We start from the raw sequence: 57,671 nt of genomic DNA on the forward strand, positions 1-57,671 counted from the left end.
ATTGAGCGATCACCTTTTGAGACGGCCCCTTGCACACTAATCAAAGGAATAATTTTTTAATTTCCGTATCATACTCTTCCTGCTTGAAAATAAACGGCGGAATCTTCTCTAAATATACCCCAGCAGCCATCCTCCCGCCAGCCCCGCAAGGACAACCAGCCAAGGCGGCAGCTTCCAGTAGACAAGCATTCCGAACAGCAATAAGGCAAGCACAAAATCCTGCGGCTCCTGCACGGCAGTAATCCATAACGGATTGTAGAGCGCTGCAAGCAAGATGCCTACTACGGCCGCATTGATGCCTACCAGTGCGCCTTGCACCTTCGCATTGTGCCGAAGAATACTCCAGAACGGCAACGCTCCTGCCATAAGCAGAAAAGCAGGCAGGAAAATCGCTACCGTTGCCACTAACGCTCCCTTTACGCCGCTTATCATCGCACCGAGGTATGCCGCTATTGTGAACAGCGGTCCGGGAACGGCTTGCGCTGCACCGTATCCGGCCAGGAAATCTGCTTTGCTCATCCAACCCGTCGGTACCACTTCCCGCTCCAGCAACGGCAGTACCACATGACCGCCGCCAAAGACGAGCGAACCTGAGCGATAGAAGCTCTCGAACAAGGAGAGCAATCCCTCTCCTCCAACGAGCTGCCTTACAATCGGCAAACCTATGAGCATACTTAGAAAAAGCACCAGGCAGAGCATTCCTGCCCTTCTGCCGATGGGCACCGATACTGTAGCGCTAGCTTCCGTTCCTTGGGCTTGTCTATACAATAGATAACCGATTCCACCGGCCGCCAGGAGGATAAGAATCTGGCTTATGGCAGTCTGCCATAATAAAGTGATAGCCGCAGCCAAAATAGCCAGAGTTGCCCGGTTACGATCCGGCGCAAGCTTTTGCCCCATACTTAATACCGCTTGGGCAACGATTGCAACCGCTACAATTTTGAGCCCGTGAATCCAGCCGGAATTTCCGATATCGAAACCTTGCATAAGCAGAGCAAACAAGATAAGAAGGATAACCGAAGGCATCGTAAACCCGATCCACGCAGCTACTCCTCCAAGCCACCCTGCCCGCAAGATGCCTATCCCAATCCCAACCTGGCTGCTCGCAGGACCGGGCAGGAACTGCGCTAAGGCAACAAGATCGGCATAACTGCGTTCATCCATCCAGCGTCGACGCTTTACATACTCATTGTGAAAATAACCAAGATGCGCGGTAGGACCGCCAAATGAAGTGCATCCAAGCTTAAAAGAAACGACCAGTACTTCTAATAAAGGCTTCAAGTCGATTGTTCCTCTCCGGGTTTTTCATTTATTATATAAGTATAATGGCAAGCCGTTAATCTCATTTACAATTTTTTAACGTAAAAACTATAAATAGAAAGTGGGTTTTCCCGAAATGGAACCAAAATGGTTAGAGTGGACTAAACAAATGCAAGCTATTGCGCAAACCGGATTAACATACGCAAAAGACGTTTATGATATTGAGCGTTATGAAGCATTGCGTCAGATGAGCATTGAAATCTTAGCCGAATATACGTCCGTCAGCCATGAGCAGATCGCCCTTGCTTTCGCAAGCGACAAGGGGTATACCACGCCAAAAACCGATATCCGTGCGGTCGTGTTCCGCGATAACAAGATCCTATTAGTCCAGGAAAAAATAGACGGCGGTTGGTCTATGCCTGGCGGCTGGAGTGACATCGGTTATTCCCCTAAGGAAATCGCCGTAAAAGAAACGCAGGAGGAAGCCGGTTTCGATACCGCTGCCATTCGACTGCTCGCCGTACTCGACAAGAAATTTCATAACCATCCGCCAAGTCCCTATCATGTCTATAAAATGTTTATTCTTTGCGAGATCATTGGCGGCGAAGCCGCGGCAGGCGTGGAAACCAGCGATGTCGGTTTCTTCGGCATCGATGAGCTGCCTGAGCTCTCCATCGAACGGAATACGCTTGAACAGGTCCAACTGATGTTCGAGTATCTCCACAACCCGAATAAAGAAGTTATCGTTGATTAACCGTTTCTCTACCATGAAATGAAAAACACGCCGATCCTCGGGGATCGGCGTGTTTCCATTTATATGGATTACTGTTGAGTCGTCTTTTTCCAGTCTGCAGCAAATTTGTCCATGCCTTGATCCGTCAACGGATGTTTCGAGATCTGCTCGATTACCGAGAACGGAACCGTTGCGATGTGTGCGCCAGCCATTGCTACGCGAGTAACATGGTCAGGGTGGCGGACAGATGCCGCGATAATTTGCGCATCCAGGTTATGAACGCGGAACAGTTCAGCCACTTTCGCAACTAATTGAACGCCATCTTCGGAGATATCGTCCAGGCGGCCAAGGAACGGAGATACATAAGTGGCGCCTGCGCGTGCGGCAAGAAGCGCTTGGTTAACCGTGAAGATCAGGGTTACGTTTGTTTTAACCCCTTTTTTCGTCAGGTAACGGCAAGCTTCAAGACCAGCCAAAGTCATAGGCAGCTTGATTGTAATATTTTTATCGTAATTGTTAATTTTAATGAGCTCGTCGGCTTGCGCAATCATCTCTTCCGCTGTCAGCGCATCTGGCGTTACTTCCGCAGATACCGATTCAACTTCGGGTACTTCGCGCAAAATTTCAGCAATACGGTCTTCGAACTTAACGCCTTCTTTGGCAACTAGCGACGGGTTTGTCGTTACGCCGGACAATACGCCAATTTTGTAGGCTTTCTTAATATCTTCCAAGTTTGCTGTATCGATGAATAATTTCATTATTAACAACCTCCGAATAATATTATTAGTTAAATTCCTTAGCTAATTTTACTACGTTTTTCGTGCTGAATCCAAAGTATTCCATAACAGCAGTTCCAGGGCCGGAAGCGCCAAACGTATCGATGGACATTATTTTGCCCTCTTTACCGGCATAACGGTCCCAGCCAAGCGAGATGCCTGCTTCAATCGTAATCCGTTTCGTTACCGCATCGGGAAGTACGCTTTGCTTGTACGCTTCGGACTGGCGATCGAACAGCTCACGGCTCGGCATAGCCACAACGCGAACCGAAATATTCTCTTGCTCGAGCTCTTTCTTCGCGTCAACGGCAAGGGATACCTCGGAGCCTGTACCAATCAGGATGACGTCAGGCTGGCTGTTTGTCTCCGTCAGGACGTAGGCGCCTTTTGCCACGTCTTCCACGTTAGCTTTCGTTTCTTCGTAGATCGGCAGGTTCTGTCTGCTGAGGATCAGGGCTACCGGACCATCCTGCTGCTGCAACGCGTAAGCCCATGCGCTAGCCGTCTCGTTCGCATCGGAAGGACGGATAACCGTCAGACCAGGAATCGTGCGGAGTGCCGCGAGCTGCTCGACAGGTTCATGAGTAGGACCGTCTTCCCCAACCGCGATGGAGTCATGCGTGAACACGTAAGTGACAGGCAGCTTCTGCAGCGCGGCAAGGCGAATGGACGGACGCAGATAATCGCTGAATACAAAGAACGTACTAACGAAAGGTTTTATGCCGCCATGAAGCGCCATACCGTTGCCTGCCGCACCCATTGCATGCTCGCGTACGCCGAAGTAAACGTTGCGGCCAGCGTAGGAGTCAACCGCAAACTTGCCTTCGCCGCGGATATCCGTCATCGTCGAATGGGACAGGTCGGCGCTGCCGCCAAAGATCGAAGGAACGATTTTCACGAAATGATTAATCGCTTCGCCGCTCGCCACGCGAGTCGAGATCGATTTCGAGGTGTCGAAGGTCAGAATGTCAGCCGCATCGAGCTTAAAGGTGCCATTCAGTACTTGACCAAACTCGCTGCCTTGCTCCGGATATTGAGCCGTGTACGAAGCAACCAGCTCGTTCCAAGCCGCTTCTTTCGCAGCACCTTGCCCTTTCAGTTCGGCAAAATGAGCTTTCACTTCTTCCGGTACCGTAAACTCTTCTTCATACTTCCAGCCGTAAACCGCTTTTGTAGCCACCGCTTCTTCCTTGCCAAGCGGATTGCCGTGTACTTTATTAGTACCCGCAGCTTTACTGCCGTAACCAATGATCGTACGTACCTCGATGATTGTTGGTTGGGAAGCGTTTTGCTTCGCTTTTTCAAGCGCTTCGGAAATAGCCGCAAGATCATTGCCATCCTCTACGCGCAAGTATTCCCATCCAGCAGATTCCGCTCTCTTGCGAACATTTTCCCCAAATGACAGATTAAGCTCGCCGTCGAGGGAAATATCATTCGAATCGTACAGTACGACTAGTTTGCCCAGCTTCATGTGTCCGGCCATCGACATTGCCTCATAGGAAATACCTTCCATCAAGCAGCCGTCTCCAACAAGAGCATACGTATAATGATCAACAACCGGGAAGCCTTCCTGGTTGTATTTCGCAGCCAGATGCGCTTCGGCCATCGCCATGCCAACCGCGTTCGCGATCCCTTGACCAAGAGGCCCCGTTGTCGCGTCAACGCCGTCCGTATGACCGAATTCAGGATGTCCAGGCGTCTTGCTGTTGAGCTTGCGGAATTGCTTCAAATCCTCGATGGAAACTTGGTACCCCGTCAAATGCAAAAGACTGTACAGCAAGGCGGAGCCATGACCAGCCGATAAAACAAAGCGGTCGCGGTTGAACCATTTGGCATTCGCGGGGTTATGGGACAAATGCTTGCCCCACAGGGCGTATGCCATTGGAGCCGCCCCCATCGGCAGCCCCGGATGACCGGAATTCGCGGCGTTGATTGCATCGATCGACAAAGTACGGATCGTATCGATGGATAATTGATCAATGTCCAGTTTGGTAAGCATATTCTTCATCCTTCCGTTTCGTTTCTGTATTTTCCTTCGAATCAAACCACCAATGGAAGCCGTCTTCGGCCAGCAAAGCGTCAGCTTCCGCCGGTCCATTGGAGCCCGCTTCATAAGATGCGAGCGGAACCAGATTCTCCTGGAATGCATCCAGAATCGGCTGCACCCAAGCCCAGGCAAGCTCCACCTCATCCCAATGCGCGAAGAAGGTCGGATTTCCGACAAGCGCATCGAAGATCAGGTTCTCGTAAGCCTCGGGAATATCCTTGCTGCTCTCATGCAGCTGGATCTGAACCGGCTTCAGTTCGCCGTTCTCCTTCGTATTGAGCTGAAGCATAATGCCTTCGTTAGGGTTGATCTCAATCAGAAGAAGATTAGGCGCTCCGCCAAGCGCAACCGTTGATGCTTGATGCAATGCTTCCTTGAACTCCACCACAATGCGGGTTGATTTCTCGCTTAGCCTTTTACCGGTCCGGATATAGAACGGTACTCCGCGCCAGAAATAATCATCCACTTGCAGCTTCGCCGCAATGTAAGTGTCGTTCATGGAGCCGGCGCCAATGCCGGGCTCGGAGCGGTAGCCTTTTACCGGATTGCCTCCGATCGAACCGGAAGTATATTGTCCGCGAATGACATTCGCGCTTACCTCCGATTTCGACAAAGGAATCAGGGCTTCCATAACCTGTTTCTTGTGCTTCCTTACATCCCCCGGCGAGCTGTTATGCGGCAGATGAATCGCGAGCATCATCAGCATTTGAAGCATATGGTTCTGGAACATGTCTCTAACGGCGCCTACATGATCGTAATACCCCGCGCGTTCTTCGACACCAACCGTTTCGCTTGCCGTGATTTGTACATTTGCTATATATCGGTTGCTCCACAGAGCTTGAATGATCGGGTTAGCGGATTCCAGAACTTCAAGGTTCTGAACCATTGGTTTGCCCAGATAGTGATCAATTCGGAAAATTTCTTCTTCGGCAAAAGATTTGCCGAGCTGCTCGTTCAGATCGCGGGCCGATTGCAGATCATGGCCGAACGGCTTTTCGATGACCAGGCGTTTCCAGCCTGCAGCCGAGCCAAGACCGCTCTCCGCAATATTCGAAGCGATGGTCGTGAAGTACTCCGGACCTACCGATAAATAGAACATCCGGTTGGGCTGAAGCTGAAGCGCACTTTCACGCTCCTCGATAATACCCAGCAATTTCTTATAATCATCCGTACGGCCGATATCGAGCACCGTATAGCGGAATTTGCGAATGAAGGATTGCATTAAAGCCTGATCTTGAATCTCGCGTCTTGAGAACTGGCGGAGAGACTGTTCGATATTCGATTGGAAGAACTCGTCGGTCCAATCCCGTCTCCCTAGACCAATAAGGGAAAAAGCCTCCGGAAGCTTTCCGTCAACGAATAAATTGTATAAGGCAGGATATATTTTTCTTTTGGCTAAATCGCCGGTAGCACCAAATAAAACAAACGTTACTGGTTCCATGGTTGCTCTCCCTCCAACAGAACTTTTGAGAAGCTTCTGTTTTATTTTTCTGTAATTCCACTATAATACGATTAGGAGCCATACAAGTAATTAATATATTTTACAGGAGCTATCGACCACGTCTATGACTAATAACTATGAACTATACAAAGTGTTTTATTGGGCTGCCAAAACGGGCAGTTTGACCCAGGCTGCAAAAGTACTCTACCTTACTCAGCCAAGCGTTAGCCATGCGATCAAGCAACTCGAGGAAAGCTTTGGTCTGACGCTGTTTTTCCGCAATTCCAAGGGGGTTGCCCTAACCCAGGAAGGCACGATTTTGTACTCCTATATCGAGCAGTCCCAGATCTTGATCAACATGGCCGAAGAGAAAATGATTGCGCTTAAAAATTTGGACAACGGCGAGCTTCGAATTGGCGGCAGCGATTCCTTGTTTAAACATTATCTGCTCCCTTACCTGGAGGATTTCATCAAGAAATATCCCGGCATCAAGCTGCATTTGAACCATGGCACGACGCCGGAAGTGATTACTTTTCTGAAAGAGGGCAAAATAGATCTTGGAGTTGTCCGCATGCCCATCGTGGATCCCCAGCTTGAAGTCAAGGAAAGCTTTCAGCTTCAGGATTGCTTTGTGGCCGGGGCGGTTTATAACGATCTGAAAAACAGGGTCTTGTCCCTAAACACCCTGCTTCAGTATCCCATCATTCTATTCTCCCGCAACAGCCGGGCTCGTATGACGATCACAGAGATTTTCCAGAGCTACGGTTACACGATCAAGCCGGAAATTGAGGTCGGCAGCGTCGATCTGCTGATCGAGTTCGCGCGCAGAGGTCTCGGGATCTCGTATGTTACCCGCGAGTTTGTCGCGAAGGAGCTTGCGGAAGGCTCCTTGTTCGAGATCCAGCTCGACATTCCGCTTCCTCCATCCCACATCGGAATGATGAACATGCGGAATATGCCGCTGTCCAGCGCAGCCAAGCGGTTTATCGAGCAGATAAAATAATAAGAAAGAGCCAAGAACGAATGGTTCTTGGCTCTTTTGTACCCGCCTCTTATTAACTCAGCTTTTTCCCCATACATACGCTTTCTTCGCTGCCGACATAAGGCCCATAGTTGGCAACCTGGACATAGCCCAATTTCTTGTACAACGAAATCGCTTCCGGCTGTCCCGTCCCCGTCTCGAGGAGCGCATCCCGCTTCCCTTCCTCGGATGCCCATAGCTCCAGCTCTTTCACGATTCGCTGTGCGATTCCTCTGCCCCTTGCTTCCTCCTTGACAAACATGCGCTTGATCTCAACGGTATGCTCGTCCCCGGCCTCCCTGTAACAGCCGCAGCCAACCGGTACGTCATTCAGGTAAGCCACGACGGCATTGGCATCCAGCTTGACTTGATTATGCTCATCAAAAAACTGCTGCGTGTCCGGGTATCGGCTCCAAAGATCCTTATCGAGCAACTTAATCAACTCGCGGAAATCAGCATGGTCAGCAGCGACTCTTATGAATTGAATCATTGTCATTTTCCTCTCCTAGCTGAAACTTATAAATTCTATTGTAATATAGAAAAGCCAAGAAAAGCACCAGGCTCTTCTTGGCTTCAACCATTTCATTTTAAATTAAATGCTCAACCTTAACACCCTCAGGCAATACATGAAGCACCTGCTTGCGTACAGCTTCGTCATTCAGCTCCCGGCCGAAAATAACAACCGTGCCTCGGTCATCGCGGGCGCGGATTAGGCGGCCTATGCCCTGCCTTAGCCGCAGGAGCATGTACGGCATGTCTACATCAGCAAACGGATTCGCGGAATCGCTGCGCCTCGCTTCAAAGACCGGATCATTAGGAGGGAACGGCAGCGACCACAGGATCACCTGCGACAAGGATGGGCCCGGTATGTCCAGTCCTTCCCACAAAGTGACCGCGCAGAGCACGCTTGTCTCGTCATTCTGGAATTCGGCAATGAGATGGCTGATTTCAGCCGAACCCTCGAATAAGAACCGGTAGCTGTCCGTAAGGCCAAAGTTATCCGCTTCCTTCCGGAAAAGTTCCAGCTCCTCCGTGGAAGGGAACAGGAATAACGTACGTCCGCCTTTTTGCTCCAAGAGCTTCACGGCAGCTTTCATCTTATCCGTCCAGCTCAGCTCGGCTACCGATCCGCCAGGCATATGCACCTGCATCTGTTCCTCATATTCGTATGGGGAAGGCACCGAGAAGGATAACGCCTGCTCAATCCCCAAGCTTTCTTTGATATAATCAAATGCTCCTCCGACGGACAAGGTTGCCGAAGAGAAGACGATAGGCATTTTCTTCGAAAACACCTGCTCCTTAAGCACTTCCTTGACCCATCTTGGCATGATTACTAGAGTAAGACCATCCTTATCCTCCGAAGCCCAACTGATCGGCTTCTCTTCGCGCTTGAACAGAGACAAGGCAAATTGAATCATTTCGATATGCTCTTCCACAATTTTGAGCTGGTAATCATCGATCGTAAACAAGCCGCTTTCGAACACAAGCTCTTCCTCTATGGAAGCCAGCATGTCCTGCAGACGGTTCACCTCGCGGACCAGTTCCGGGCTCCAGAGCACTTCCTTCCGGCTGGAAGCCGGTACAGCCTTGCTGTTGCGAGCGATAAGCGCGAATAAATGATCGCTTTGGACAATCGCATCCTCTACCGCGAGCGCGAGCGTTTCCCGAATCTCATCCTGCAAAAGGCGCGTAATAATGCTCTCGAATACCGCATGGTTCAGCTTATACGTTAACGCCTTCTGAGCCGCGGTCTCAAGCAGATGTCCTTCGTCAAAGACGACCGAGCTATGCTCAGGCAGGAGCGGAAGCTGACCTTCGCGCTTGCGTGCCTCGTAGGTCCATACATGTTCCATGTAGAAGTCATGCGAGCATATGATCAGATCGGCAGCTTTCCGGTAGTGATCGCGGGATAAGGTCTGGCCGCAGCGATGTCTCCGGTCGCAAACCAGACAATCCTGAAACACATCCCAGCCCAGCTTGGACCATTGTCCGTCGTTTAATGACGGGTAGTCTTTGCGGTTGCCGTAGGGATGGAAGCTTTGCATCGTCTCCGGCTTATGGACAAATGAAGGCAACTCTCGGAAAATCTCATCGAAAACCTCCGCGTCCTCATCTAAAGCCGCTCTCGCATCGTCGAGTTTATTCAAACAAATATATTGATCGGGCGATTTCCCGAGTCGGGCATCAATCGTAAACTCCAGGTATTGGGCCAGCTTGGCGATATCCCCTTCCGGCTTTACTAACTGCTCGATCAGGGATTCGTCGGCGCATGCGATGATAGCCGGCTTTCTGGTGTAACGGGCGTAGCTGATGGCATAGAGCAGATAAGCAAGGGTTTTCCCCGTTCCGACTCCCGCTTCCGCAAATATCGTTTGCCTCTCGGCATAAGCCCTTTCAAGCTGAAAAGCCATATAGATCTGCTCATCGCGAACCTCAAAGCCCGCTTCCGGCAGCTGTTCGTAAAAGACATCCGCAATCCAGTCGCTTGCCTGCTGAATGAATGGCAGCTTGGGATCGAACTCAAATGGATAATGATTGCTCACTTATTTTCCTTCCTCCATAAAGCACAAACGGCTGCGTTCCCTGACGCAGCCGTTTGGCTATTCCCCCGTAAATTAAGTACTAAAAGTCAAATTCCGACTTTGGCTTGCGCGGCTTCGGCTTTGCTTTCTTCTGAAGAGCCGGCAAGTGCTTCATGCTTCGTCCCATCGGTCCCTTGCACATTGGACACAATTGTTCTTCGGCAGCCATTTCATCCCGAATCCATGCTTTGCAATCTGGATTTTTACATTTCAAAATTTTGGTTGGTATTAGTTTTGGTTTCGTGATGTCTTCGCTTGTAGCCACTTTTTTTGCATCCTTTCCTTAACGCGTAAAAACAAACTTCGATTAATATATCACTTCCATAGCTCCTAAGTCAAAGGGGCTAGGCCGTTTTTTCGAAAGAAAAAATTCACCCCTGGATGGGGTGAATTATTCATCAATATTCAGGCAAATTTACGCTTGTTTTCCTACTTCAATTTCAATGGAAATTTTCACTTCGTCGCCAATCAATACGCCGCCTGTTTCCAGTGCCGCATTATAGGTCAATCCGTAATCGCTGCGCTTAATGGAGCCTTTGCCGCTGAAGCCGGCCTTCTCATTGCCCCACGGGTCTTTACCCGCTCCTTCAAAGGTAACGGAGAAGGTTTCCGAACGAGTGACGCCATGAAGGCTGACATCACCTGTCACTTCATATTCATCATCATCGGTCTTCACGATGTTGGTAGATTTAAATGTCAATTCAGGGAACTGGGCAATATCGAAAAAGTCGCCGGTACGCAAATGATTGTCACGATCCGCGTTGCGTGTATCAATGCTGCTCAGATCAACCGCGAAGCTGATAGCCGCCGTCGTCAGATCCGCAGGATCGGCATCGATCTCTGCCTCGAATTTGTGGAAGGTGCCTTTAACCTTTGCGATCATCATGTGCTTAATGGTGAAATCTACGCTGCTGTGCGTGAAGTCTACTATCCATTTCGAATTTGCCATGAATATTCCCTCCGAGTCATCATTATTAACTTACTAATTTTTATTAAATTAATAATATATACCTAATAACGATATTATCGGAAAAATAATCCATTGTCAACGATTTCCTAACTGCCAGAACGGAAATGCCGATACCAAAGACCATACACCTAAAACAAGCAAAACAACACCGGATATTACGTTAATCCATCTCATGGCCTTTGCATTCAGAGCCGTTCGGATTATCCCTACCAGACCGGCGAGAAGAAGCCACCACAACGTGGAGCCAAGGAAGATTCCCAACACAAGCAGGAGCGAGTCCCCTGTTGTTGATTGCGCGGAATGCTGGATGCCCGCAAAGATAGCCGCAAACGATAAGATCGTCATTGGGTTTGTCAGAGTCAGAAGGAATGTTGTCAAATAAGCTCTCGCCAGTCCGTTATTTAACTGAAGCTCTTTCCCGCTATGCGGTAAAGCCCGGACCGATTGATAACCTAAGTAACATAGAAACAAGCCGCCAATAAATTGAATCCACATACGCTGGTCAAGCAGTATATTCGTTAGCGCCGTAAATCCAACCGCGGCAATGAGCCCGTATACGGCATCCGCGGAAGCCGCTCCTAGCCCGGACAAGACACCATACCATCGGCCTTGGTTGATCGTTCTTTTCATACACAACACGCCAATCGGCCCAACAGGGGCTGCAATTGACAAACCTACAAGGACCCCGCTCCACATACTCATGCTGATTGTTCCACTCCTGTTTTACAGGGTTATCCTCATTAGAATTCCTGCAATCTCGATGTCTTCCTCATTCTTTAACACTTTTAAGTCGTATGGTTTAAACCCGAATTGATTATACATAAGCAGAGCTTTTGTATTTGTACTGTGGCAGATCAAGTTCAATTCTCTTAGTCCAAGCTCTTCTTTAGCCCGTTTCAGCATCGTCTGGATTAAAAACCTCGCCGCCCCAATACGGCGGAATTGCGAGCTGATGATGACATTGCCGAGCCATCCGCTGTTGCCTTCTTCTACATCGTATAGATTGGAGTACCCGGCCGGCTCGCCGTTATATTCAATTACCGTTGGCACTCTTCTGGTTAACGACACCTCGTATAGTTTCTCCGGATCGATCGGAAACGTTCCTTTCGGAAACATATAAAAGGCTTCCGAGGCATTGGCAGGAAAAGCGGCAATTCTCTTAAAATCTTCTTGCGTGCTGTCGCGAAACGTAAGCAAGACAATACCCCCTTTAATAATCCCAAAGCATTCCTATTATAGCATTGTTTTTTCTGATTCATTACTCATATAAGCCATACTTCACCTTTATCCTCTCCAGCTTTTCCAGCATCGGCTTAGCAAGTATAAATAGAAAAATGACGGTTGCCGCAGCATGGATGATATCAAACCAGAATCCTGAGGCATAGTTTGCGATCAAAGCTTCTCGAGAAAAAGAAGGCGTAAACATCAGCATCGAGCCGATATTAATGATTCCTCCGTATACGACGAAAGTCGCTAGTCCGCCAAATAAACATAACGTAAGCTTATTCGTCCTCATCCAGCCCTTTCTGAACAGGAGACCCGCAATGAAACCAATGATGCCGAAGCAAAACATTTGCCAGGGGGTCCACGGTCCTTGCCCGAAGAAGAAGTTCGAGACGAAGCCTGAAGTCGCCCCGACCAGAAACCCTGCCTCCGGACCAAAGCTCACTCCTGCAATAATGACAATCGCCACGACCGGCTTAAATTGGGGGAGCATAAAAAACGCTGCTCTGCCCGCTACGGCAATAGCAGATAATACGGCAATAATGATCATCTCCCTCGCTTGCGGCTTTCTCCGCTCGAACACCATAACAAACGGAAGCATCGTATAGAGAATAATCAGCAGACTTATAAAATAATACTTTCGGTCATCCAGGGCAAATACTCCAAGCAGAATGGTTGCCGGGATCACAATAACAATGAGAATTGCGGTGATTAGCGTTCGCTTGCCGAACCGGCTTCGCGCTTCTTCTATCCCTTGTTCCTGCATAGCTCAATCACATCCTCTGCCGTTACCGCATGTCGCCAGACATGACGCGCCATACGGTTCGCGGCTGTCGTATAGAAGCTGTTTCCGGCGAAAAAGTTCTTCGCTTGCCCGCTTGATGTGATGCCGCCGTCAAAGAACATGGCGCATACATCCGCATATTTGGCGCAAAATTCGATATCATGGGAGACCATCATAATCGTAACGCCGGCTGCATTCAACTGCTTCAAGTAGGAAGCAAGCTTAGTCTTGAAAAAGCTGTCGAGCCCTTTCGTAGGCTCATCCAATAGAAGGATCCGGGGCTCAAGCAGCAATACCTTCGCTAATGCCGCTCTTTGCTGCTCCCCTCCGCTGAGATCATAGGGATGCATGGCTAGGAGCGGTTGCAGTTCAAGAAACTCGCATACCGACTGAACTTTGCTTGCCTTCTCCTCCTTCGTCATTACGGAATCGGACAGCATTTCGAATAAATCTTGCTCAACCGTCTTCTTCACGAACAGATGCTGCGGATTTTGCGGAAGGTAAGCCAGATTGTTCCGATACAGCTCTGCAGCCTTCATCGATGCTACATTTTCCCCTCCGATATAGACCTTGCCGCGATAGGGCTGGTAGAGCCCTCCGGCCAGAGATAGAGCAGTCGTCTTCCCCGTTCCGTTACCGCCAACTAAACAATAGAATTGTCCTTCCTTCACTTCAATAGACAAGTCTTTAATAATATCAGGGCCATTTTTCTCGTATTTGAACCATACATCCTTGAATCGGATGGCTGAGTGTTTGGCTGCTGATGAAGAAGCAGGAACAACAGATCCCCCAGTAATGGGTGCTGTTTCGCGGATGAGCGGTTTTCCCATGATGTAGCTGTCTAACCACAGACGGCCTTCCTTTACAGTTACCGGATAAGAAGAGTCACTTGCTAGTCCGGCGTAAATCTGCGCAGGCGACGGCATAGCTGTAAACATCGGATGATTCATCTGCCACAAGGCCTCCCCTGCTTTACGGGGATGCTCATCTACAATGATCCTGCCGTCATCCATGACAATGAACCGATCCGATACCGGAAGCACTTCTTCGAGCCGATGCTCGGTCATTATAATTGTCGTACCAAGCTCCTGGTTGATTTTACGCAAGGTTTCGATAAAATCGGCTGCGGCAATCGGATCAAGCTGTGAAGTTGGTTCGTCTAGAAGCAGCACCGACGGATGCATGGCCATAATGGAGGCAAGATTAAGCAGCTGCTTCTGACCGCCTGACAGCTCCGAAACCGGTTTATGGAACCAGGTCTGGATTCCGAAAAAGCTGGCCATCTCCGCTACGCGAAGCCGAATAGTCTGTTGATCAAAGCCCAAGCTTTCGAGCCCAAAAGCCAGCTCATGCCATACTTTATCGGTAACAACGCCATTATCGGGATTTTGTTGGACAAAGCCGATTTCGGAAGCTTGCGAACGCTGGTCCAGTTCTTGAATGGGCTCACCGCGGAATGCGATACTGCCGTCCCGCTTCCCATGAGGAGTCAGGACTGGCTTGAGTTGACGCAGCAAAGTGCTTTTTCCGCTGCCGGATTTCCCGCCAATCGTGACAAACTCGCCGCTCTGAACCGTTAAATGTATAGCCTGCAAAGCCTGCCTTTCCTGCAGCGGAAACGTAAAGCTTACATTTTGGATGTTATAGATCTCCACTTGATTGCCTCCATCGTATGTTGAATAACCGGTAGCATACACAAGCTCAAATAAGCCGCATAGATCACAAAGCTAAACGGTGTAATAGCCGCTGCTTTAATAGAAGGAAAAAACCTCATCGAATTCAACCCGTTCGCTTCGCCAATCAAGATCATGACAATCAGGCTGAGCATAACGGCCATAAATCGTATATCCCGGTTATCAAACCTATAAAGCGAATAACTGGTTCGGTTAGGCAGCCCGTAGCCCCTCGATTTCATCGAATCAGCCGTCTCTATTGCATTTTCCAGCGCCCAGGTTGTCATAATCGATAAGAGTTTCAGTCCGTTCCTGGCTCTCTGAAGGATGTTCCCTTGCGATACGTCTTTGCCTACGCTTCTCTGGGCATAAGAAATCCGCTTGATCTGTTCCTTGTATCTTGGAACAAATCTCAACACCATGGATAAAATGAGGGACATGGCCGGGATCAGCTTGCCGAATAAGTAGATAAATTTATCCGAGGTCATAACCGCGTTGTAGCAGGAGAACCAAATTAAGACGGTCGCAAATAGGCAGGCGGATGAAATCCCGTACAGGATGGATTCGAGCGTAACCGGATTACCGCTTTTTAAATAAAAAAGGATCGTAACGCCCGCATGATTAAAAGCCGGGTTTATAATTGCAGTAAAAAGCAGCAACGGAAGCATAAAAAACAGCTGGAACCGCACCGCTCCCTTGCCTCTCAGCAGAATGGAATAAACAGAGGCGCTAACCAGCGCGATGCCTTGCATAACGGGATGCATGAAGAACATGCCAAAGAGCAATACAGCTGTAAAATAAATAAAGTTTATTAATGGATGATAACCGGCAAATCCGCTTTGGTTCATGACTTAACCCCTGCTCCCGCGGAATAGCCGCCGACATCGCGTCCAAGATCGCAAGTGTATACCCACTCCACAACATCGCCGTCTTTCAAGGCGTACCTGCTCGCTCCATAGTTAGGAAACCAGCCGTTCACTTTATACATCCAACCGCTAAGCTCCCCGCAGTCGAATTCGTAAATATTTTGAATACCTTCGACATAGTTGCTGTTATAAATCGGAGTCATCTCAAACTCCATATGAATCTTGTTCTTCTTCATTTCCCGGAGAAGGACGTCAAAGACCGACTCGCCTTCATAAAAGGTAACTTTCTGCTTCGGATAAATAACGCCGTCCTTCGGTAAAACTTCAAGTTTATCTTTGTTGAAGCTGTCCAGATTGTTTAATATCGTTGCGGCGGACACCGACAGCGTAACGGTGAGCGGCTTCTTTTTGTCGATCTTTGCATCCTGCCACTCAACCGGCTTTGGCTTTCCCGATGGAACCGGATCCGTCTGATATTTATCCTTCGTCTCTTCAGGCGAAGCAGCCGGAGGTTTTGTTGCCGGAGTCGCTTCTGCCCCCTTCTCAGACCCCGTCCCGTTGCCGGCGGGTTTAGCCGATTCCGAAGGAGTTGGCGAAGGTTTAGGTTCACCTGCCGGCTTAACGGTCTCCGAGGCATGACCGCTGTCCGAATTCGAAGCAGGCGGCTTTTCAGTCGATGGAGACTGCTCTAGTCCCGTAGCTGCCGGCTCCTCGGAAGAGGTTGCGTTTGCCGGAGGGTTATCGGGTTCCGTTTGCTTTAACGGATTTTCTTCCGGTCCAGCTTGCGTTTGTTTTGCGGCGTTGCTAGGCAATGGTGTTGATGCAAACTCTTCCGCAGCTGCCGGCGAGGTCGCAGCCGCGCTCTCCGAGGTTGGGTTCTTTGCGTAATCCCCTCCCCAGAAGTAGGCAATCGCTAATACACCGATGATAAGCAGCGCGGACAGCCATTTTTTCTTGTTCACTCTAATTCCCACCTCTTTATGAAGAAATAACGAAGCAAGGGCATTCGAATGCCCTTGCTGAGGCCAAGCTTATTTCACGTCTGTCATGTCATAGAGACGGGTAACTCCGCTTTTGAACCTGTCGTAAGCGACCAGCGCATAAAATGCCTGATCCGTTGCCATCAGATCCACTTCGCCAGGCTGGGCTCCGCCATTACCGGTACCGCCGGATTTAACATGATAAAATCCGCCGCCCGTTGCCGAGTAGCCAAGCAATGCGTCCAGTACATTACGGCCGTTTTTCACAAAACGGGAATCGGTTTGCGGATCAATGCCAAGCGCGGTCAATGCGACAACGACTTGTGCGGAGCTCTCCGAGTTAACCGCCCCGCCGCTAGCGTAACCGCCATCGGCTTGTTGTGCATTGGAAAGCCATGTTATTCCGCGGTCAACGGCTGCCTTCACGGTTGAATTAGCGTTATAGTATGGCGCAAAGGCCTGCAGCACCATTGCCGTTATATCCGGGTCCGCTTCACTCGGCTTCTCGCCAAGCGCCCAGCCTCCTCCGGCAATCTCTCGATTAAGGATGAAATCAATCAAGAGCTCTTTGGTAGTCTGTGTTTTTACACTGGAGTCTGCCGGAATCGAGTAGCCTTTGCTGTCCAATGCAATCAGCGCAAAGATTGGTCCGTTAATTCCCTGCTTGATTACGGTCTCGTAGTCCGCCAAAGGTTTTGCCAGATCATAACCGGCTACATGATGGATGTCTTTTCCGATGGCCGTTAAAGCCAGAATAACGCGATCGTATTCCGTGTACTTCACCGAATGAAGCTTGCCTTCTTTTTCTTTTACCGTCTGTTCAACGTTGGAATAATAGTTGGCGTAATAGGAGTCGGGTACGGGCATGCCGGAACGCGCCAGCCCCAGAACCGTCCATTCCCCGCCTACGCTCGCAATCACCGGATCGGTTACGGTCTTTTGCAGGAAGGCAGCCGTTGTCTTGAGGTGACCCTGAACTTCCAGCTGCTTTGCGTCAACCGGACTGCTGCCGGCGTTGCCTGCCTGTTTATAATCGTAAGATCGCATCGCCACAACGGCTGCCATTTCGCGGGTAACCTTGGCTTGCGGATCAAATTTGCCGGACGATCCAGTCATCAAGCCTGCTTCTACGATGGTTGCGATATCAGACTGTGCCCATAACGATGCTGCCTGCAAATCTTTGATTGCGGTTTGCGGTTGTGCCGCTTTCATGCCAAGTGCCCGGACAATCGTCACGGCCATTTCTTCGCGCGTTATGCTTGCGTTTGGAATAAAATGCTTCTCATAGCCGTTCATATAACCGGCTTGGGCAACCGCATTGACATATGGCGCGAACCAGTCTTTCGAGGCTACATCCGTGAAACTAGCCGCAGGCGCGGTTGTTGGCAGAGCTAGAATGGATACGAGCATTTTTGCGAACTCTGCTCTTGTAACCGAGTCTTTCGGATGGAACTTGCCGCCGCTGCCTTGAACAAAGCTTTTTTCGGAAGCTAGCTCAACCGCTTGCTTTGCCCAAAAAGAGATTTGGGAAGCATCGGAATAGAGCTTTTCCAGTTCCGATTTCGGAGTCGTGTCTGTCCCGCCGGAACCGCCTGTACCAACCGTTCCTGAATCCGTATTTCCGTCGTCTCCACTGTTGTTGCCGTTCTCACCCGGCGTTTCCCAATCATCCGGATTAACTCCAAGATCGATACCTAGATCCGTTGTGTAACGCCATTGCAGATTATCCCCGTCTTTTAGTTCATAAAGACTTGCGCCATAGTTCGGGTAAACGCCATTGACGTTGTACATCCAGCCGCTTCCGCTGCCATGGTCAAATTCACCGTCACCTGCTATGGACTGAACATAAACACTGTTGTATTTCGGAGTAAAGACGTATTCGTAAATCAAACCTTTGCTGTCGAGTATCCGTTTGAGTACGCTCCATGCTGTATCTCCCGAACGAAGCTCGACTTTCGTGTTTGCAACGGTATAACCCTTGTTGATCGTCAATTTGTCAACGGATAAGGTTACGTACTTCGTTGGCGGAGGATTGCTTCCTCCACCGTCTACAACAATCGTGCTTTCAGCGAAAGCAACATAATCCGTAAAATGATTCGTCTTGATAATCAGATCAGAGCCGTTATCGTACGCGTATTCATTCTTGCCGCTTGCTTGACCGAGCGCATCGTTGGCGAATTTCGCAATCGAAGTGGCAACGCCGCCCTCGATATACGCAACGCTTTTGCCGCTCATCCCTTTAAGCGTCAAGGTAACGAACTGATTAAATTGCACGCGCGAGCTTCCGCCCATCGAAAAGGCAACTGCTACTTGATCCAGTTTTTTACCGCTTGCAACTATGGTCTTAATTTGATTTTGCAAGGCGGAATCGGAAGTATTTAACGTAGTAAGTAAATGAATGCCTGCTGAATCCCCGGATGTCACTTGCGTATCTTGCGGAATCAGGATGGAATTATTTCCTTTTACTGCATCAATCTGCGGCAGCGCGGTATTAAGTGGTAGACTAAGCTTTACACCGGATGTTTTACCGGCAGGAATAGAGATCCCTATTTGTTTGCCGCTGTCTGCCGATGTAACCGGAATGCGGTAATCAGCCGAATCATCCGGAACCGCTACTTGCGGCGTATTGCCTGCTGGGAGCGTCAGGTCACCGGGATTAGCCGGTTGTTCGGTAGATAGCGTGACATCCGTCATATCATAAAGCGATTTCTTCTGTTTCAGGAAACGGTCATAAGCAACCAAGGCATACGTACCTTGATCGGTCGCCATTCCGTTGACGCCACCCGTCTTGGTATGACGGAAACCGCCATCAGGCAAAGCATAGAGTAAGAATGCATCAATCAGGGAATGGCCGTTCTTCACAAAGCGGGGATCCGAGTTGGAATCGATCCCTAATGCGCTAAGAGCAACAATGACCTGCGCAATGCTCTCGCTCGAGGAATAACCTCCGTCATTGCTGCTTTGCGACTTGGACAACCAAGCGACTGCACGGTCGGCAGCTGATTTGACATCAGGGTTACTGTTATAATAAGGAGCCAAAGCTTGAAGCGTCATAGCAGTCAGGTCCACGTCAACAAAGCTGCCAAAGCCCCATCCGCCTGCATTTTCGGTACCTTTCTTAATCTCCTTATCAACCATGTATTGAATAAGATTGGCTCTTGTGGACTGAACTTCTACTCCTGCTACGACAGGAATAGCGTAATTGTGGCTGTCCAGTGCCAGCAAGGCAAAGGTAGGTCCGTTTATGCCTTGAGCAATAACTTTATTGAAATCTGCCAGCTTCTCGAGTTGATTGTATCCACCGACATCCGTTACATCTTTGCCAATCGAGGTCAGCGCCAGGATAACTCTGGAGTGCTCGGTATATTTATTTGGGTCTAAAACATTTTGTTTATCTTGAACAGCCGCTACGACCTTTTTGTAATAAGCGTCATAGTAACCATCCGGCACTTGGTAGTTGCCGCGTGCCAAGGTTAGGACTGACCACTCGCCGTTTAACGTTCCGAAGACGGGATTGCTTACCGTTGATAATAGATAAGCCAGATTGCGGTCAACGTATTGGCTGACTGTGCCTGCAGCACTTGCCTTGTATATAACCGTATAGGTCTGCGTTGCCTGGTTACCCGCACCGTCCGCCGCTTTGATAACAATCGTATTCAAACCAGATACAAGATCAGCCGTATATTGTCCGCTGGATGGTTGCAGCAGGTTCCCGTTCAGCTTCACTTCAGGGTCGATTGTCTGCTGAACGTTATCCGTAACCGATACCGAGAACGGAAGCTGTTGTGCCGTTACGACCTGATTGTTAACAAATCCATTAACCGTGATGGAAGGAGGAGTTGTATCCTGAGCTCCTGCCAACTCTGTCAAAGCTGAATTAACTTCCTCTTGCGTACTTTCAATATTTTGTAATGTTGCATATGCATGTTCGTAAGCTGGACCAATCTTCTCATCATTCAGCAATTCCTGTTTGACAGGTGAGCTGTTAATTTCAGCTACCGCTTCCGTTAATCCATCCTTGTTGGCAAGTCGGATTTCTCCCCATTCGCTGCCAAGGTCCGTTCCGTATCCGTATACGGTAAATTGAACACGGATGACATCGCCGTTTTGCGGCTCATAATTTGAGAAGCCAACGGGAGGGAACGCATTATTTACGGCAAACATCCAACCGGACATATTGGTGTAGTCAAACTCTCCAAGCCAATTCTCATCCACTTTGCCGCCAAGCACCGCATGATTGTCTTCCAGCATCTTTGTAAGGTAAGCTGGAAGCTCAACCGGTCTAGAATCGCTATCTTTTACTTTGGATAAATAAAAAGCGCTATCGATCGATCCCGTATGCTTGTAATTCTCTTCCCCAAGAAGACGGTCGACCAAGGCAGCGCCATTGTCCCCTTCATAAAAAGGCACTTTCACGGGTTCTTTCATATAGCCCTGGCCAAGCGTAAACTTCTCCACATCCAGCGTGACGTAACCTTCCGGCGTATCTGCCGGGTCGGCATAAGACACACGGGCTGGCGTTGCCGCAACGGATAAAGTTACCGCTATAACAAGCAGCCATACTAACCATTTATTTTTTTTCATTACAAGCTCCCTTTCTATAAATCTCTCATTCTCTTGCATAACTACCCATCCACACAGCAAAAAACCCTCCAACTCGTGAAAGTTGAAGGGTTTGGTCAAGTAAACATGTCAAAATAAGCATGCATAATGAACACCCTCCTATCGCTCGTAGAATTGCGGTGTAAAAAAGAATCAGGCAGGTATTCTGGCTCGAGCGTCAATGCCTATGCACCCTTCCCGGTTGCCCAGTGGATATGCGCATAAACTCGTCTCTTACAGCGGCGGGACCGCGTGGGATTCTCACCCAACTTCCCTTTTAACCAATCCAATACCATCGCCTTAACCGGCGGAAGGTATCATTGGCACCTGATACTTATCTCGTATTCAATTTGCTTGCTCATCATAACGAATATTCTTCGTTTTGTCATGCTAAATTTTTCAATTCCATAGGCCTATTCTCTCAGCTGATCCCCGTGAAAGACCCGCAAAATAAACTCCCGGTCGGGTACATCCAGCTTTTCGTAGGAAGCAAGGAATGCCGAATTATCATATTCCGCCTCCTGCAATTGCACCTCAAAACCCTGCTCGCTCACCGTAACGATCGCGTACCTCGCGGTAGACTTATTGTTGCAGCCAAGGGAACCTGGATTCACAAACGTTTGTCTTTTGCTGACGAAATAATGTACCGGATGATGATGTCCGAATCCAATCAATGCGTCTTCGCAACCGTTGAACAGCTTTTCCAGATTGGATAGGCTTGGCTCAACGATTGGGCTAAACGGATCTTTGCTAATCGGATCGTTAAACTTGTCAGGCGCAATATGATAATGGGTAAAAAGCATCCTTCTGCCGTACGCTTCGGTCCGGATCATGCGAGGCATTCGTTCCAGCAGCGGGACAAACGACTTGTCCATTCTTTCCGCAATCCACCTATGATGCCGTTCCGAATGGTAATGGCTTTCCGGATAAGATTCACCCTTGATAATCGCGAGCACGGCTTCATCGTGATTGCCGGACACAAAGGATACATCCTCCCTGGAGAAAAGCGCATGAAGCACTTCATTCGTATCCGGTCCGATACCGATCATGTCCCCCAAGCAATAGATGGAGTCGATCTGTTGCAAAGTGTCGATCTCATGAAGGGCCGCTTTTAACGCAGGCATATTGCCATGGATATCCGTTATTAACGCAAACCTCTTGTTCATGCTCTCCACCCTTCCTGCTCGTTAGGCCGGCTTATTCCTTCGTGATGCTCCGGATCGAACCGTCTGCGGAGCCCACGATAACAAGGCTTGCCATATGGATAAACAATCCGTTGTCCACAACGCCGGGAATCCGGTTCAGGTCATCATGAAGCGCTTCCGGATCCGCAATAGCCCCAAACTCGCAATCCGCAATATAGTTGCCGTTATCGGTCACATACAGCTCATCGCCATTCTTGCGAAGCTTCGGTTCGCAGCCCAGCTTGCGAAGCTTCTTCACCGTCAGCTCGAACGCAAACGGAACGATTTCGACCGGCAGCGGGAATTTGCCGAGCTGCTTCACGTCCTTGCTCTCGTCCACGATAATAATCAGCTGCTTGCTTGCAGCCGCTACAATCTTCTCGCGGAGCAGAGCGCCGCCTCCGCCTTTGATTAAGTGCAGGGCAGGATCTACTTCATCCGCCCCGTCAATCGTCAAATCAAGCACGTCGACATCGGCAAACGGCATCATCGGAATGCCAAGTTCTTTCGCCAGCTGCTCGGATTGAACCGAAGTCGCGACCGCTTGGATGGATAACCCTTCTTCTTTCACCCGACGGCCAATTGCTTGAATCGCCCAATAGGCGGTAGAGCCCGTTCCAAGTCCTACTTTCATCCCGTCTTTAACGAGTTCAACTGCTTTTTCTGCTGCAATGCGTTTCGATTCCATGAGATCACCTTATTTATTTAGAATTTGTGCAAAGGATTTAATATTTAGTATAACAAAGCTATGAATGTTAGGAAATATAGGGCAGGTTTATATTCTTTATTAAATAAAAGGCACATTCCTGCTCGATCCGAGCGGGAATGTGCCTTTACGCATTATTTCTTTAAATAAACCATGCCGATATCGGGCAAGCTTTGTACACAGCCCTTCTTAACAATCTTATACCGCGAAGATATGATTGCCGATGTGAACAATTTGCTTGCGGGACCAGATCCACTTCGACGTAGCCGTCTTCGGATTAAAATAATACAACGCGCCTTGCGAAGGATCGTTGCCGCCAAGCGCATCAAGCGCGGCTTTGTAGGCTGTAGAATCCGGCTTCAACTTGTATTGGCCGTCATCTACCGCCGTAAATGCGCCGGATTGTTCGATGACGCCTTTAATGGTTTTCGGGAAGCCGTCTGCATCAAGACGATTTAATACAACCGCCGCAACGGCAACCTGGCCCTTGTAGGACTCTCCGCGCGCTTCCGCATAAACGATACGTGCCAGAAGATCGAGCTCTTCCTGATTTGCGGAGACCTTTTTCAGCTCGGTCCAGGTTTTCTCCTCCGCTACACCATCCGGTTTAAGTCCGTAATCCGCCTGGAATTTACGAACGGCCTCTTCCGTCATTTTGCCGTAAAACGTCGTAATCGCCGAATTATCGAAATAGCCCATCGTCTTCAGACGGAACTGTAAATCCGGCACATCCGGACCGTAGCTGCCATAGCTGAGCGTAGCGGGCGCCGCTGCTTTCGCAGCCTGAAGCGGCATGGCGACCGTCATCATAAATGCTAGAATAATGGAAATACTATATTTATAAATTTGATTATTAATCAACATTAATACTCCTCTCATTTTATTAATATTTGTATAAATCATTAATTGGAATAATTTTGTTATGCAACGGCAGGTTTTTTACGAGTTTAACATACAAAAAAAATTATAGTAACCCAAATACATTAATTACATTTATTTGCTAAGCTAACTTTTTCCTTACGCTTGGATCGTTCCGATTGTCCCCTATCGCTTGAATTGGTACAATATAGGAAGATTTGAAGCGAGGTGAACAGCATTGAATGTGATCAAAATCAAGGATCGGCAGGAGCTCGACCGGCGTGTTCCGATGATGCCCTGGTATGTGGAGAAATTTATCAATTATAAGCTTCCCGACCTCTCTCCCTCTTCATTGCTGGAGTATGTCAGAGATTACGAGACGTTTATGGGATGGCTGATTGCGGAAGGATTATCGAGCGCGGAAAAGGTGAAGGATGTCCAGCTTATCGAGCTTGAACGACTGCATATGGACAGCATTGATTCCTTTCGGATGTTCCTTGCCACCAATCCGAATCATAGCAATACCAGAACGACCATTACGCGCAAGCTGTCGTCTCTAAGGTCGCTCTTTCATTACTTGAGCCAGATCGCCGAGGATGAGGAGTTCTATCCGCTGCTGAAGCGGAACGTGATGGCCAAGGTCTCGATCAAGCGGACGCATAAGCCGAAAGACACGGCGGCCAAGCTGGAAGGCAAGCTGCTGCAGGAAGAAGAAATTCACGAATTTCTGGCCTATATTCATGCCGATTACGAGAAGGATGTTGCGGAGAACAAGCAGGCGTTATATTCCTATCAATTGAATAGAACCAGAGACAGCTGTATTATCAGTCTCATTCTTCATTCCGGCCTTCGCGTCTCCGAAATCGTCAATCTCAATACCGATGACATTGACGTGAAAAAGAAGCTCGCCTATGTTTACCGAAAAGGCAAGAATGACGACACGTTCAAGACTCCCGTCTATTTCCGCCAGGAAGCGGTTGATGATTTAACGGCTTATTTGCAAATGAGGGACTCTCATTATAAAGCGCCTAAACGCGAAAAAGCCCTCTTCCTTGCCATTGCTAACGGCAAAAAAGAAGGCTCTCGAATGACCAAACGCGCCATTCAGGAAATGGTAATCAAATATGCGAAGCGATTCGGCAAGCCTTACTTAAGCGTACATAAGCTCCGCCATTCGTTCGCAACCGATTATTACCTGCGTAACGATATTTATATGACCCAGGAGCAGCTTGGGCACGCCTCTCCCGAGACGACCCAAATCTACGCCCACCTTACAGATAAAACGATGGCGGAAGCGATCGACCGGATTAAACAAGCAAGCGAAGCCGCGAATTAAAATTAAGCTTCGACTTGCGTTAACACGGCCTCCTGCATGTTAAGCTGCGTATTCACCAGCTTCGCGTACAGACCGCCATGCTTCATCAATTCATTGTGCGAGCCTTGCTCCGCGATTCGTCCGTCCTGGACAACAAGTATAAGATCCGCGTCGCGTACCGTCGAGAGACGGTGCGCGATAATAAAGGCGGTGCGCCCGTTCAGCAAAGTCTCCAGCGCTTCCTGGATATGCTGCTCCGTTTCGGTATCTACGCTTGAGGTGGCCTCATCCAGAATAAGGATCCGCGGATCGGATAACAGCACCCTTCCGAACGCAAGCAATTGCCGCTGGCCAACCGACAGCTTTGACCCCCGCTCTTCTACTTCGGTATCATAGCCCTCATTCATGGACGCAACGACACGGTCCAGTCGCACGCTTTCCGAGGCTTGAATCATTTGCTCCCTCGTTGCCCCGTCATTGCCATACCGCAGGTTCTGTTCGATGGTTCCCGAGAAAATGAACGAATCCTGGAGTACGATTCCCATCTGCCTGCGCAGAGATTCCAGCGTAACGTCTTTGACATCCATCCCGTCAATCGTAACCTTACCGCCGGTTGCATCATAGAACCGCATAAGCAGATTAACGATTGTACTTTTCCCCGCTCCCGTTGGTCCAACCAGCGCAACGCGCTGCCCTGGACGAACCCGGAAACTTACGCCATGAAGAACATCCGGCTTGGATTCTTCGTAACGGAACGATACGTTCTCGAACGCCACTTCACCACGGATCGCCGGCATGCGGCGCGCGTCGGCAGCATCGGTTACCTCGGCATCGGTATCCAGAATTTCAAAGATTCGTTCCGCGGAAGCCATCGCCGACAGCACTTGGCTGTACACCTTGGACAAGGCGCTGAGCGGTCCCCAGAAGCGCCACAGATAATTAATGAAGGCCATAACGAAACCAATCGTAAGCGCGCCGTCCATCACCTGCTTGGCTCCGAACCAGACAACGATGCAAGTACCGATCATTCCCACCAGTTCGACCAGCGGATATACGGTTGACTCCAGCATAATGGCGCGCATGAAGGCCTGCTTGTTCCGGAAGTTGATTCCTTCGAACCTAGCGCTGTTCTTATGCTGGCGCGAGAACGCCTGAACAACCCGGATGCCCTGAATCGTTTCGTTCAAATGTCCGTTAATGGCCGACATCGTCTTGCGCGAACGGGTCCATGCCCCTTCGATTCTCGGACGCAGCCGATTTACGATGAGATACAGAAGCGGCATCATAATGAAGGACAGAAGCGCCAGCTTCCAATCCATCCAGAGCAGAATCGCCACGATTCCGACCAGATGCGTAACCTCCATAACGGTTGTAATCAGACCGCCGTTAATCAGTTCGCCAATGGCGTTTGTATCATTGGTAATGCGGGACATAATCTTTCCTGCCGGGCGTCCGTCGAAGAAGCGGAAGGAAAGCTTCTGCAGATGATTAAATAGCTGCTGGCGAAGATCGTACAAGATGCGCTGGCCGGTAAAGTTAATGTATTTGGTATGTACCCAGCCGCAGCCCCAGCCGATCAGCTTGATGCCGAGCAAGGTAATACCGAACAGATGAATAGCGGTAAAATCTCCTTTGGTAATCCCATCGTCGATCAAATATCCAAGCAGCAGAGGCTCTGCCAGGCTTAAAATCATATTGACAAGGACAACGCCTATAATGAGGGTAAGCGTCTTGCGATATGGCTTTAAATAGCCAAGAAGCCTCTTCATATAGGCGGGATTAAAGGGTTTCTCTTCAATCTCGCTGTCGTCATCCCATTCCATTTGACTCATGTATTCCCCTCCCGTCCGTTAGCGTCCTGCCGCGAGCTTCTGCCGTTCAAACAGCTGACGGAAGAATCCGTTCCGCTCGCTTAATTGTTTATGGGTCCCCTGCTCGATCAGTCGACCTTGTTCCAATACGAGAATGCGGTCGGCATGCTGAATCGAGGACAAACGCTGCGCAATAATGAATGTTGTTCTGCCTTTCATGACTTCAAGCAGCGCTTCGTGGATGGCTGACTCCGTTGCCGTATCCACGCTGGCTGTTGCTTCGTCGAGGACCAGAATCGGAGGATTCATCAGAATCGCTCTCGCAAGAGCTACCCTTTGTCTCTGGCCGCCGGATAGTCCAACGCCCCGCTCGCCAATCAAGGTATCATACCCGTGAGGCATGGTTGTGATAAAATCATGGATTTGCGCTTTTTGAGCCGCATGCTCGATTTGCTCCATTGTCGCATCCGGATAGCCGTATGCTATGTTGTCCCGGATAGAAGCCGAGAACAGAAACGTCTCCTGCGGTACGATACCCACGCTGCGGCGCAGACCGTCCAAGTCGTAATCGCGAACATCAATCCCGTCGATCTGTACCGTGCCGGAAGAAACGTCGTAGAACCTGGACAGCAGCGCAATCAGGCTGCTTTTCCCCGAGCCGGTTGCGCCTAATACGGCAATGACTTCACCCTGCTTCACCTCGAAGGAAATGCCGCTCAGAATCGGTTGATCCTTCGATTGATCCTGGTCATTAAAGAAGAAGCTTACATTGCGGAAGGAGACCTGCCCTCGCATTTGATCGGTATGAACTCCATTCTCCGGCGCTACTATGTCGCAAGGCGTATCGAGAACCTCGAATACGCGCGGAGCCGCTTTGATCGCTTGCTGCATAATATTGATCTGCCAGCCCAGCATGTTGAGCGGCCAGATGATTCCCCACGTATACCATTGGAAAGCCATAAACGTCCCCAGCGTCATCTCTCCGCGAGCCACGTATACCGCTCCCAGCCAGATCATCAGAACAAACGTTAATCCGCCAAACAATCCCATCAGCGGGAATGCTTTCGCTTCCAATTTTGCGCGGTCCATATTGGTATCAAAGTTTTGTTTGTTCCGCTCGGCGAACTTTCGCTGCTCGACCGCTTCCGTCGCAAACGATTTCACAACTCGGATGCCCGCTATGTTTTCCTGAAGAGTTGTCGTCAGCCGGCCGGTCTGCTCCCGGATACTGGACCAGGCAGGACCAACCTTATTGCTGAACCACCATAAAATAAGCAGGATAATCGGAATCGTAACCGTGCTAATCAAGGTCACCTTCCAATTCATCCATAGCATAAAAATCATCGTTCCCACAAAGGTCAATAAACCGGTCAGCAAGCCCATTGCGCCAAAACCAACAAAGTTTTTGACGGCTTCGATATCGCCGGTCATTCGCGACATCAGCTGTCCGGTCTGCGCCTTGTCGTAGTACGAGAAGGATAACCTCTGCAGTTGTGCGTAGAGCTGCTCTCTAAGCTTAAACACAACGTTTTGCCCGACAAGCTCCTGGGAATAGCCCTGCACGAACATCCCGGCGCTCTTTAACGCCTGAACCCCGATCAAGAGCAAGGTTAACCATAAAATAAGCGATACATTTTCCTTTTTGATGCCTTCGTCAAAGATCTCGCGCAATATCCACGGCGCCACGAGGTCGAAGATCGTAGCGAACAGCATGACGACAATCGCTGCTGCCGCCCATTTCGCGCTTGGTCTAACGTACGCTAACACCCGCAATAATACTTTCACTGTCTTGTATGCCTCCCCTCTCGCCTGAAAAAAACAAAAAAAGACCCCAAGCCGCAATTAGGCTCGGGATCCCTGCAATGATGTAAACGCCATTAAACAGATTGTTACCCGCTTATTGGCGTCGCATCGCGAAGGCGGCCTGTACGGCATGCATGGAAAAAACGAACCAGAACAATCATTGCCTGTTGTTGATTCCGCATACCGGACACCCCTTTCCCTTCGGATTTGTATTTCGTGTAATCTGTTCGTATCGTAACAGACGGACTCTCTCTCTTGCAATAGCTGATTTTGTCGAATCGCCATTAATTTTTCAGGAATCGCCGAACTGACTAGTATCCTTAATGGAAATTCCTTCTTCTACCGCAAACTCGAAATCTTCGATATCGTATACCTGGACAGGCACTCTTGCTTCGAGCAGCTTATCTTGAAATTCGAATTGATCGGACAAGAGCGGAATTTGCAGCTTCGAGCTGGTCAGAAGCAGCTCTGTCTCAATCGGATCGAAGTATTCGCCATAATGCGCATTATCTACGGCATGTACAATCGTGAACTGAATCCTGTCGTTTAAGATTAGCGGAGAGCTTTCCCGCCATGGCACCTGCATGGCGCGTTCGATTTTTTTCCGGTTGAGCGGATCCTCGAAAAAAGTAATGAGCTCGCCAATTTTGCTCTTTACATGCGCGTCATCCTCCGGATCATCCATTACCGGCTCCGCCCCGTCTCTCATATCGTACAATTCAAGAATGGATGAATAAGGCACGACGTAATCAATCGGACGGCTCGGAATAAGGAGATGTCCATACGTTGCCACCATAACCGCTTCTATAACAAATCGCCGTCGCATAGTTGCCCCTCCTTCTCTAACCACGGTTCCACATTATTATACAATAATACCTCCCCTGTACAAGATAGCCATTCGCCAAATTTGCATAAAATCCGCGGGTAGCTGTACAATGAAGGGTAATGTTTACAGTCATGAATAATCAGTCATACTCTTTTTTCGTTTAAGGAGGTTCCACTACAAGTGATCAAAGAAGAAGCCATTATTATCGGAGCCGGTCCATGCGGCCTTGCCGCTGCCATTGAGCTTGAGAGGATCGGACTTCATCCCGTCATTATCGAAAAAAGCAATATCGCCCATTCCATTTCCATGTATCCTACATACATGCATTTCTTCAGTACGCCGGAACGGCTGGAAATCGGAGAGATCCCGTTTACGACGCCTAATGATAAGCCTTCACGGCTTGAGGCGATCAATTATTACCGGACTGCCGCGCTCCGCAACAACTTGCGCGTGAATGCTTACGAAACGGTTCTCCGGGTTGATCGGCAGGACAACGGGCTGTTCCGTTTAACCAGCGCAGACCGCTACGGGGAAGAAAAACAATACGAAGCCCGTTACGTCGTTGTCGCGACCGGCTATTTCGATCATCCGAATTATCTCGGCATCCCCGGCGAAGAGATGGATAAAGTCACTCACTTCTTTCGCGAAGCTCATCCTTATACCGGCATGGAGGTCGCGATTATCGGCGGCAGCAACTCCGCTATCGACGCAGCGCTCGAGCTGGAGCGGGTTGGGGCAAAGGTAACGGTCATTTACCGCGGCGCAGGCTACTCCTCGAGCATTAAACCTTGGGTACGGCCCGGGTTTGAAGCCAAAGTCAATAACGGCATCATTCGCATGTTATTTGAATCACGGGTTGTTGAGATCGATAAACGTCATGTTATCGTTGAATCTCCGGAAGGGCGTCATCCGGTGGCCAATGATTTTGTGCTGGCCCTCACCGGGTTCCATCCCGACCGCGATTTCTTGACGAGCTCCGGTGTACGCATCGAGGAAGAAGGCTTCCCGTACTTTGATGAAACAACAATGGAGACAAACGTACCCGGCCTGTATCTGGCCGGCGTCGTTGCCTCCAAGCATGAAGCGAATGAAATCTTCATAGAATCCGGCCGCTTCCACGGCAACAAGATTGCCGAACATATTGTTTCGCTTCGTTAATTATTTACGCTGCTCGTCCAATTTCTTCTTAAGGGATTGGACGAGTTCTTCTTTTGGCTCCTGCCTGCCATAACGAACCTCGTCATATAGACGGGCAAGCTTATCGGCGTCTGCCTGCGAAGCGGATTTGCTGCTCCAGGCTCCAATATCCGACGTCGTTTCTCTAACCGTGTAGTGAGGCTTATAATCATATCCCCGGCCTACTGCTGCCGCAACGTATCTCCGGTACAGATAACGGATTCTCTCCCCTGCCGTCGACAGCTCTTCCCAGCGTGCTTCCTTCTTCCGGTTAGATTTGCCTAGTCGTACGCTCCATTTGGTTCGGTCAACCAGACTCTCAACCTCATCCGTGTAACCAACGGTGCCTTCCCTGCTGTCGGCTGCCCGTTCCCAGATTCTTCCCAAGACCTTGCTTAAGAGCCGATAAAGCTTTCGGCCGATAAAGAACAAGAGAACGGCGACACCGATGATGAGCAGCGCGATCCCAATGTATTTCGCAACCAGCTCCAATCTTTCCAGCCAAGCCGGCGGATCATGCACCTCTGCGGGAGGCAGTCCGCTTGGAGGGGGCTGCGTATCGGAAGGCGTTTCTTCAATCGGTTCGCCCGAACCGTCCATCCAACCCAATATTTTATTCATTACCGCATGGAAAAACGATTCAATGGAAGACTGCAGCTGGCGGAACAATCCGGCTATAAGCAATAGCACGGCTACAATCGTCAGCATAAACCGGTTTTGCCGTTTGAACACTTTGGTCGTCGAGGATTGAATAGCTCCTCCGGATTGCGTCTCATAGGACAACAAGCGTTCATTAACGATGTAAAGCATTAAAATAAGAGCAACAATGCCGCAAAAGGTCAGAAACGTAAAATACGGCTGCAGCTTTTCCTGAAGATGAGCAACAATCGTTAGTATCGTGTACAAAATGATGCTGACAAACATAAGATTATTCGGAAAAATAGCCTGCCAGCTTTTTGTGCTTGCTCCCATTCCTCTAACAGCCGTAAAGGCTCCGAGAAGTACCGGAAGAATAGCGGCTGCGCCCGGCAGATCCGCCTGAAAGGCCATTAACACGGCATAGATGATGCCCGCATGAAGCGCGCCAAGCAGAATCCCCAATAACATCCGGTATATTCTGCGGTTATTTTTCAGTTTCCCGATCCACGACGCGCCAGCCATATAAATGAACGGAACGGTTAAAAGCCATAACGCCGTAAACGCATCGGTTGACGTATAGAAAAGCGCGACAAACCATATAGGCAAGGCGAATAACGTTTCGATGCTCCCTTGAAGCAAATGCAGCATTGGCTGATGCTTTTTCGATTGGTTCATCCTGCCTCACCTGCCTGCTCTTGAACCGGATTGGGAGTCAGCTTCCAATGAACAACCGCATTCCCGTTACGGCGAAGCCTGTCCGCCTGAAGCTCAAGCTGATCGTTCCAGAAGCTGGAGATCACAAGCACATCGCGCTGGGAGTAGCCGCTGTCCGCTTCCCGCGTTAACAGATCGGCAAATGGCTCCGTCCGGACAAGCTCAAGCTTTGCCATGGCCTCGAAAATATCCGTCAGATGCCCTCCGCCGCTGCGCGGTTCAACGAACGTGCTTCCAAACTCCCCGATAATGGGCATATTCGTGCAAAAGCCCGCTTCCATCCCGCCTTGTATAACCGCCTGGGCCGCACCGGCCGCCCATTCGATTCCGCGCTCAATCAACTCTTCGTCATTAATGGAACGCCACATGCTTTCGTTGTCTTCCGCATTCAGATAGACCATCAGCCTGCGATCCGCCGTATAGTCGTATTGATGAACCTGAAGATTGCCGGTTCTGGCCGTTGCTTTCCAATTGACCATTTTGTACGTATCGCCGGAACGGTATTCGCGGGTCCCCATCACGACAAACGGATCCTCGACAATCCAGCGTCTAACCGACAGCTCCCCTTGCCAGCTATGGGAGGGCAGCTCATGAACCGGCACCTCTGCCGGCGTCGGATAGACGATTAACTCGCCATTTAACGCAATTTGTTTCGTCTGATGCAGAAAGCCCAGCAGATCGCCTGCCGTCATGGTAACCGACTGAAGCTTATACCAGCCCCTCTTCCGGCATACAATGCGGTGTCTTCTCGTAATTTTCGTATAAGGCATGAGGGTGAAAAAGCTTTTATGATTTTGCAGCAGCTTTCCGCTGCTCACTTCCAGATTATCCTGACGGTGGAACCTTAAATCCGAGGACAACTGGGATTCGACCCGCATCCAGGGTACGGGCAGCCACTTGGCATTGGTCAACTGCTCGACCAGCTCGATCGTTTCGCCTCGGTAGCTTACCCTTTTTTGAAATTGCCGTTCATAGCCGATTTGACGCAAGGCATACTTATGAAAGATTTTGGCCTGCAGGAAAAAGACGATAATTGCCGCAAACGCTACCCAGAATATAATCATCGGCTGACCCCCTATCGGGAGCCGATTCCAGCTTCCGCAGGCACCGCGGTTTGCCGGATAATATCTTCAATGATGTCTTCCGCATGCTTATGAGACCTCTGCATTCCCCTTAGAGACAGACGATGCGCCAGAACCGGCTTCGCCATCGCCTTCACGTCATCCGGCGTCACGTAATCGCGGCCGCGCAGAATCGCATGAACCTGCGAAGCTCTTAGAAGCGCCTGGCTGCCGCGCGGGCTTACGCCTACAAGGATATCGTCACGCGTGCGGGTCCGTTCGATCAGCTGCAGCAGATAATGCAGCACTTCGTCTTCTATGCGGACTTCCGCGTAATGACGCTGGGCTTCCGCAATATCGGAAGCGGCTGCAACCGCATCCAATTGCGATAACGGATCGGCATTATTAAAGCGTTTCAGGATTTGAAGCGCTTCCTCCGTAGTCGGATAACCCATCTGGATCTTGAACAGGAACCGGTCAAGCTGCGCTTCCGGCAGCGGGAACGTGCCCTGATGCTCTACCGGGTTTTGCGTAGCGATGACCATAAACGGCTTGTCCAGGCGTTTCGTCTCTCCGTCAACGCTAATCTGCCGCTCTTCCATGCATTCGAGAAGGCTGGATTGCGTCCGCGGAGTTGCGCGGTTGATCTCGTCGGCAAGCAGCAGATTCGTAAAGAGCGGCCCCGGACGAAACTCGAAGCCGCCCTCTTTCTGATTGTAATACTGGATGCCGCTAAGATCGGAAGGCAGCAGGTCCGGCGTGAACTGTACCCGGCGGAATTGAAGCTTCAGCGATTGCGCCAGCGACTTGGCGAGAAGCGTTTTCCCCGTGCCGGGCACATCCTCGAGCAGAACATGACCTGAAGTAATTAAGGCGATAAATAACAATTCGGTAACGCTTTCTTTTCCAACAATAACCTGGCCGATATTGGTCTTCAGTCTCTCCGCTAATTGGTTAATCGATTGAAATGACATAAGTGCGTCTCCTTTGTCCGGTTATCGGATGACTCCCGTTGTTATGGGATGATGACTTTGAACGATTCGACGGAATAATTGTTCCTGCTCGCTATTACGGAACGATTCTTTCGGAATAATCCAGTACTGCCTCTTATTATGGAATAGAAAATAATAGTGTTCGTTCTCCCAGACCTTCGCGAAGTGACTCCAATTCACATTGGATGTACCATCCGTCACCGTTAATTTAAGATGATCGGAATCAAAGCTGTATTCGAACTCTCCGTTAAGCTTTCTGTCTTTAACGATTCTCCTTGGATGAACAATACAGTGGGTGACATAGTTTAATAGCGCTAATACAACGACCGCGGCCGCAATGACCGCCAGCAGCCTAGAATTCGTCACGGCGGCAAGCGAAAAACAAGTTATAACCAATAAAATTTCGAAAACCCACGTCAGTCGAATTCGTAAGGTTTGAAAATATAAACTTTTCATCGCTCTAGCGGCATGCTGGCCATAATGAAAGCGTATGGTTTCCAAAATTTCTCCCCCATTAAAACATTTCCCGTTTCTATGTTACGGCCTTCCGTATACCGTGCTTTGAAGCTGCTGCAAATCTCTCCAGCGGATCAGGCGAATTCCTTCCGACCGCAATGTCTGCTGGACATCCGGGTCGCGGAACAATTGGAACTCCATGCCCCGCTTCTCGGGCTGGCCGTGGAAAGCCAGAAGTTCATCGGTCACGAGGGACGGATGGAATATGAGTTCGGTTACGCCCGGCTGCAGCTGCTTTAACTGCTGCTTCAGATCAGCCTTAACCGTCTCGTAAGTATCGCCCTGCTTAAGCGGAAACGGAAGCCCTATCAGATAATCAAGCACGACGACTCCCATGGCATGAGCCAGCAAACCAAGCTGACGGGCCTGCTCCTCCAGCTCGGGCGGAACCAACTGACCGTTCGCGGCTGCCACCTTTCGGGGCATCCGAAACGGCAGTCCGTAAGCCGCGCATACCTCGAATACTTCCTTCAGAAAGTTCTTGCCCGTCTCGAGTCCGTACAAGCTTCCCATATGGTTATCGGCATGCGTAGGATTCATTCCCAATTGAAGCGCGGCTTCGATCTGGGCAATCATTTCCTTCTTCACCTGCTGAGGTTCAGCCTGAAGCTCGAAGCTTCTGCAATCTTTCGGAAAATACCCTTCGGCGGTTACCAGCGACTGCGAATCACTGCCTTTGAGAACCGGCCCCCAGCGGTAAGAATCCCATTCGCTTGTAAACGTAAAATGGATGCCCACATCGAATTGCGGATGATTGGCACTCCAAAGAGCCGCTTCGCGAGAGGACTTGCACGGCATCATTAGGGTTGCCGAGCTTACCGCCTGTTCCTGAAGCAGCTGCTGTATTCCTTTATTGGTTGACTGACACAGTCCGTAATCATCCGCGTTAATAATTAACATTCGTTCCTGGCTGCCATATCCAAGCGATGCTGCAACGTTCATCTCGGGCACATCCTCTCTCTAATTAGCAACATTAAGGAATCGGGTTTAACCTCCTACGAAAGCTCATGCCTGAACAATGCCAGCAGCTGCTCTTCATTCCGGTCCACCCAATCGCAAATCCGGTACGTCTGGTCGATAAAGCCTGCAACTAACGCCGCATCATCCAAACCTTCTTTATAGCGGACCGCAAAGTGAAGAAACACATCAAGCATTCTCAGCTTGATAAGAAGCGGCAGTTCCTCCACCTCGGCAGGCGTAAGCTTGTCAATCCTTCCGTAGCCTTTGCAGAATAACCGAAGCCGTTCCCATATTTCCGAATCTTCGCCTTTGAAAAAATCGATCTGCGCCACAACAAGCTCCATCGCCCTGACATCTACCGTACAAAACTCGAAATCGAGCACGCCAACGATAGATTCGCCGTCCGCCACCGTGTTGCTAAAGTTAAGATCGCCATGAATCCATTGATGGGGCAGCTCTTTTACGGCCGTTAACCTTACGGACAAGTCTTTAACCTGGTTTACGATTGCCGCGGCTTTGTCCGCTCTGGCAATAAATTGTTCGGAAGACTGCATAATGGCGGGAAGCTCATGATGGATCAAGGAGGAATAGGTTTCTTCCAGCAAATAATACGGATCATAGATCGGCTTAAGCGAAATCGTCATGCCGCGAAGCGCCTTTGAGACCCTGGCGGCCGTCTCGCCAAGGGAGTGGATGTGCGCCTTTCGCTCGACGGTCGGCCGTTCTCCCGGAATATACCGGTATAATGCGGCTAACGCACCGTCTTGCAGAACGGAAATCGTATCTCCTGAACGATTCTCCACGGGTACGGGAACGTTGAAGCCCGGCTGCTGCCGGTAAAGGGCAAAGAGCACTTCATGCTCAAGCGTTACGATGTTTCTGTCCCGGTGATTATTATACACGCGAAGAACGTACCGATCGTCGCCCGCCTTGATCATCCTTGTTGTGTTATTCATCCCGCTCTCTCCCGGTACAACCGTCCATTTCCCATCGAACCGGTACTGCTCAATCAGCGCGGCGATCTCGGTATTTTTCAATCCGCATGGCCTCCCCGCGTCTCTTGCTGCAGCCTTTCAATGCGTCGGGATAGGGTCTGCTTCCAGCTATCGGACAATTCCTCAACCGCAAGCAGTGCCGACATTCCTTCCAAATCTGCCTTGCCTTTGTACATAACGCGGTTAGCCTCGGCCAGCGTGATGGCTGCCGGATGCCGTTCCAGAACCTTCAAGTTCTCTCCGGCCCCAACCTCGCCTTCTTTCAGCACGCGGAAATAAAATCCGGTGTATCCGGTTTGCTGGACCTGAGCGGCGAGCTCCGGCCTCTGATGACGGATCCCAAGCTTAAAGCAAGGCTGCCTTGGCTGGCTTACCTGCACAACCACTTCTCCGGCTTGAACGACGTCTCCGATGCACAAATCATGCTCCGTCCAATCGGACACCGTCCAGTTCTCGCCGAAAGCGCCGTAGCTCAGCTTATCGCCCAGCCACTCTTCCCAATGCGGGAAATGACGCTCGAAGTAGACGCATACCGCTTTATCCGGACCGCCGTGGTTAACCAGATCCGCCTGACCGTCGCCCGTTAACCCGGTCTTGCTTAAATAATGCCTGCTTCTCGAGGCTGTCTTGTAAATACCTGTTTGAATGGGCTTGCTTCCATGCATCGCCTCTACCGGCGTTCCTACATTCAGAGAGACAATGCGGCTGTTTATTATTTCCCGAGACATTTGCTTCTGATGGCCTCCTGTCCATTACTATCCTTCCACTATTATAATCTGATAAGGGAGAAGATGGCAAAAACATCTTTTGGCTCTCTATTATTAATAGCGTTAAGCAGCCGAAAACAGGTATAAATACGGGCTTTTTAGCCGTATTCGAATAGTCTTACAAGACTACTCTTCGACACCGTTTGTAACATTCGAGCCCGCGTTGTCGAAAACGTTTTCTTTGTGTAAGATTATGCGCTTCCCCGGGAAATAAAAGCGGTTGTTATTTCCTCATTTCCCGGAATCCAATCCCCCTTTTTAATGAAGATGGAATTTTCGCTCAATTCGGATGATTTCCCCTTTTGGCCGTTTCAAGCGACTCTGAAGCTTTGCCAGATGCTGCTTGCGGTATCTTCGGTCCATGACCGTCACGAGGATCAACCATACTCCCGTTCCGGCCGCTCCCCATACGCCAAGCGCAAAGACAGACACCGATCCGGATAATAACAGCCAGACGAATGCGGCGCGGTCAACGATTGAACCGTAGGATCCAAGATGCCATGGCGCATCGTCCAGCAGCCGGTGTCTGCCATGCAGCCCGATCTTGATCCAGATCGGAATCATATACGCCAGCTGCAAGCATAACACCGCGAAGCCAAGCAAGCTTGGGATTCCAGCCTCTCCCCCATCCGCCAGTCTGCCCGCGCCAAATAAAACAACCGACAAAAGAGCAGCCGTTCCGATCGCCGGAAGCGGCGATTGCCGCCCTCGCGATACATGGGACAATACTCTGTTGAACGGAAACGCCTGATCCCTGGCAAGACAAAAGATTGCACGCGAGCAGACCAGCATCTCGCTGTTCCCGCTGCCCCATATGGCTGCGGCAATGACGAGCAAAACGAGCGAATTCCCCTGCCAGCCGTCAAGCGCCGCGGCGGCAAACAGGCTGTCGCCGCTGCTGAATAAGGCTGTTCCGACGATAGCCGGCAGAACAAGGGTCAGACACATCATCAGGACGAAGCCCGCGATCATCGTATAGACCGATGACAAGTAGATTGACCAAGGCACCCGAATTCGCGGATCGCTTGTTTCCTCCGATCCTTGCGCGGCTCCATCCATCCCGAGAAACAGCTTCTGCAGCACAAGCACTCCAACGATAAACGCCCACGGCGTAACATGCCCATCCAGACTTGCGTTTTGGAACGTATATAAAAGCGCTGGCGAGTAAACGCTTCGCCCGAACGCAATAAAGATTCCGCCGATTACCGCGGCCAGAACAACCGCGTGAAGCATGATCCCGGCTTCCTGCAAAGCTCCCGTCCGCCCCGTTCCCCAATGATTAACCGCAGCTTGAACGACGGTAACGAAACACAGCAACATTCCCGTCGTCCACCAGGAGGAGTGATAGTCAAGCCATACGGATAATAGTTTATCGAGAATAAAAGCGCAGGCGCCATTCATGAGCGCCATCATGGCGAGATGTCCGGCGAGTTGAAACCAGGCTGCGTACCAGCCCCATCTTCGGGTACCAAGCGCGGAAGCCCAATGGTAGACGCCGCCCGCCGTGGGCACGGCCGAGGACAACTCCGCTAGCGAAGCGCTGACCAGAATGCCGAACAAGGCGAGTACGGGCAGTCCGATGCTGACAACGGAGGGCCCTCCCTTCTGCAAGGCCGGTCCCGCAAACAGAAAGGCAGCCCCGATCAGGCCAAGAGATTGAAACGACAGCCCAAATGATGCAGCCGCTCCAAGACGCCTCCGAAGCTGCTGGGCAAGCCCGAACAGATTCAGGTCATGCTTATCCTGCTGCGCTTGGGCGTACGTGCCATAAGCCGTCATGCTAATGTGCCTCGAAGCCCTAACACTGCGCTGCGCCTTCGCCGTCAACATTAAAGCGCAGCCGCAAACCATCGCAAACAGCAGCAATCCGATCCATACCGCCAGCATCATTGAACCCCTCCCTACGATAATGTATGAGGAAGGGCGTTTGGTCATGTCAGGGCGCCAAAAGGCTGCCCGCGTAGGCAGCCTTTTGGATATGCCGGTTGTCAGCCAGCCTTATGGAAGTTTATTACTCCGTGAACCGAAGCATCGCAAACGATGCAATCGCCCCTGTTGCCCAGCACAGCGTATGAATAACGAGCCAGCGCCATTTTGACCGATAATCCAGCCGTCTCAAGCTCCATAGATTCACCCCGAGGATTAGAAGGGCATAAATCAGAACGATGGCAGTACCGTAAGCCTTCTGGGAGCCAGTTGACGGCGCCATAAATCCGTAGACAAGAACGATTCCGCCGATCAGCACATAAGGAAATACAATTCCGAGCAGCAGATGAGCAATCGCACCGAGCCATTTTTTCCTGTCCATCCACGGATCAGCTCCTTTGTTCTTCACCGCCCGGCATGTCCTGTGCTCTCCTAATTATTCGGCACCATAGCGCCAAGTGGACCATTCTCGTTCACAATATCCTGAAGATCGTAGGCCGAAATCGGAAAATACGGAAACCCGTAAGCATAAGGCGTTAACTCGTATAAAGCAAAATAAATGACAATCGACCGGTCTGCGATATAGTAGTCTTGATCCGGTCGGATCGTTCCGAATGGCTCGAGCGTGCTTATGTCGCGTTCCTTAATCTGTTCGCTGACCATTTCGGATATGCGTTGAACATAGGCACTGCCAGGCTTGAACAGCTGAGGAAGGCTGTAGGCGTGTCCGGTTGACACGCGAAAGGTCAGCGAGACCTGCAGCGTAAGGCCGTGGCTGCCCCCCGAATAGGCATAGTTGAATAACGACAGGCTGAGAATATCCCTCTCATTCGTCTTCACCTCGTAATACCCGCTCATTTCAGCCCGCGGATCATCAAGCGAGCCCTGCTCGTCTACCAGCTGCTGTGCCGCTTTCCGGATGGATTCATTGATTCGCTTGATTGCATTCTCGTTTGATCCTCCGCTTACATGCGGGATCCAAAGCTCCGCTTTCGGGAATGCCGCTCTTGCAGATTGGACAATGACTGGAGACTGAAAAGCCATATTCGAAGACACCTACCTATTTGGTCAGATGCTCCATTATATGCGGGGTACGTCTCATTTCATGCCATTCAATACCGCCGTGCGACGATGCGGCTTCCCCAACATATGCAAACCCTGCTCTCTCGTAAAAGGGGATCAGATGCCGTTCGCACATCAGGATAATCGCATGGTGTCCGGCCCTGTCGCAGGTTGAGACAAGGCGCTCGAGCAGCAAGGCTCCAACGCCCTGTCGTCTTGCTTCCTCCGCAACGGCAACGGTCAGGATGCAGAAGTTATCGCCTTCCTCCTCATCCTGCTGCTCTCCCTTCATCTCGTCCCCGCATGACCAGGCCGAAGTCCGGATTCCGTTCGTAATGCCAAGCAGCTTGCCTCCGGACCAGGCCGACCAGAAATAATCCGGGTAATGCTCGAGCCGGTACCGGAACCCTTCCCTGGTTGCAGCCGCTTCCGGGATGTAGCATTGCTGCTCCAGCCGAAGCGCTTCTTCCAGTTCATTTTCTGTGATTAAACGAAGGTCGATCACAGCATCATTTTCTCCCGTTCGGTCAATCTTCTGCCTTTTACGTCGAGCACAAGCTCTCCATTATTCAAACCGATAATCCGGTCCGCAAACCGTTCCGCCCAATCTCCTTGATCAAGCACGGCAATGACCGTAACGCCCTGTTCCGTAGTCAGCCGCTTCAAATCGGACAACACGCGGTCCGCCGTATGCGGATCAAGCCCCGCTACCGGCTCGTCCGCTGCAATCACCTTCGCTCCATGCACCAATGCCCGGGCCATCGCAATACGCTGGCGCTCGCCGCCGCTCATGGTGCTTGCCTTTTGATGGGCTTTATCCAGCAGTCCCAGCTTTTCGATCGTATCCATTGCGCCCATGTAATCGTCGTTTCGCAGCATGCCCGTCCATCGGCGCCACGCAGGCGTCTGCGCAACCGCACCGATGCTCACGTTTTTAAGCCCTGTCTTGTTCTGGTACAGAACGGGCTTCTCCTCCAGATAAGCTACCGCACGCTTGATTTTCAGCCTGCCTGCCAGCCCTTGCTTGAAAATGTCTTCCCCTTCGAAGAAATAACTGCCGCCGCTCCACTTGGTCTGCAGCGCCAAGCTTTTGAGCAGCATCGACTTGCCGCTGCCGCTGGCTCCCTTTATCGCGATAAATTGGCCAGACTGGACTTCAAAGCTGATATTTTTCAAGATCGTTGGCCCACCTGGAATTTGCACTCTAAGATTCGATATTCTCAACATAAGTCCATGCCCCTTTTTTGTAAACGCTTCGCCATTCTATGAATCTAGTTTACGAGAAACAAAAAACAGTTTCCACACGAACAAATGTTTGCTATAATAAAAACAGAACAAACGTTCCCTAATTGTTATCCCACAATCATTTTGAAGGAGGCTGAATCACCATGAATAAAAGCTGCGAGAACTTTCGTTATTTAGAGAAAGGATGGCCGCGCCGTGACCTTACGTTTAAATTTTACACGGACGGAACTTTAACGATTATTGATAATCGTGCAGAGGAGGTGATCTCGCCAAATGATTTGAAGGGTGACAGCATGGACTTCTATGTACGGAGGCGTATCGCCTTTATTAAGAATAAATTGATCGCTGCGCAGCAGAAATATGCTTAATGTCGCTAAACATTACATTTAAGACAGGCGGAATACAGGGCGCTGGAATAATATGCCCCTGGATTCCGCCTGCGTTGCTTTACGGCAGCTGTTTATTAATTCCATTCATGCTTGGAGGACGGTTTGCGAGTTTGTTCAACTTAAGGCCAATGGCTTCCGATTTAAAACTCGATTGGTTTTGACGGTTTTGCGTTTTGTCGGCTTTATTGAATGGCATGCTCATCACCTCCCTGCCTTTATGAGAATGATTAGCATAAATCGCGCGAATTAAACATCGCTTTGGGCTTCGTTGACGTAGGGCTTCGAATAAGGTAGATTGTTCATACGATGAACTTCACCAAAGGAGCCGTGCTTTAAATGAAGCAAAACCTTTTCTTTGACCTAGACGACACCCTCATTCACTGCAACAAATATTTCTACTTTGTGATCGAACAGTTTGTGGACGCGATGACAACGTGGTTTGCGGGTTATGAAGAGGTAAGCTCGGATGCCGTGCGCAATAAACAGACGGAGATCGATATTGCGGGCGTAGCGGTGCTCGGATTCAAGAGCGAGCATTTCCCGCAGTCTTTTATTGATACATACCATTATTACTGCGACCTGACAGGCCGCAAAAAGTCCAAGACGGAGCAGGACTTTCTGTGGAAGCTTGGCTTAAGCGTATATGAGCATGAGACCGAGCCCTATCCGAATATGGAAGCTACGCTTGATAAGCTGGCTGGAGAAGGTCATACCCTTCATCTCTATACCGGAGGGGAAATTACGATTCAGCGCCGCAAGATTGAGCAAATGAAGCTGGAGCGGTATTTCGATACGAGAGTATACATTCGCCGGCATAAGAACAGCGAAGCTCTTGAGCAGATCTTGGCTGAAGGCGGTCATGACCGCCACTTGACCTGGATGATCGGCAACTCGATTCGAACCGATGTTGTACCCGCACTTACGGCAGGCATCCACGCCATCCATATGAGAACGGAATCCGAATGGCAGTACAATGTCATTAATATCGAGGTAGAGCCGAAGGGGGCCTTTTTCACCCTGAGTAACCTGCTCGAGGTTCCTCCGGCGATTCATGACTACGTGAGTCGCAAGCAGCCTTAAGCTTAATGACATAAACAAAAGGAGTAAAGCGACAATTGGCCGCCTTACTCCTTTTTCCGTTGAACGATTAATCTAAAGGTTATACGCCTTGAACGGAGACCGTGCCTTTATCCCGGTCCGTCAACACCAGCTTGGCTTTCGTGCTGCTGCCATCCTGACGTTTGAAGGTAAGCTGGCTTGTTGCTCCTTTTTCCAGCAGGGAACGAACCATCGGAATCGAGATCGTCTTGCCCTGCTGCTCCTTCCAGATCACAAACGTACAGCCATCACGGAAGGCGCTGCAGCCGAAGCCGCGTTTCCCTTCAATAATTTGCCCGCTGCAGCCTGCTCTCGGGCATGCCGCGATTGGCTCGCGGGCGGAAGGACTTGCGGATGTCCGTGTTGCAGTTGCAGACTTAGGTGCGGCCGTTGCGGTTGCGGAAGCCGAGGATGCCGACCTGGATGAAGATGTCCTTCTTCCGCCGGAACTCTTCGAAGTACGGCTGCCCCGCTTGGAACCGGAACCCGCTGCTCCTCGCTTGCCGCCGTTCTCCCGTTCCTCGAACGTTCCCGGCGCCGCCGGTCGCTGCTGGCGCACCTTATCGACAATCATGGCGGCAAATTGCTTCACCTTCAATATAAACTGGTCATCGGATGCCTCTCCGCGCGAGATCTGGTGCAAGCGCTGCTCCCATCGTCCGGTCATTTCCGGCGACGCCAGCAAATCTACGCCAGCCCCGCGAATCAACTCGATAGCCGCACAGCCTTTGGATGAAATCTCCAGCTTCTTGCCGGTTAAATCCACATAACCGACCTGCTTCAGCCGTTCGATCGTCGCGGCTCGGGTGGCAGGCGTGCCCAGCCCCGTATCCTTCATCGCCTCGCGCAGCTCGTCGTCCTCCATCGATTTCCCGGCGCTTTCCATCGCTTTCAGCAATGTGCCTTCGGTATATGCCTTTGGCGGTTGGGTCGTTTTCTCGAGCGATTCGGATTTTACGCATTTAACGCCTTGCCGAGGTTCAATCGCGAACGGTTTATCGGTGAGCAGCTCTTCCTCATCGCTCTCGGCCTCATCCTTCTCGCTTGCTTTCTTCTTGCTGGTCTTCTTGGCGGCTTGTCCCTGATCCTGCAGAACAACCTTCCAGCCAAGCTCGAGCAGCTCCTTCGCCTTTGTCCGGAAAATCTCGCTTTCCACCTCGGTCAGAACCGTGTGGTTCTTATACACCGCGGGCGGATAATACTGCGACAGGAAGCGCCGGACGATCATATCGTAAATATTCTGCTCCTCCGGGCTTAAGCCGGAAGGTCGCTTGGGCGTTGGCATTATGGCATGGTGATCCTCGACCTTCGACGGATTGCATACCGCCTTATTTCCCTTGTGCACCCGGCCACGGTCCGCACCGTTTGCGAGCTCGCGGTAAGAATCGGACCCCTGCAGCATCGTCAGCACCTTTTGCATGACGGGCAAATTCTCTTCGGTTACGTAATTGGAGTTCGTACGCGGATAAGTAATGGCCTTATGCTTTTCATACAAAGCTTGCGCAATATCCAGCGTCTTCTTCGCCGAATAGCCGTAGCGGCCGTTCGCTTCCCGCTGCAGAAGCGTCAGATCATGAAGACGGAACGGATATTCCTTGCTCTCCGCCGTCTGGTAATCCTTAATAATGCCAGTCTTCCCTTGCGTCTTGGCGGCCAGCGCTTCCGCCTTCGCTTTATCCGTAATCCGATCCCCCTGCCATATCCCTGAATATTGAAAGCCGTTCTGGTCGAATAACGCCTTTACGACATAATACATATCCGACTTGAAGGCCGTGATCTCTTTGTGCCGGTCATACAGCAGCGCCAGGACCGGCGTCTGCACCCTGCCAACCGAGAGCAAAGCCTTATGGCGGATTGTAAATGCGCGGGAGGCATTCATCCCGATCAGCCAGTCCGCCTCGCTGCGCGCCCTGGCTGCCCTTGTAAGCGGGGCGTAGTCCTCATCGCTTCGTAGGGAGTCAAAGCCCTTTCGGATCGTCTCAGGCGTCAAATCAGAGATCCACAGACGGTCTGTCGGCTGGGGAAGCTTCAAATATTGCCGGATCAGATGAAAAATAAGCTGTCCCTCGCGCCCGGCGTCACACGCATTCACGAGACGGCCGCATCGCTTCGCAAGCTCTCCGATCGTCTTGAGCTGATCCTTCGTCCGGGCATTTGGCCACAGCTTGAACTTATCCGGAATAATCGGCAAATCCTGATCGTTCCATCTTTTATAGCGCGCGTCATACTGGTCTGGCTCTGCAAGCGTGACCAGATGACCGATCGCCCAAGTTATAATATAACGGTCGCCTTCCAGGTACGTCCGCTTATTCGCCGCCTTCGGCTCAACAACCGCAGCGATCGTCCGCCCCATGTCGGGCTTTTCCGCAATAATTAATGTCTTCAATTAATCGCCTCTCATATCTAGCTTGTTCGTTCTATTTTGCTTTTCATCGATGCAAAAATTTTACTCACGCCACTTGCCCAATTCTGATCCTCCGCGTATTTGCGATTGATCCAGGCGATCGGGTCCTTGCCCTCCGGCCGGTTTTTGCTCCATTTCAATACGGTCTGGGAGGCAATTCTCGCCGAATCGTGAATGGTCGTATTGTAGTCTTTCCAGCTATAAAAAACATTGAACGGATTGTTGGCGATCTTCATCGCCTGTTTATTCGACTTCGGTACAAAAGCTTGCTCCTGACCGGTAATCGCGAATAAAAAGAGGGGATGTATATCGAATGTTTTTGCCGCGTCGATGATGGCATCCAAATAAGGCTGTTCCGCCAGAAGGGAATCTCTGCTGTTCAAATAGTCGACAAGGCTTTCCTTATTCACATCGGTATACCGCAGCTCGTCCGGAAGCTCGTTGCCCGCTACAGCCGGCATCACTTTCTCGTAGGATTGCAGCGTAACCGGAGGCTGCAGCTTGTTAGGAGAAGGCCTGAGCAGCGACCAGCCGTACAGGAGCGAAGCGCTCACCAGCATGACGGATAAAAGCGAATAAACCAACGTCTGCTTTCGCCGGTACGGCTTCAGAGCCGGATTAAGCTGATGGAACGGAATAACCTCGGCCAGCTCGGTAACCGCATCCTTTTTCCCTTCCAACCGGTACTCGGATCCCAGCCATTCCTTTAACTGCTCCCATGAAGCGGATGTCTCCGACTTCCCGTTCTTCGCAAGCTTGTCCAGCTGGATTCGGAATAAATCCCATTCCAACTGCGTGCCGCTTTGCTCCTCCACCCATTTATGAAGCGGCGTAACAACGTCGGAATCAGCCAGGTCAAGGGAAAGGCATGCTTCGAAAATATCGTCCGCGCGGACCGGCATTTGCCTCTCCAGCACGGTTGTCCGGATTAGCCTTGCCGTCACTTCCCGCTTCAGCTTGTCCTCAAAAGGCGGAAGCTGCTTTTGAATAATGCGGCTAACCGCATCGGCAACAATCTCTGCCCTCTTATCCTGCGGCATCGCATCGTACTTATGTTGAACATACTGTCTGATTTTGCGTACATCAATCGGGGTTAATACAAAGGCTTCCTCGGCCGGCATGACGAACTCTCCCCTTTACGTCATCTCTAACCGATTTTACCACAATTTTCTTTATATTGGGGAGGACAGATTTGCAATGCGCCGCTGAATTTCTTCGCTTTCAATAAAGGCTTTGATCTGCTCTTTCTCGAACGCCGTAAACTGATATTCGCAGTCTATATCCTCGTCCTGCGGGACGATTTGCGCGATGGCGCCGCCTAATGTGCAAATGACGAGCCCGCTGAAGTCGATTAGGTCATCCGGCACGGGAGTCTCCTCCGTCACGTCAAACCGCAGCACGATATCCACCCATTGATTGTCTCTGCGCTCTATTGCTGCCGTCATCGATTTGAATCGCAGCTCCGTCACTTTGTCCAATCCGTATTTAATCAATCCCGCCGCCTCCTAGACAATCTGGCAACAGCCTTATTCTACCATTCGATGTAAGGTATACTCCACAGCTGAAGCTTGGTAAGAATTGCTCACCTCATAAGTAAATAGGTATTAATCCCTATTCGACAAGAAAAGCGCCCGGAGGCGCTTCCTGTTATCGATTGTTATCTCGGGCTCCTTAAACCTTAAGGCAGCATCGACGATCCCATCAAATATTTATCCACTTCGCGAGCTGCCTCGCGGCCTTCGTTGATCGCCCATACGACAAGGCTTTGTCCGCGGCGCATATCGCCTGCTGCGAATACTTTATCAACGTTGGTTTTGTATTTGCCATAAGTCGCTTTCACGTTCGAACGGCGGTCTTGCTCAAGGCCGAACGAATCGATCAGCGTTTTCTCCGGTCCTTCAAAGCCTACTGCGATAAAGACAAGATCAGCCGGCCATACTTTCTCTGTGCCCGGGATGTCTTTATAAATTCTGCGGCCGGTTTCTTCGTCAACCGTACGCTCGATTTGTACCGTGTGCAGCTCTTTCAGGTTGCCGTTTTCGTCGCCAACGAATTTCTTCGTCAGTACGGAGAATGCGCGAGGATCTTCGCCGTAGAGGGCTTTTGCTTCCTCTTGAGCGTAATCAAGCGTGTACACGTTCGGGAATTGCGGCCAAGGGTTGTTTACGATATCGCGTTCCAGCGGAGCTTTCGCTACCGTACCGAATTGCGTAACCGATTTACAGCCATGACGCAATGCCGTTGCCACGCAGTCCGTACCTGTATCGCCGCCGCCGATAACGATAACGTCTTTATCTTTAGCGGAGATGTAATTGCCGTCTTCCAGGTTCGAATCCAGGTAGCTCTTAATTGTTCCGTTCAGGTAATCCATCGCCATGTGGATGCCGTTCAGCTCGCGGCCTTCCATTTCAACATCGCGTGCTTTTGTTGCGCCGCCGCACATAATAACCGCGTCGAACTCTTTCAAAAGCTCGTCTCTCGAAATATCTTTGCCGATTTCCGTATTCGTTACGAACTCAATGCCTTCTTCTCTCATCAGGTTGATGCGGCGGTCTACAACATGCTTCTCAAGCTTCATCGTAGGAATGCCGTAAGTGAGAAGACCGCCGAGACGGTCAGCGCGCTCGTATACCGTAACTTTATGGCCTGCTTTATTCAATTGGGCAGCTGCCGCAAGACCAGCCGGGCCGGAGCCTACAACGGCTACTTTTTTACCGGTGCGTACTTTAGGAGGTTGTGCAACAACCCATCCCTCTTCAAAACCGCGCTCGATAATAGCATGTTCAATGGTCTTAATCGTTACGGGGTCGCCGATCAAGCCAACAGTACAAGAGCCCTCGCATGGAGCCGGGCATACGCGGCCGGTAAATTCAGGGAAGTTGTTTGTTTTGTGCAAGCGGTCAAGCGCCTCACGCCACAATCCACGGTAAATCAGGTTATTCCATTCCGGAATCAAGTTGTTTACCGGGCAGCCGGATGCCGAACCTGCAAGTTCCATGCCTGTATGGCAATATGGAGTTCCGCAATCCATACAGCGAGCGCCTTGCGTACGCAGCTGTTCATCCGACAAATGCTTATGAAATTCATTCCAATCCTTGATCCGTTCGATAGGATCCCGATCAGCCGGCAATTCACGTTGATACTGCATAAATCCTGTAGGTGTAGACATGTGCGAATTTCCTCCATCCAATATTCCCGAAAAGCCTGTATAATTATTCTCTTAAAACTATATCGGGAATCTTTAAATATTTCAACAAAAAACTTCATTGCCTACGCGATTATCGTATAAAAAAGCCTATCATTCTTATTTTCTGTCGTTAATGGATTATCCGCACAATCATTTGCACTTATTAACACAACGTTCGTCATTTGTGCGTTTTTCTTTATATTATGCTCTTCGGCGGGCAAATGTTTGGAAAGTGAAGGAGAACGCATTGCGCTCGTCTCTTTCCACCTTCTCCGCATCCACGCGCTCCCACTCGTCTTCGGTAAACGCAGGGAAAAACGCGTCGCCGCCTTCAATATCGGTTTCTACTTCCGTGAGCAGGATTTTGTCCGCGAATGGAAGAAACTGTGCATAAATATCCGCTCCGCCGATTACCATCATTTCCCCTTCTCCATAGCGGTCAATCGCTTCCTGCACGGAATGAACAACCTCGCAGCCTTCTTTGGCGTAATCCGCTTGTCTGGTTATAACGACATTCGTCCGGTCCTTGAGAGGCTTCGGCAGCGATTCGAACGTCTTGCGCCCCATAACAACGGTTTTTCCCGTCGTATGGCGCGTAAAGTAGGCCATCTCTGCCGGAAGCCGCCATGGCAGCCTATTTCCGATTCCGATCGTGCGGCCACGGTCCATTGCTGCGATCATCGTAATCGTCATCGTGTTTGTTCCTGCTTTCTTATACGGCTACCGGAGCCTTAATAGTAGGATGCGGCTGATAGTTCTCGAGCTTGATATCTTCAACCTCCGCGTCGAAAATCGAACTCACTTCCGGATTTATCGCAAGCACCGGCAGCTCCCGCATGTCCCGCTGCAGCTGTATGTCGATTTGTTCCAGGTGGTTCAAATAGATATGCGCATCGCCAAGCGTATGAATAAACTCGCCAACCTCAAGCCCGCACTCTTGGGCAATCAGATGCGTAAGCAGAGCATAGCTTGCGATATTAAACGGGATACCGAGGAAAATATCGCCGCTCCGCTGATACAGCTGGCAGCTCAGCTTGCCGTTGATCACATAGAACTGGAACATCGTGTGGCAAGGAGGAAGCGCCATCGACGGCACGTCCTCCGGGTTCCAGGCCGATACGATCAAGCGGCGGGAATCCGGGTTTTTCTTGATCGTATCGATAATACCCTTGAGCTGATCAATCGTCTCTCCTCGCGTCGTGCGCCATTCGCGCCATTGCTTGCCGTAAACATTGCCAAGATCGCCGTATTTCTCGGCAAAAGCATCGTCGGTTAGCACGAGATTCGTGAATTTGTCCATCTGCTCCTGGTACAAGGCGTTAAAAGCCTCATCCGTCTGCGAACGAAGGCCAAAGTCCGTCATGTCCGGGCCATTGTAGTCGGTGCTCTCCACCCATCTCTTAAACGCCCACTCATCCCAAATATGGTTATTATGCTTCAGCAAATACCGGATATTGCTGTCACCTTTAATAAACCACAGCAATTCGCTGACAATCAGCTTGAACGGTACTCTCTTCGTCGTCAGAATCGGAAAGCCCTTGGCAAGGTTAAACCGCATCTGGTAACCAAAAGTCGAGATCGTTCCGGTGCCCGTCCGATCCTCTTTCTTAACGCCGTTCTCCAGCACATGCCGCAGCAATTGCAAATATTCCGTTTCACTTGTTTGAACAGTCATTTTTATATCAACTCCTTGTCATTGATCGGCACAACATCCTTCTCCCGCATGCAGGGCCGATCCAAGGTTTTTCGAAAACTAAACGCGGTCGTTCATTTTCGAATTGCCTCGATAGAGGTTTTCTCACTAGTTTAACATTTTTCGCATAGGTTTGTCTTCACGTTTTCGCCGGTTGCTGGCGCTCCCGTTTTCGTTTCATCCGAAGCTCATGCCGCTCCGGTGCGGTTGCAAACATACGGATTTCCTCTTCGGTCTCTGGATAGACTTTGGGCACCATTGCGGGCTTGCCTTTGTCATCAAGCGCCACAAAAGTAAAGAACGCCGTAACCGTTGTGGTCCGCTCGGCCGTATACAGGTTCTCCGATTGAACGGTCACGCACACTTCCATGGAGGATTTGTTCGTCCAGCTTACGTAAGCTTCCACCTCGATAACTTCACCTACTTTAATCGGCGCTACAAAATCAAGGCTGTCCGTCGAAGCAGTCACCACCTGCATCCGGGCATGCCGCATCGCGGCAATCGCGGCCGCCTTGTCCATATATTCCATAACCTTGCCGCCAAACATCGTATCGTGATGATTCGTATCCAGCGGAAAAATGATCTGCGTCATGACCGTTTTGGATGCACTAGCCGGCTTTTCCATAAGCTTTCGCTCCTCGCGTTATGTACAGTTATAATATGCAAAAAGAGGCCCGCATGCTGTTCAAGCCGCGGAACCTCTCTCACTAAATCTCAAATAACGAAGATCGGATATTATTTAGCAACCGTGTGGATTGGATGTCCAAGCGCTACTTCAGCAGCGTCCAGAACGATCTCACCCAGTGTTGGATGCGCATGGATAGTCAAGGCGATATCTTCGAGAGTAGCACCCATCTCGATAGCCAGAGCAAGCTCAGCAATCATGTTGGAAGCTTCCAGACCGATGATTTGCGCGCCCAGTACAAGTCCGGTGTCGGCATCGGAAACGAGCTTCACGAAGCCTTCAGTTGCGTTAAGCGACATTGCGCGGCCGTTGATTGCGAATGGGAATTTGCCCACTTTTGTTTTGTGGCCTTTGTCTTTTGCTTCTTTCTCGGAAAGACCAACTGCTGCGCATTCCGGATCGGAGAAGCATACGGCCGGCACGCATTTGTAATCGATAACGCTAGGCAGACCGGAGATTGCTTCTGCCGCGATGCGGCCTTCGTACATGGCTTTGTGAGCAAGCGCAGGACCAGCGATGATGTCGCCGATAGCGTAGATGTGCGGGTTGCTTGTACGGCATTGCGCGTCAACTTCAACCAGGCCGCGCTCGCCGACTTTAACGCCAGCCAGCTCAAGACCCAGGTCTCCGTCAGTGTTAGGACGACGGCCAACGGTAACGAGCAGGTAGTCTGCGGTTACTTTCTCTTCTTTGTCGCCAACTTTGTAAGTCAGCGTAACGTCTTTATCGGTTTGCTCAGCGCCTTGAGCCATTGCGCCGGTAACGATATCCACGTTAGTGCCTTTCAGTTTCTTAGCAACGATCGAACCCATATCTTTATCGAAGCCTGGAAGAATTGCGTCTCCGCCTTCGATAATGGTTACTTTCGTACCGAACTTGGAGTACATTTGGCCAAGCTCGATGCCGATGTAGCCGCCGCCGATCACGATGATGCTTTTCGGAATTTCAGGCAGCGACAAAGCGCCTGTCGACGACACGATGCGGCCGCTGAACGGGAATGCTTTCAGCTCGATTGGACGGGAGCCTGTAGCGATGATGCAGTTTTTGAAACGGTAGCGCGGTGCTTCTTGATCGTTGAAGACACGTGCTTCGTTCTCGTTGATGAACATAACTTCGCCGTTGAAATATTGCACTTTGTTCGCTTTCAGAAGCGATGCAACGCCGCCGGTCAGTTTTTTAACGATACCGTTTTTGAACTCTTGCACTTTGTTCCATTCCACTTTCACGTCGCCGGCAGTAATGCCGAACGCCGATGCATGGCTGATGGACTCGTATTGATGCGATGCCGAGATCAGAGCTTTCGAAGGGATACAGCCCACGTTCAAGCAAACGCCGCCTACATTTTCCTTCTCGACAACAAGAACGCTTTGACCAAGCTGCGCTGCGCGGATTGCCGCAACATATCCGCCTGGTCCTGCACCGATGACTAGAGTATCAATATCTAATGATGGATCTCCTACTACCATTGTAGTTACACCTCCATGATGAATAATTCTGGTTGACCCAGAAGTTGTTTAATGTAATTCATAAAGTTTTGAGCCGTTGCGCCGTCGATGAGACGGTGGTCGAAGCTCAGCGACAGAGCCATTACAGGAGCTGCCACGATTTCGCCGTTGCGCACAACCGGCTTCTCGGAAATACGGCCAGTACCCAGGATAGCAACTTCAGGGAAGTTGATTACCGGAGTAAAGAACATACCGCCAGCGGAACCGATGTTGGAAATCGAAATGGTGCTGCCTTTAAGCTCAGCGGCAGTAAGCTTGCCTTCGCGGCCTTTTGCAGCCAGGTCGCGGATTTTGTCGGCAACCATGAAAATATTTTTACGGTCAGCGTCTTCGATAACAGGAACGATCAGGCCGTTGTCCGTATCTGTCGCGATACCGATGTTGTAGTACTTTTTGTAGACGATCTCTTGGCTAGCTTCATCCAGCGTAGCGTTCATGATCGGGAATTGACGGCAAGCCGCAACGAGTGCCTTCACGATGAATGGCAGGTAAGTCAGCTTGGAACCTTTTTTCTCTGCATATGGCTTGTATTTCGCGCGCAATGCAACCAGTTCGGTAACGTCAACTTCGTCCATGATTGTTACGTGAGGAGCAGTGTATACCGATTTAACCATCGCGTTAGCGATTGCCTTACGGATGCCTTTGAACGGTACGCGTTCTTCCGGACGGTAAGCGTCTACTGCCGCTGCTGCCGGTTTAGCTACTGGCGCTTCTGCTACTGCAGGAGCCGCCGCTTCAGTTGCCGGTGCTGCTGCCGCTGGTGCTGCACCGCCGCCGGTTGTAACGTCTTCGCGAGTAATGCGGCCGTTTTTGCCAGTGCCGGTAACCGTCGTCAGGTCAACGCCTTGCTCACGGGCAAATTTGCGAACGCTTGGCGTAGCCAGAACCAGACCGCCGGTTGCTTTTGGAGCTTCCGCCGGTGCAGCCGGTGCTGCCGCTGGTGTTGCTGCAGGCGCAGCCGGTGCTGCCGCTGGAGCTGGTGCCGCCGCCGCTGGAGCTTCAGCTGCCGGAGTATCTTGCTCTGGAACATCACCTTCCGCATCAATGATTGCCACAACTTCGCCAACATGGCAAACCTGGCCGTCTTTCATGCGTACTTCGAGTACAGTACCGTTAACGGGACAAGGCACTTCTACAACTGCCTTATCGTTTTGTACTTCCATGATGATATCGTCATCCGTTACTTTGTCGCCGACTTTAATGTGCACTTTTACGATTTCGCCTTCGTGCAAGCCTTCGCCAAGCTCAGGAAATTTGTATTCAAATTTCGCCACTGTAGTATCCTCCTTAAAAGAATTAGCGCTTACTTTGCGGTAATTCTTACCTCGTAAGCATGAGCTTAAAGAATTAGCACTTACTTTGCGGTAATTCTTGCCTAGTAAGCATTCAATGCGTTTGCCGCCTAATGACGGCTTTGCCCGCCGTTAAGCGGGCATGTATATCCATCATCCGTTAGGATGGTCAGCATTAGAAGCTCAGTACTTTATTAACCGCATCTACGATACGGGCTGGAGTTGGCAGCCAAGTATCTTCGATTTGCGCGAAAGGATACACCGTATCCGGACCGGCAACGCGAAGCACTGGAGCTTCGAGGTGCAGAATCGCTTTTTCGTTGATTTGAGCAATAACTTCCGCAGCTACGCCGGACGTTTTTTGCGCTTCTTGAACAACGATTGCGCGGTTTGTTTTCTTAATCGAAGCCACGATTGTGTCGATATCGAGCGGTACCAGGGAACGCAGGTCGATAATTTCGGCGTTTACGCCGTTCTTCGCCAGCTCGTCCGCCGCTTTCACGGCTGTGTGAACCATCATGCCGTAAGCGATGATCGTTACGTCGGAACCTTCGCGGACAACGTTTGCTTTACCGATCTCAACCGTATACTCGCCTTCAGGCACTTCAGCGCGGAATGCGCGGTACAGGTTAAGGTGCTCCATGAAGAATACAGGGTCATTGTCGCGGATTGCGGCAATCATGAGACCTTTTGCATCATAAGGATTGGATGGAATAACAACTTTAATACCCGGAGTCTGAACAGCAAGACCTTCCAGGGAGTCTGTATGAAGTTCCGCAGCTTTAACGCCGCCGCCAAACGGCGTACGGAATACGATTGGCGAGTTGTAGCGTCCGCCGGAACGGTAACGCATGCGAGCTGCTTGAATGAACATCTGGTCCATTGCTTCATAGATGAAACCAACGAACTGAATTTCGGCAACCGGGCGGAAGCCTTGAATCCCCATACCCACTGCCAGACCGCCGATTGCGGACTCGGCAAGAGGCGTATCGAATACGCGCTCCTCGCCGAATTCTTCTTGCAAACCTTCCGTTACGCGGAATACACCGCCAACTTTACCAACGTCCTCACCGAAGATAAGTACGTTCTCATCACGTTTAAGCTCCACACGCATAGCGTCGCGGATTGCTTCCAACATATTCATTTGAGCCATGATCGTCAGATCCTCCTTCATTTTTGCTCATGCAAAATCCCATCGTCAGGCAAGGGTATTATTGAAAATCAGCCTTTTGCTCTTCCAGGTGCTGAGGCGTTGTTTCGAACATGGAGTCAATCAAGCCGCCAACTGTCATTTTCTCAGTTGCTTCAGCTTTCTTGATGTTCTCGTTAACAGCCGCTTTCGCTTCCTCTTTCACACGGTTTGTATCTTCTTCCGTCCAGAGGCCTTTCTTCTCCAGGAACTTGCCGAAACGAATAAGAGGATCCTTAAGGCCCCATTCCGCTTCTTCTTCTTTCGTGCGGTATTTCGTTGCGTCGTCAGACAGGGAATGCGGACGGAAACGGTAAGTCAGCATCTCGATCAGAGTTGCGCCTTCACCGTTGCGGCCGCGCTCAGCTGCTTCGGATACTGCTTTAATAACAGCAAGAACGTCCATGCCATCGATTTGAACGCCTTTGATACCGGCAGCAACCGATTTATGAGCAACCGACAGAGCAGCTGTTTGCTTCTCGTAAGGAGTTGTGATGGCATAACGGTTGTTTTGAACAACATAGATAACCGGGAGTTTGAATACTCCAGCAAAGTTCATAGACTCGTAGAAGTCGCCTTCAGAAGAACCGCCGTCACCCGTATAAGTAATCGCTACGCGTTTCTCGCCGCGTTTCTTGAATGCCATTGCTACGCCGGCTGCATGAAGCACTTGTGCGCCGATGATGATTTGCGGCATAAGTACGTGTACATCTTCAGGAATTTGACCGCCATGCTGATGACCGCGGGAGTACAAGAAACCTTGGTACATAGGCAAGCCATGCCATACAAGCTGCGGAATGTCGCGGTAGCCCGGGCAAATGAAATCATCTTTATTAAGCGCGTATTCGCTGCCGATCATGGAAGCTTCTTGACCGGATACCGGAGCATAGAAGCCGAGACGGCCTTGGCGGCCAAGATTTACAGCGCGCTCATCCCAAGTACGGGTGAATACCATACGGTACATAATTTCTTTCAATTGTTCGTCAGTCAGGTCCGGCATATATTCCGGGTTAACCACGTCGCCATCGAGCGACAACACGGATATTGGTTTTACAGGTTCCGTTTGAACTTCATATGGCAGTTTGTTAAGCACTTTGCTCATTTTGAACGCTCACCTCGATCATTAATATTTGAAAATCGGAGCTCTCTGTTATAGAATCATAATACACCTGTTTGCCGAATATGGTCAAAGAAAAAAACAAAAAAACCGTTGTTTTTCGCTAATCTGGCCGATTTTACTGATGAATTGTATATGTAACAGATTCGTTTTTTCTGTATAACAGCATAATACAATCAAGGTTCAATACCAGACCATGACAGGAGAACGGGCAGATTCTCATTACCTTACTATTGTTTACCCACATGCCAACCATTCCATTCAGGGGGATTCACATATGACTGATGAACGATATTTGAAGCGTACCGTAGTAAAAGAAATTGTAAAAAGCAGCTACTTGCCCGAAGGCGAACGCAGCTTGCGCGTCTATTTGCCGCCCGGTTATAACGAGGTGCTGAGCTACCCGGTCGTGTACTGCCAGGACGGCGAAGACTTTTTCAATTTCGGCCGGATTGCCACAACGGCAAACCGCATCATTCTCGATGAGGGCGTTGAACCTTTTATTATCGTTGGCGTAGATGTCGACAAAACGTACCGAACAGCGGAATACTCGCCTGGCGGCGACCGTCATGAAGCTTATGTCCGGTTCTTCGGGCAAGAGCTGATTCCATTTATTGAAGGTAAATATCCCGTACGTACCGCTCCCGAGCACCGTCTGCTAGCCGGCGACTCCTTGGGCGGAACGATTTCCTTCCACCTCGCTTTGACTTATCCTGAGCTGTTCACGCGCATTTTGTCGCTATCCGGTGCTTATTATGACCGTTCCCGTGAAATTATGGAAGCTCAAAAGGACCTATCTTGGCTGGAGATCTACATGATTGCCGGCTTCCAAGAGACCGCTTACGATACCGGCCACGGCATCTTTGATTTCCTCGCCATCAACCGGAAGGCCCGTTCCCTTCTGGAAGCTCGTGGCGCGAAAGTAACCTATGCCGAAAAAGACGGCGGCCATCAGTGGGGCTTCTGGCAGCAGGAGCTGCCTGCCGGCCTGATGCATTTTATCGAAGTGGAATAATATCGAAGAAAGGCCTTCCCGGTTGTCTTCTGACAAGGGAAGGCCTTTTCTAATTGCCGCTGCACTTATTTCAGGTCGTTAACGATCCGATCGAGAAGCCGTTCGCAGCCCTCGGTCACAAGCTCGTACACATAATCGAAGTTGCCTGTGTAATACGGGTCCGGCACATCGTCCTCGGCCGCTTGGGGCAGCATGTCCATAAACTTGAAGATTTTCGCCGAATGCGACGCGTCTCCGATGATACGGCGTACATCCGCTTCATTTTTCGTATCCATGCAGACGATATAATCGAATGTTTTGTCCTGGGCGGTGAATTGTCTCGCTTTCATCCCGGCATAGGAAATGCCGTGAAGATCAAGCTGCTTGCGCGTTCCTTCATGGGGAGGCTTTCCGATATGCCAATCCCCCGTTCCCGCGGAATCAATCTCGATGACGTCCGTCAGCCTCCTCTTCTCTACCAGGCTGCGGAATACGGCTTCCGCCATGGGCGAGCGGCAAATGTTGCCGAGGCAAACAAACAATACGCGCGCGTTATTCATATAATGCCACCCTCCTTCTGTTTAAGCGATCTGCGGGGCAGTC

54 protein-coding genes and 1 riboswitch (1 of these 55 running past the window's edge) are annotated in these 57,671 nt (G+C 50.4%); of the genes, 7 read left to right on the forward strand and 47 right to left on the reverse strand.

Annotation, left to right across the window (positions count from 1 at the left end; translation table 11 throughout):
• Window positions 1-108: 108 nt before the first annotated feature.
• Window positions 109-1,281 carry a chromate efflux transporter gene (gene chrA / locus CFI03_RS28140; protein WP_248762458.1) on the reverse strand — a complete coding sequence of 391 codons (1,173 nt, stop codon included), beginning with the start codon at window positions 1,279-1,281 and terminating at the stop codon, window positions 109-111.
• Between the two features lie 115 nt (window positions 1,282-1,396).
• Between chrA and CFI03_RS28145 the strand changes: the two genes are divergently transcribed.
• A complete protein-coding gene (locus CFI03_RS28145; RefSeq protein ID WP_248762460.1) occupies window positions 1,397-2,014 on the forward strand; it encodes an NUDIX hydrolase in 618 nt (205 codons plus the stop codon).
• A gap of 68 nt (window positions 2,015-2,082) precedes the next feature.
• On the opposite strand, the gene fsa is transcribed toward CFI03_RS28145, so the two are convergent.
• From fsa to zwf, 3 genes are read right to left on the reverse strand one after another with little or no spacing between them, the layout of a single operon-like run.
• Window positions 2,083-2,751, reverse strand: a complete 669-nt coding sequence (fsa, locus tag CFI03_RS28150; RefSeq protein ID WP_127491148.1) for a fructose-6-phosphate aldolase — start codon at window positions 2,749-2,751, stop codon at window positions 2,083-2,085.
• 25 nt (window positions 2,752-2,776) lie between these two features.
• On the reverse strand, window positions 2,777-4,768 hold the full coding sequence (gene tkt / locus CFI03_RS28155; RefSeq protein WP_248762462.1) for a transketolase: 1,992 nt from the start codon (window positions 4,766-4,768) through the stop codon (window positions 2,777-2,779).
• A complete protein-coding gene (gene zwf / locus CFI03_RS28160; protein WP_248762463.1) occupies window positions 4,746-6,257 on the reverse strand; it encodes a glucose-6-phosphate dehydrogenase in 1,512 nt (503 codons plus the stop codon). Before zwf ends, tkt begins: the two co-directional genes overlap by 23 nt.
• Before the next feature lie 124 nt (window positions 6,258-6,381).
• Here zwf and CFI03_RS28165 point away from each other — a divergent pair, with 124 nt between their 5' ends.
• Window positions 6,382-7,260: a LysR family transcriptional regulator gene (locus CFI03_RS28165; RefSeq protein ID WP_127491154.1), complete on the forward strand. Its 879-nt coding sequence runs from the start codon at window positions 6,382-6,384 to the stop codon at window positions 7,258-7,260.
• 52 nt (window positions 7,261-7,312) lie between these two features.
• On the opposite strand, the gene CFI03_RS28170 is transcribed toward CFI03_RS28165, so the two are convergent.
• The 14 genes from CFI03_RS28170 to CFI03_RS28235 form a co-directional block, all read right to left on the reverse strand.
• Window positions 7,313-7,768, reverse strand: a complete 456-nt coding sequence (locus CFI03_RS28170; protein ID WP_127491157.1) for a GNAT family N-acetyltransferase — start codon at window positions 7,766-7,768, stop codon at window positions 7,313-7,315.
• Window positions 7,769-7,865: 97 nt separating this feature from the next.
• Entirely contained in the window at window positions 7,866-9,821 is a 1,956-nt protein-coding gene (locus CFI03_RS28175) for an ATP-dependent DNA helicase (RefSeq protein WP_248762464.1), read from the reverse strand.
• Between the two features lie 79 nt (window positions 9,822-9,900).
• Window positions 9,901-10,125 (reverse strand): cold-inducible protein YdjO-related protein, encoded by a 225-nt coding sequence (locus CFI03_RS28180; RefSeq protein WP_085982415.1) that lies wholly within the window; start codon window positions 10,123-10,125, stop codon window positions 9,901-9,903.
• A gap of 150 nt (window positions 10,126-10,275) precedes the next feature.
• A complete protein-coding gene (locus tag CFI03_RS28185) occupies window positions 10,276-10,809 on the reverse strand; it encodes a YceI family protein (protein WP_248762465.1) in 534 nt (177 codons plus the stop codon).
• Between the two features lie 96 nt (window positions 10,810-10,905).
• The gene (locus tag CFI03_RS28190; RefSeq protein WP_248762466.1) at window positions 10,906-11,532 is read right to left on the reverse strand and encodes a LysE family translocator; all 627 of its coding nucleotides are present in this window, start codon (window positions 11,530-11,532) and stop codon (window positions 10,906-10,908) included.
• Window positions 11,533-11,553: 21 nt separating this feature from the next.
• Window positions 11,554-12,027: a GNAT family N-acetyltransferase gene (locus tag CFI03_RS28195; RefSeq protein WP_248762468.1), complete on the reverse strand. Its 474-nt coding sequence runs from the start codon at window positions 12,025-12,027 to the stop codon at window positions 11,554-11,556.
• Window positions 12,028-12,088: 61 nt separating this feature from the next.
• Window positions 12,089-12,820 (reverse strand): ECF transporter S component, encoded by a 732-nt coding sequence (locus tag CFI03_RS28200; RefSeq protein WP_248762469.1) that lies wholly within the window; start codon window positions 12,818-12,820, stop codon window positions 12,089-12,091.
• On the reverse strand, window positions 12,802-14,493 hold the full coding sequence (locus CFI03_RS28205; protein WP_248762470.1) for an ABC transporter ATP-binding protein: 1,692 nt from the start codon (window positions 14,491-14,493) through the stop codon (window positions 12,802-12,804). Before CFI03_RS28205 ends, CFI03_RS28200 begins: the two co-directional genes overlap by 19 nt.
• The gene (locus CFI03_RS28210; RefSeq protein WP_248762471.1) at window positions 14,466-15,359 is read right to left on the reverse strand and encodes an energy-coupling factor transporter transmembrane component T; all 894 of its coding nucleotides are present in this window, start codon (window positions 15,357-15,359) and stop codon (window positions 14,466-14,468) included. The genes CFI03_RS28205 and CFI03_RS28210 overlap by 28 nt, the downstream gene beginning before the upstream one ends.
• Window positions 15,356-16,339 (reverse strand): DUF4430 domain-containing protein, encoded by a 984-nt coding sequence (locus CFI03_RS28215; protein ID WP_248762472.1) that lies wholly within the window; start codon window positions 16,337-16,339, stop codon window positions 15,356-15,358. Before CFI03_RS28215 ends, CFI03_RS28210 begins: the two co-directional genes overlap by 4 nt.
• Before the next feature lie 69 nt (window positions 16,340-16,408).
• A complete protein-coding gene (locus tag CFI03_RS28220) occupies window positions 16,409-20,941 on the reverse strand; it encodes an S-layer homology domain-containing protein (protein ID WP_248762474.1) in 4,533 nt (1,510 codons plus the stop codon).
• Window positions 20,942-21,098: 157 nt separating this feature from the next.
• Window positions 21,099-21,277, reverse strand: a riboswitch (cobalamin riboswitch).
• A gap of 95 nt (window positions 21,278-21,372) precedes the next feature.
• On the reverse strand, window positions 21,373-22,125 hold the full coding sequence (locus CFI03_RS28225) for a metallophosphoesterase family protein (RefSeq protein WP_248762475.1): 753 nt from the start codon (window positions 22,123-22,125) through the stop codon (window positions 21,373-21,375).
• Window positions 22,126-22,156: 31 nt separating this feature from the next.
• Window positions 22,157-22,831, reverse strand: a complete 675-nt coding sequence (rpiA, locus tag CFI03_RS28230) for a ribose-5-phosphate isomerase RpiA (protein ID WP_248762476.1) — start codon at window positions 22,829-22,831, stop codon at window positions 22,157-22,159.
• Between the two features lie 216 nt (window positions 22,832-23,047).
• The gene (locus CFI03_RS28235; protein ID WP_248762477.1) at window positions 23,048-23,713 is read right to left on the reverse strand and encodes a cell wall hydrolase; all 666 of its coding nucleotides are present in this window, start codon (window positions 23,711-23,713) and stop codon (window positions 23,048-23,050) included.
• 232 nt (window positions 23,714-23,945) lie between these two features.
• Between CFI03_RS28235 and xerS the strand changes: the two genes are divergently transcribed.
• Window positions 23,946-25,043, forward strand: a complete 1,098-nt coding sequence (gene xerS, locus CFI03_RS28240; RefSeq protein WP_127491185.1) for a tyrosine recombinase XerS — start codon at window positions 23,946-23,948, stop codon at window positions 25,041-25,043.
• A gap of 2 nt (window positions 25,044-25,045) precedes the next feature.
• Here the strand turns inward: xerS and CFI03_RS28245 are convergent, their stop codons facing one another.
• The 3 genes from CFI03_RS28245 to CFI03_RS28255 all read right to left on the reverse strand — a co-directional run bounded on the left by CFI03_RS28245 (window position 25,046) and on the right by CFI03_RS28255 (window position 29,462).
• Window positions 25,046-26,854 (reverse strand): ABC transporter ATP-binding protein, encoded by a 1,809-nt coding sequence (locus tag CFI03_RS28245; protein ID WP_248762478.1) that lies wholly within the window; start codon window positions 26,852-26,854, stop codon window positions 25,046-25,048.
• An 18-nt stretch (window positions 26,855-26,872) separates the two neighbouring features.
• Window positions 26,873-28,618: an ABC transporter ATP-binding protein gene (locus CFI03_RS28250; RefSeq protein WP_248762479.1), complete on the reverse strand. Its 1,746-nt coding sequence runs from the start codon at window positions 28,616-28,618 to the stop codon at window positions 26,873-26,875.
• Window positions 28,619-28,928: 310 nt separating this feature from the next.
• Window positions 28,929-29,462, reverse strand: coding sequence for a hypothetical protein (locus CFI03_RS28255; RefSeq protein ID WP_015844274.1), 534 nt, complete (start codon window positions 29,460-29,462; stop codon window positions 28,929-28,931).
• Window positions 29,463-29,642: 180 nt separating this feature from the next.
• Here CFI03_RS28255 and CFI03_RS28260 point away from each other — a divergent pair, with 180 nt between their 5' ends.
• Window positions 29,643-30,620, forward strand: coding sequence for a YpdA family putative bacillithiol disulfide reductase (locus tag CFI03_RS28260; protein WP_248762480.1), 978 nt, complete (start codon window positions 29,643-29,645; stop codon window positions 30,618-30,620).
• On the opposite strand, the gene CFI03_RS28265 is transcribed toward CFI03_RS28260, so the two are convergent.
• The 12 genes from CFI03_RS28265 to CFI03_RS28320 form a co-directional block, all read right to left on the reverse strand.
• The gene (locus CFI03_RS28265) at window positions 30,621-31,952 is read right to left on the reverse strand and encodes a DUF4129 domain-containing protein (RefSeq protein WP_248762481.1); all 1,332 of its coding nucleotides are present in this window, start codon (window positions 31,950-31,952) and stop codon (window positions 30,621-30,623) included.
• Window positions 31,949-33,055, reverse strand: a complete 1,107-nt coding sequence (locus CFI03_RS28270) for a DUF58 domain-containing protein (RefSeq protein ID WP_201003274.1) — start codon at window positions 33,053-33,055, stop codon at window positions 31,949-31,951. The genes CFI03_RS28265 and CFI03_RS28270 overlap by 4 nt, the downstream gene beginning before the upstream one ends.
• 11 nt (window positions 33,056-33,066) lie before the next feature.
• On the reverse strand, window positions 33,067-34,026 hold the full coding sequence (locus CFI03_RS28275; protein WP_248762482.1) for an AAA family ATPase: 960 nt from the start codon (window positions 34,024-34,026) through the stop codon (window positions 33,067-33,069).
• A gap of 21 nt (window positions 34,027-34,047) precedes the next feature.
• The gene (locus tag CFI03_RS28280) at window positions 34,048-34,545 is read right to left on the reverse strand and encodes a YcxB family protein (protein ID WP_248762483.1); all 498 of its coding nucleotides are present in this window, start codon (window positions 34,543-34,545) and stop codon (window positions 34,048-34,050) included.
• 36 nt (window positions 34,546-34,581) lie between these two features.
• The gene (locus CFI03_RS28285; protein WP_248762484.1) at window positions 34,582-35,502 is read right to left on the reverse strand and encodes a polysaccharide deacetylase family protein; all 921 of its coding nucleotides are present in this window, start codon (window positions 35,500-35,502) and stop codon (window positions 34,582-34,584) included.
• 53 nt (window positions 35,503-35,555) lie between these two features.
• Window positions 35,556-36,557 (reverse strand): phosphotransferase, encoded by a 1,002-nt coding sequence (locus CFI03_RS28290; protein WP_248762485.1) that lies wholly within the window; start codon window positions 36,555-36,557, stop codon window positions 35,556-35,558.
• Window positions 36,554-37,243, reverse strand: a complete 690-nt coding sequence (locus CFI03_RS28295; RefSeq protein ID WP_248762487.1) for an MOSC domain-containing protein — start codon at window positions 37,241-37,243, stop codon at window positions 36,554-36,556. Before CFI03_RS28295 ends, CFI03_RS28290 begins: the two co-directional genes overlap by 4 nt.
• Before the next feature lie 297 nt (window positions 37,244-37,540).
• Window positions 37,541-39,172, reverse strand: coding sequence for an amino acid permease (locus tag CFI03_RS28300; protein ID WP_248762488.1), 1,632 nt, complete (start codon window positions 39,170-39,172; stop codon window positions 37,541-37,543).
• Window positions 39,173-39,293: 121 nt separating this feature from the next.
• Complete coding sequence (locus CFI03_RS28305; RefSeq protein WP_248762489.1) at window positions 39,294-39,590, reverse strand: hypothetical protein; 297 nt, start codon at window positions 39,588-39,590, stop codon at window positions 39,294-39,296.
• 50 nt (window positions 39,591-39,640) lie between these two features.
• Window positions 39,641-40,252 (reverse strand): DUF3298 and DUF4163 domain-containing protein, encoded by a 612-nt coding sequence (locus CFI03_RS28310; RefSeq protein WP_127491212.1) that lies wholly within the window; start codon window positions 40,250-40,252, stop codon window positions 39,641-39,643.
• A gap of 16 nt (window positions 40,253-40,268) precedes the next feature.
• Entirely contained in the window at window positions 40,269-40,775 is a 507-nt protein-coding gene (locus CFI03_RS28315) for a GNAT family N-acetyltransferase (RefSeq protein ID WP_248762490.1), read from the reverse strand.
• Window positions 40,772-41,497, reverse strand: a complete 726-nt coding sequence (locus CFI03_RS28320) for a phosphonate ABC transporter ATP-binding protein (RefSeq protein ID WP_127491216.1) — start codon at window positions 41,495-41,497, stop codon at window positions 40,772-40,774. The genes CFI03_RS28315 and CFI03_RS28320 overlap by 4 nt, the downstream gene beginning before the upstream one ends.
• 161 nt (window positions 41,498-41,658) lie before the next feature.
• Between CFI03_RS28320 and CFI03_RS28325 the strand changes: the two genes are divergently transcribed.
• Window positions 41,659-41,883, forward strand: coding sequence for a hypothetical protein (locus tag CFI03_RS28325; protein ID WP_015844261.1), 225 nt, complete (start codon window positions 41,659-41,661; stop codon window positions 41,881-41,883).
• 79 nt (window positions 41,884-41,962) lie between these two features.
• On the opposite strand, the gene CFI03_RS28330 is transcribed toward CFI03_RS28325, so the two are convergent.
• Window positions 41,963-42,100, reverse strand: coding sequence for a hypothetical protein (locus tag CFI03_RS28330; protein WP_015844260.1), 138 nt, complete (start codon window positions 42,098-42,100; stop codon window positions 41,963-41,965).
• 140 nt (window positions 42,101-42,240) lie between these two features.
• Here CFI03_RS28330 and CFI03_RS28335 point away from each other — a divergent pair, with 140 nt between their 5' ends.
• Complete coding sequence (locus CFI03_RS28335; RefSeq protein WP_248762491.1) at window positions 42,241-42,984, forward strand: HAD family hydrolase; 744 nt, start codon at window positions 42,241-42,243, stop codon at window positions 42,982-42,984.
• 79 nt (window positions 42,985-43,063) lie between these two features.
• Here CFI03_RS28335 and CFI03_RS28340 read toward each other — a convergent pair whose 3' ends face one another.
• From CFI03_RS28340 to pdhA, 11 genes are all read right to left on the reverse strand, one after another.
• Complete coding sequence (locus CFI03_RS28340) at window positions 43,064-45,388, reverse strand: type IA DNA topoisomerase (RefSeq protein WP_248762492.1); 2,325 nt, start codon at window positions 45,386-45,388, stop codon at window positions 43,064-43,066.
• Window positions 45,389-45,405: 17 nt separating this feature from the next.
• Entirely contained in the window at window positions 45,406-46,527 is a 1,122-nt protein-coding gene (locus tag CFI03_RS28345) for a hypothetical protein (RefSeq protein WP_248762493.1), read from the reverse strand.
• A gap of 51 nt (window positions 46,528-46,578) precedes the next feature.
• Window positions 46,579-46,899: a hypothetical protein gene (locus tag CFI03_RS28350; RefSeq protein ID WP_248762495.1), complete on the reverse strand. Its 321-nt coding sequence runs from the start codon at window positions 46,897-46,899 to the stop codon at window positions 46,579-46,581.
• Between the two features lie 185 nt (window positions 46,900-47,084).
• Window positions 47,085-48,575 (reverse strand): glutamate synthase subunit beta, encoded by a 1,491-nt coding sequence (locus CFI03_RS28355; RefSeq protein ID WP_201003301.1) that lies wholly within the window; start codon window positions 48,573-48,575, stop codon window positions 47,085-47,087.
• Between the two features lie 219 nt (window positions 48,576-48,794).
• The gene (locus tag CFI03_RS28360; protein WP_248762496.1) at window positions 48,795-49,286 is read right to left on the reverse strand and encodes a dihydrofolate reductase; all 492 of its coding nucleotides are present in this window, start codon (window positions 49,284-49,286) and stop codon (window positions 48,795-48,797) included.
• Window positions 49,287-49,305: 19 nt separating this feature from the next.
• Window positions 49,306-50,268, reverse strand: coding sequence for a thymidylate synthase (locus CFI03_RS28365; protein WP_248762497.1), 963 nt, complete (start codon window positions 50,266-50,268; stop codon window positions 49,306-49,308).
• 157 nt (window positions 50,269-50,425) lie between these two features.
• On the reverse strand, window positions 50,426-50,911 hold the full coding sequence (locus CFI03_RS28370) for an acyl-CoA thioesterase (RefSeq protein ID WP_248762498.1): 486 nt from the start codon (window positions 50,909-50,911) through the stop codon (window positions 50,426-50,428).
• Window positions 50,912-51,021: 110 nt separating this feature from the next.
• The gene (lpdA, locus tag CFI03_RS28375; protein WP_201003307.1) at window positions 51,022-52,437 is read right to left on the reverse strand and encodes a dihydrolipoyl dehydrogenase; all 1,416 of its coding nucleotides are present in this window, start codon (window positions 52,435-52,437) and stop codon (window positions 51,022-51,024) included.
• A gap of 5 nt (window positions 52,438-52,442) precedes the next feature.
• Window positions 52,443-53,750, reverse strand: a complete 1,308-nt coding sequence (locus tag CFI03_RS28380; protein WP_248762499.1) for a dihydrolipoamide acetyltransferase family protein — start codon at window positions 53,748-53,750, stop codon at window positions 52,443-52,445.
• A gap of 193 nt (window positions 53,751-53,943) precedes the next feature.
• The gene (locus tag CFI03_RS28385) at window positions 53,944-54,921 is read right to left on the reverse strand and encodes an alpha-ketoacid dehydrogenase subunit beta (RefSeq protein ID WP_127491238.1); all 978 of its coding nucleotides are present in this window, start codon (window positions 54,919-54,921) and stop codon (window positions 53,944-53,946) included.
• Between the two features lie 58 nt (window positions 54,922-54,979).
• Entirely contained in the window at window positions 54,980-56,059 is a 1,080-nt protein-coding gene (pdhA, locus tag CFI03_RS28390; protein ID WP_127491240.1) for a pyruvate dehydrogenase (acetyl-transferring) E1 component subunit alpha, read from the reverse strand.
• 292 nt (window positions 56,060-56,351) lie between these two features.
• On the opposite strand from pdhA, the gene CFI03_RS28395 reads away from it, so the two are divergent.
• On the forward strand, window positions 56,352-57,089 hold the full coding sequence (locus tag CFI03_RS28395; protein WP_248762500.1) for an alpha/beta hydrolase: 738 nt from the start codon (window positions 56,352-56,354) through the stop codon (window positions 57,087-57,089).
• 65 nt (window positions 57,090-57,154) lie between these two features.
• Here the strand turns inward: CFI03_RS28395 and CFI03_RS28400 are convergent, their stop codons facing one another.
• Both CFI03_RS28400 and CFI03_RS28405 read right to left on the reverse strand, forming a co-directional pair.
• Complete coding sequence (locus tag CFI03_RS28400; RefSeq protein WP_127491244.1) at window positions 57,155-57,628, reverse strand: low molecular weight protein-tyrosine-phosphatase; 474 nt, start codon at window positions 57,626-57,628, stop codon at window positions 57,155-57,157.
• Window positions 57,625-57,671: the 3' portion of a trimeric intracellular cation channel family protein gene (locus CFI03_RS28405; RefSeq protein ID WP_127491246.1), read on the reverse strand. It continues 577 nt past the right edge of the window; only the last 47 of its 624 coding nucleotides appear in the window; the start codon falls outside the window, past its right edge; it ends in the stop codon at window positions 57,625-57,627. The genes CFI03_RS28400 and CFI03_RS28405 overlap by 4 nt, the downstream gene beginning before the upstream one ends.

The organism is Paenibacillus sp. ATY16, from assembly GCF_003399985.2.
GTDB lineage: Bacteria > Bacillota > Bacilli > Paenibacillales > Paenibacillaceae > Pristimantibacillus > Pristimantibacillus glycanilyticus.

Excerpts from the sequence above, each read along its gene's own strand:
- CFI03_RS28330 (WP_015844260.1), bottom strand. The coding sequence starts at position 42,100 with ATGCCATTCAATAAAGCCGACAAAACGCAAAACCGTCAAAACCAATCG.
- CFI03_RS28355 (WP_201003301.1), bottom strand. The coding sequence starts at position 48,575 with ATGTCTACACCTACAGGATTTATGCAGTATCAACGTGAATTGCCGGCT.
- CFI03_RS28245 (WP_248762478.1), bottom strand. The coding sequence starts at position 26,854 with ATGAGTCAAATGGAATGGGATGACGACAGCGAGATTGAAGAGAAACCC.
- CFI03_RS28310 (WP_127491212.1), bottom strand. The coding sequence starts at position 40,252 with ATGGCTTTTCAGTCTCCAGTCATTGTCCAATCTGCAAGAGCGGCATTC.
- CFI03_RS28275 (WP_248762482.1), bottom strand. The coding sequence starts at position 34,026 with ATGTCATTTCAATCGATTAACCAATTAGCGGAGAGACTGAAGACCAAT.
- fsa (WP_127491148.1), bottom strand. The coding sequence starts at position 2,751 with ATGAAATTATTCATCGATACAGCAAACTTGGAAGATATTAAGAAAGCC.
- CFI03_RS28345 (WP_248762493.1), bottom strand. The coding sequence starts at position 46,527 with ATGCCGGCCGAGGAAGCCTTTGTATTAACCCCGATTGATGTACGCAAA.
- zwf (WP_248762463.1), bottom strand. The coding sequence starts at position 6,257 with ATGGAACCAGTAACGTTTGTTTTATTTGGTGCTACCGGCGATTTAGCC.
- CFI03_RS28270 (WP_201003274.1), bottom strand. The coding sequence starts at position 33,055 with ATGATTATATTCTGGGTAGCGTTTGCGGCAATTATCGTCTTTTTCCTG.
- CFI03_RS28400 (WP_127491244.1), bottom strand. The coding sequence starts at position 57,628 with ATGAATAACGCGCGCGTATTGTTTGTTTGCCTCGGCAACATTTGCCGC.
- CFI03_RS28265 (WP_248762481.1), bottom strand. The coding sequence starts at position 31,952 with ATGAACCAATCGAAAAAGCATCAGCCAATGCTGCATTTGCTTCAAGGG.
- CFI03_RS28190 (WP_248762466.1), bottom strand. The coding sequence starts at position 11,532 with ATGAGTATGTGGAGCGGGGTCCTTGTAGGTTTGTCAATTGCAGCCCCT.
- CFI03_RS28360 (WP_248762496.1), bottom strand. The coding sequence starts at position 49,286 with ATGACGATTACGATGATCGCAGCAATGGACCGTGGCCGCACGATCGGA.
- CFI03_RS28200 (WP_248762469.1), bottom strand. The coding sequence starts at position 12,820 with ATGCAGGAACAAGGGATAGAAGAAGCGCGAAGCCGGTTCGGCAAGCGA.
- CFI03_RS28385 (WP_127491238.1), bottom strand. The coding sequence starts at position 54,921 with ATGGCTCAAATGAATATGTTGGAAGCAATCCGCGACGCTATGCGTGTG.
- CFI03_RS28255 (WP_015844274.1), bottom strand. The coding sequence starts at position 29,462 with ATGCGACGGCGATTTGTTATAGAAGCGGTTATGGTGGCAACGTATGGA.
- CFI03_RS28210 (WP_248762471.1), bottom strand. The coding sequence starts at position 15,359 with ATGAACCAAAGCGGATTTGCCGGTTATCATCCATTAATAAACTTTATT.
- CFI03_RS28285 (WP_248762484.1), bottom strand. The coding sequence starts at position 35,502 with ATGAACGTTGCAGCATCGCTTGGATATGGCAGCCAGGAACGAATGTTA.
- lpdA (WP_201003307.1), bottom strand. The coding sequence starts at position 52,437 with ATGGTAGTAGGAGATCCATCATTAGATATTGATACTCTAGTCATCGGT.
- CFI03_RS28300 (WP_248762488.1), bottom strand. The coding sequence starts at position 39,172 with ATGATGCTGGCGGTATGGATCGGATTGCTGCTGTTTGCGATGGTTTGC.
- rpiA (WP_248762476.1), bottom strand. The coding sequence starts at position 22,831 with ATGGAATCGAAACGCATTGCAGCAGAAAAAGCAGTTGAACTCGTTAAA.
- CFI03_RS28395 (WP_248762500.1), top strand. The coding sequence starts at position 56,352 with ATGACTGATGAACGATATTTGAAGCGTACCGTAGTAAAAGAAATTGTA.
- CFI03_RS28225 (WP_248762475.1), bottom strand. The coding sequence starts at position 22,125 with ATGAACAAGAGGTTTGCGTTAATAACGGATATCCATGGCAATATGCCT.
- CFI03_RS28165 (WP_127491154.1), top strand. The coding sequence starts at position 6,382 with ATGACTAATAACTATGAACTATACAAAGTGTTTTATTGGGCTGCCAAA.
- CFI03_RS28370 (WP_248762498.1), bottom strand. The coding sequence starts at position 50,911 with ATGGAAAAGCCGGCTAGTGCATCCAAAACGGTCATGACGCAGATCATT.
- CFI03_RS28220 (WP_248762474.1), bottom strand. The coding sequence starts at position 20,941 with ATGAAAAAAAATAAATGGTTAGTATGGCTGCTTGTTATAGCGGTAACT.
- CFI03_RS28325 (WP_015844261.1), top strand. The coding sequence starts at position 41,659 with ATGAATAAAAGCTGCGAGAACTTTCGTTATTTAGAGAAAGGATGGCCG.
- pdhA (WP_127491240.1), bottom strand. The coding sequence starts at position 56,059 with ATGAGCAAAGTGCTTAACAAACTGCCATATGAAGTTCAAACGGAACCT.
- CFI03_RS28295 (WP_248762487.1), bottom strand. The coding sequence starts at position 37,243 with ATGTCTCGGGAAATAATAAACAGCCGCATTGTCTCTCTGAATGTAGGA.
- CFI03_RS28170 (WP_127491157.1), bottom strand. The coding sequence starts at position 7,768 with ATGATTCAATTCATAAGAGTCGCTGCTGACCATGCTGATTTCCGCGAG.
- CFI03_RS28365 (WP_248762497.1), bottom strand. The coding sequence starts at position 50,268 with ATGACTGTTCAAACAAGTGAAACGGAATATTTGCAATTGCTGCGGCAT.
- CFI03_RS28185 (WP_248762465.1), bottom strand. The coding sequence starts at position 10,809 with ATGGCAAATTCGAAATGGATAGTAGACTTCACGCACAGCAGCGTAGAT.
- tkt (WP_248762462.1), bottom strand. The coding sequence starts at position 4,768 with ATGCTTACCAAACTGGACATTGATCAATTATCCATCGATACGATCCGT.
- CFI03_RS28145 (WP_248762460.1), top strand. The coding sequence starts at position 1,397 with ATGGAACCAAAATGGTTAGAGTGGACTAAACAAATGCAAGCTATTGCG.
- CFI03_RS28335 (WP_248762491.1), top strand. The coding sequence starts at position 42,241 with ATGAAGCAAAACCTTTTCTTTGACCTAGACGACACCCTCATTCACTGC.
- CFI03_RS28305 (WP_248762489.1), bottom strand. The coding sequence starts at position 39,590 with ATGGACAGGAAAAAATGGCTCGGTGCGATTGCTCATCTGCTGCTCGGA.
- CFI03_RS28235 (WP_248762477.1), bottom strand. The coding sequence starts at position 23,713 with ATGTTGATTAATAATCAAATTTATAAATATAGTATTTCCATTATTCTA.
- CFI03_RS28320 (WP_127491216.1), bottom strand. The coding sequence starts at position 41,497 with ATGTTGAGAATATCGAATCTTAGAGTGCAAATTCCAGGTGGGCCAACG.